The organism is Rhodococcus sp. YH1 (assembly GCF_009939605.1).
Classification (GTDB): Bacteria; Actinomycetota; Actinomycetes; order Mycobacteriales; family Mycobacteriaceae; genus Rhodococcus; species Rhodococcus aetherivorans.
Window position 1 is genome coordinate 1 of the sequence record NZ_WVTE01000233.1, and the last position, 56400, is coordinate 56400.

The window sequence follows — 56400 nt, forward strand, 5'->3', positions numbered from 1 at the left end:
CGCCGCGCCGCGACTGGCACAGTTCCATGATCGAACCGATGAACTCGCTCGGGGAGATGATCGTGCACTTGACGATCGGCTCGTAGATTTCGCGGGCCTTGCCCTCGGGCCAGTCCGACGGGTTGGTGACGATGTGCTCCTGCCCGCCCTCGAGCACCACGCGGTAGACCACGTTGGGGGCGGTGGAGATCAGGTCGAGGCCGAACTCGCGCTCGAGCCGCTCCCGGGTGATCTCCATGTGCAGCAGGCCGAGGAAGCCGCACCGGAATCCGAAGCCCAGAGCCACCGACGTCTCGGGTTCGTAGGTGAGCGCGGCGTCGTTGAGCTGCAACTTGTCGAGAGCGTCGCGCAGGACGGGGTAGTCCGACCCGTCCACCGGGTACAGGCCGGAGTAGACCATCGGGCGGGGCTCGCGGTAGCCGGTGAGCGGCTCGGCGGCGCCGCCGCGGGCAGAGGTGACGGTGTCGCCGACCTTCGACTGGCGCACGTCCTTCACGCCGGTGATGAGATAGCCGACCTCGCCGACGCCGAGACCGGCGGTGGCCTTCGGCTCGGGCGAGACGATGCCCACCTCGAGCAGCTCGTGGGTGGCGCCGGTGGACATCATCTTGATCTTCTCGCGGGGCACGATCTTGCCGTCGACCACACGCACGTACGTGACGACGCCGCGGTAGGTGTCGTACACCGAGTCGAAGATCATCGCGCGGGCCGGCGCGTCGGGGTCGCCGACCGGCGGCGGCACCTGCCGGATCACCTCGTCGAGCAGTTCCGGCACGCCCACGCCGGTCTTGCCCGACACGCGCAGCACGTCCTCGGGCTCGCAGCCGACGATGTGGGCGAGCTCGGCGGCGTAGCGGTCCGGGTCGGCCGCGGGCAGATCGATCTTGTTCAGGACCGGGATGACCGTCAGATCCTTGTCGAGAGCGAGGTAGAGGTTCGCGAGGGTCTGCGCCTCGATGCCCTGGGCGGCGTCGACGAGGAGCACCGCGCCCTCGCATGCCTCGAGCGCACGGGAGACCTCGTACGTGAAGTCCACGTGCCCGGGCGTGTCGATGAGGTGCATCACGTAGTCCTCGCCGTCGACCTGCCACGGCAGCCGCACGTTCTGGGCCTTGATGGTGATCCCGCGCTCGCGCTCGATGTCCATCCGGTCGAGGTACTGGGCCCGCATCTGGCGCTCCTCGACCACACCGGTGAGCTGCAGCATGCGGTCCGCGAGCGTCGACTTGCCGTGGTCGATGTGCGCGATGATGCAGAAGTTCCGGATCTTCGCGGGGTCCGTGAACGTGGTGTCGGCGAAGGTGCTGATGTCGGGCTCCTGACTCGGACGGGCAGCGGCCCTGGCGGGACGCGGTCACCCCTGCAGAATATCCAAGTCGCGGCGGGTCCGGTCCCGCGGCCGCACCTGCGCGGCCCCGCACGCCGCTAAGCTCGCCGACGTGGCTGGCACATGGAAGAAACTGGGCAGGCAACTGGGACGGCTCGCGGTCGAGCAGGGACCGCGATTGCTCGAGCAGGTGCAGCGCTCCGGCGCCCTCGACCGGGCCCGGACCGCGCTCGGCTCCGGTGCCGCCGACACCGCCCGGCCGGTCCCGAAGCCCGGCCGCCCGGTGACCTCCCACACCGCTCCCACCGCGCAGCGCGCCCGGCGGATCGCCTACGCCCCCGACCTCGACGGCCGCGCGGACCCCGGCGAGATCGTGTGGACGTGGGTGGCCTACGAGGAGGACGCGACCCAGGGCAAGGACCGGCCCGTGCTCGTCGTCGGACGCAACGGTGGCACCCTGCTCGGCCTGATGCTGTCGTCGAACAACGACCGGGACGGTCACCGCGACTGGCTGGCCCTGGGCAACGGCAACTGGGACGCGGGCAGCCGGCCCAGCTGGGTCCGCCTGGACCGCGTGCTGGACGTGCCCGAGGAAGGCATCCGGCGCGAAGGCGCGGTGCTCGACCGGGCCCGGTTCGAGCAGGTCGCCGCGCGCCTTCGCGCCGAGTACGGCTGGCAGTAGCCGGCCCTCGCCTTACCGCCGGCGGGCGCCCGCCACCCGCGCCGTGGACGGCCGCAATCCGGCGAACCGCCCGAACAGCGACCGGTAGACCAGCGCCCCGAGGGCGCCGCCGATCAGCGGGAACAGGATGAACAGCCAGAGCTGTCCGAGCGCGCCGTCCTGGTACGGCGCGACCGCGATGCTCCGCGCCGGATTGACCGAGGTGTTGTCGATCGGGATCGAGACCAGGTGGATCACCGCCAGGGTGAATCCGATCGACACCCCGGCCAGCAGGACGTCCGAGGCCTGGTCCGTCGCGGCGAGCACCACGAACACCAGCAGCGCGGTAAGCAGCACCTCGACGACCATGGTCGCCCCGATCCCGTAACCCTCGACGAGCACACCGCCGAGCGGGCCCTCCACCGCCGACGGGCTGTGCGGGCCCCAGCCGTTGGCGCCGAGCCCCTGCGCGGCCCGGTCGTAGGTGGGCAGCGACTGCGCCACCGAGTAGATCGTCACGCCCGCGACGAGGCCGCCGAGGACCTGGGCCACGACGTAGAACACCGCCCGCTTGAGGGTGACCTGGCCGATCGCGAGCTGGCCGACCGTCACCGCCGGGTTCACATGGCATCCGGAGATCGGCCCGATGGCGTAGACGAGGAACAGCAGGGTCAGCCCGAACGCCAGCGCGACGCCGAGATTGCCGACCTTGTCCCCGGCGAACACCGCCGTGCCGACCGCGGAGAAGACCAGCACGAACGTGCCGATCGCCTCCGCGGCGTACTTCTTGGCGTCCGAGAATTCGTCCTTCTCCACGGCCTCGAGCGCGGTCTCGTGCTCGGTCTCGTGCTCGGCGGCCCCGGGTGCCCGGTCCGCCGCCCGGCCCTCGTGGCCCGTCTCGCGTTCGTTCGTCATGCGCCCACCTCGCGTCGTGCGGTCCCGCGGGACCGGATCCGATGTGTCGAACTTCGGCACTGGCGAGCACCGCGGGTCGAAGACGGGCTCACAGGCCGCACAGCACTACCGCAACAAGACACAGCGGACACTACGCAAGCCGGGTGACCTCCACAACAACGTCGAGTGCCGTCGAACCGCCGCCGGAGTAGATGCCCTTCAGCGGCGGCACGTCCGCGTAGTCCCGGCCGGTACCGACGGACACGTGCTGTTCACCGACGACCGTGGCGTTGGTCGGGTCGTAACCCCACCACGAACCGGTCCAGGCCTCGACCCACGCGTGCGACTCCCCCGCGACGGTCGCCCCGACGGGGGCAGCGGCCGTCGGATGCAGGTATCCCGACACGTACCGGCTGGGAATTCCCATGCCGCGCAGCAGGAGCAGCGTCAGGTGCGCATAGTCCTGGCAGACCCCCTCGCGTTCCTCGAAGGCCTGCACGGCCGAGGTGTGCACCCCCGTCGTGCCGGGGACGTAGGACATCTCGTCGTGCACCCACTGCGCCGCGGCCAGCACCGCGGCCACCGGATCGGCACCCTTGGCGATCTGCCGGGCGACCCTGGCGAGACCGCGATCGGCCGGCACGTACCGCGACGGCAGCAGCACCTCGTCGTAGCGGTCCCGGTTCTCCTCGCTGCGCAGTTCGTCCCATCCGATCGCCTCGTCGGGCACCGCGGTCTCCTCGGTCTCCACCACCGACAGTCCGGTCACCTCCAGCGAGGTGTGCGGCGCGTGCAGGTCGAACGCGGTCACCGCCGTGCCCCAGTAGTCGACGTACCGGTACGACCGTGTCGCCGGGGTGGTCTCGACCCGGTTCAGCACGACGGTCTGCCGGCTGTCCGCGCGGGGCGTGAGCCGTACCTCGTTGTACGACGAGGTGACCGGCGCGTCGTACGCGTACCCCGTCTTGTGGACCACTCGCATCCGCCAGGTCACAACTCACCCTCCACGATCGTCTCCCCCTGTGCCGCGCCGGCATCGGTCCAGGCCACCCACGGCGCTGCGTGGAAGTACTGCAGCGCGATCGCCTCGCCGACCTGCCGGCACATCTCCTGCAGCGACTGCAGGCGCGTCTGCAGATCCTCGAGCAGCCGTCCGGGGGCGAGGAACTCGAGTTCGCTGCGGGCACGGCCGAGCAGACGTTGCGCCTCGTCCCGGGCACCGATCCGGCTGTGCGGATGCCGGTCGAGCGCACCGAGGCACCGCTCGGCCTCGCTGATGGCGAAGAACACCGACCGCGGGAACAGCCGGTCCAGCAGCATGAATTCGAGCACCAGGCTCGCGTCGAGGGCACCGCGGTAGGTGCGCAGGTAGGTGTCGTGACCACCGACCGACCGCAGGACCGTCGCCCACGTCGGCGAGCCCGGGCGGTCGCCCGCCCGGGAGAGCAGCAGCCGTACCACCATGTCGACGCGTTCGATGGACCGGCCCAGCAGCAGGAAGCGATAGCCGTCGTCGCGGCTGAGCGTCGAGTCCGCCAGGCCCGCGAACATCGCCGCACGCTCCTCGACGTACCGGAAGAACTCGTGCGGTCCGAGCCGCTGGGCGGCCCGCTTGCGCTCGGCGAGACCGTTGTAGGTGGCGTTCAGGCACTCCCACATCTCGCTGGAGGTGACCTCGCGGGCGCCGCGGGCGTTCTCGCGCGCGTGCGCGACGGAATCGACGATCGACCCCTGCCCCTGCCGGTCGAACGCGATCAGGTCGACCACGGTGGACACGTCCAGCACGCCCGGCGGCTCGGCGAATCCGAGTACCCGCAGCAGCTGCCGGCAGGTGCGGTCGGGGTCGACCGTGGAGTCCTCGAGCAGCTGGTGCACCGCGACGTCCATGATGCGGGCGGTGTCGTCGGCGCGTTCGACGTAGCGGCCGATCCAGAACAGGGACTCGGCATTGCGGGCCAGCATCAGCGCCCACCCCCGAGCCCGCTCTGCTGCTGCTGTTGTTGCTGTTGCTGTTGTGGGCCGCCGATGTCGGGTCCGTGCTCGACCTGCGCGCCGTGCGCCGGCCGGTCGACCACCTGGGCGCCGCCGAGTTCTCGTTCCTCCCCGGAACTGCGCGCGGCGAGCACCCACGTGTCCTTGCTGCCGCCGCCCTGGCTCGAGTTCACCACGAGCGACCCTTCGGGCAGCGCGACGCGCGTGAGACCGCCGGGCAGCACCCACACCTCCTCCCCGTCGTTGACGGCGAAGGGCCGCAGGTCCACGTGACGCGGCGCGAGCCGGTCCCCCACCCGGGTGGGAACGGTGGACAACTGCACGACGGGCTGGGCGATCCAGCTGCGCGGGTCGTTGCGGATCTTGCGGGTCATGGTCTTCAGCTCGGCGGGCGAGGCGTCGGGACCGAACACGATGCCGTACCCGCCGGAGCCTTCCACCGGCTTGATCACGAGTTCGTCGAGACGGTCGAGCACCTCCTCGCATTCCTCGTCCAGCCAGCAGCGCAGCGTGTCGACGTTGGGCAACAGCGGCTTCTCGCCGAGGTAGTAGTCGATGATCTCGGGGACGTAGGTGTAGACGAGCTTGTCGTCGCCGACACCGTTGCCGACGGCGCTCGAGATCACGACGTTGCCGGCGCGGGCGGCGTTGAGGATGCCGGCGACGCCGAGCACGGAGTCGGGACGGAACTGCATCGGATCGAGGAAGGCGTCGTCGATCCGGCGGTAGATCACGTCGACCTGCCGTTCGCCTTCGGTGGTGCGCATGTAGACCGCGTTGTCACGACAGAACAGGTCCCGGCCCTCGACGAGTTCGACACCCATCTGCCGGGCCAGCAGGGAGTGCTCGAAATACGCGGAGTTGGCCACGCCGGGGGTCAGCACCACCACGGTCGGGTCGGCGGCGTTGAGCGCGGCGGCCGCCCGCAGCGCCCGCAGCAGGTGCGAGGCGTAGTCGCCGACGGGACGCACCCGGTGCTCGCGGAACAGGTCCGGGGCGATCCGGGCCATCACCCGCCGGTTCTCCATGACGTACGACACCCCGGACGGCGAGCGCAGATTGTCCTCGAGGACCCGGAACGTGCCGTTCTCGTCGCGGATCAGGTCGATGCCCGCGACGTGGATCCGGACGCCGTTGGGCGGGACGATGCCGACGGCCTCGCGGTGGAAGTGCTCGCACGAGGTCACCAGCCGCTTGGGGATGACGCGGTCGCGGAGGATGTGCTGCTCGCGGTAGACGTCGTCGAGGAACATCTCGAGCGCCTTCACCCGCTGGGTGATGCCCCGTTCGAGGCGGGCCCACTCCGCCGCCGCGATGACCCGGGGCATCAGGTCGAGCGGGAAGGGCCGCTCCTGTCCGGACAGGGAGAAGGTGACGCCCTGGTCGGTGAAGGCGCGGCCGAGGGCCTCGGTGCGCGCCGCGAGCTCGTCGGCGCCGGTGGAGACGAACCGTTGGTGCAGCCGCCGGTAGGGGGCTCGCACCCCACCGGCCTCGTCGAACATCTCGTCGAACGCGAGCGTGTAGCCGGGCACGTCGCGATAGCCGTCGAACACCCCGTCGGAACGCCTGCGCGAGCGGGAGCGGTCGGGGGGTCGGGCGACGGTCGTTCGGCTGCTCATGCCCGAAATCCTGCTACAGGATGCCGGGCTGTGCAGTGCCGGAAACCCGCTTGTCACCTGCCCGTCACCACCGGCGGTTCCGGCGCCCGGTTTGGGGTTTGCGACAGGCCGCTGGTATCGTGGTCCGTCGGTGCCGTAGTGCGCCCAGAGCTTTCCGACCAACTACCAGCAAGACGACAGGATTTTACGCGTGGCCAACATCAAGTCCCAGGTGAAGCGGATCCGCACCAACGAGCGCAACCGACTCCGCAACCAGTCGGTCAAGTCCTCGCTGCGCACGGCGATCCGTTCCTTCCGCGAGGCCGCGGCCGCCGGTGACAAGGACAAGGCCACCGAGCTCCTCGTCTCCACCAGCCGCAAGCTCGACAAGGCTGCCAGCAAGGGCGTGATCCACGCCAACCAGGCCGCCAACAAGAAGTCCGCCCTGGCCAAGGTCGCCAACGGACTCTGAGGTAGAACGCAAGCTCTGCTCCGGAAGCCGCCCCGTCCTTCGGACCGGGCGGCTTCCGTCGTCTAGTGGGTCCGGCCGGCCAGCCCCGCGACGCGGCGCACGGCGCGCTCCACCGCGTAGTCGGCGTCCGCGGCCGCGCCCTTGACGTCGGCATTGAGGTCGGCCACGACCTGCAGCGCCGCCCCGATCGATCCCGGGTCCCACGCGCGTGCCTGGGCCTGAGCCTTCTTCACCTTCCACGGGGGCATCCCGAGCTCGGATGCCATCTTGAACGGGTCCCCGCGCCCGGCCGAGCCGACCCGCGCGATCGTGTGGACAGCATCCGCGAGGGCGTCGGCGAGCAGGACGTGCGCGACGCCCCGATGCGTCGCCCACCGCAACGATTCCAGCGCCCCCGGCTCGTCGCCCGCCACGGCCTTCTCGGCCACCTCGAACCCGGTGACCTCGGCCTTGCCGGAGTAGTAGCGCTGCACGGCTGCGGCGTCGATCTTGCCGCCCGTGTCGGCGACCAGCTGGCTGCACGCCGCTGCCAGCTCCCGCAGGTCGGAGCCCACGGCGTCGATGACCGCCTGTACGACCTCCGGCGCGACCCGCACACCCGCCGCGCGAAACTCCGCACGCACGAAGTCCACCCGCTCGGCCGCCTTGGTGATCCTGGCGCACTCGTGGGTCTCGGCGCCGCACTTCTGCAGGGCGCCCACCATGGCCTTCGCGCGGCCGCCGCCACTGTGCAGGACGACCAGGGAGACCCCCTCGGGCGGTTCGGTCGCCGCATCGAGGATCAGCGCGACGGCGTCCTTGCCGGCCTCCGCGGCGGATTCGAGGACGACCACCCGGTCCTCGGCGAACAGCGACGGGCTCAGCAGCTCGGCGAGTTCGGCCGCGCCGGCGTCCCCGGCGCGCAGCCGCGAGACGGGTAGCTCGGACCCCGCACCCGTCCGCGCCCGGACGTCACCGACGATCCGCGCGACGGCGCGTTCGACGAGGAGGTCTTCGTCACCGAGCACGAGATGCAGCTGCGGGTTGCTCACGGATCGATCGTGCCACGACGGCCGGACATCACCGCCGGTGCCCCGGGCCGGCGTCCACGCCACAGTCGCGGCAGGCACCGGGCGGCGACGAGCCCGCCCCCGACGGCGACTGCTCCGCCCACGCCTCCGGGCACGGGCACCTCGGCCAGGGGCAGGTCGGCCGCGCGGTCCGCCACCTCGAGGATCCACCACAGCATGGGTGCGGTGCCGCGGGCGAGCAGCTCCGCCGCCGTCGGCGACGCCGTGGAGACCACCGCGACGGTGGTACCGAGCACGGTCAACGGCGGAAGTACCGGCGCGACGAGGATGTTGGCCGCGACCGCCACGACGCTGACGGTGCCGGACAGTGCGGCGACGATCGGGGCGGTCACGACGAACGCGGCCGCCGAGACGGCGCACACCTCCGCCGCCGAGCGGGGCCAGCCGCGGGCCCGCAGCCGGGTCACCCAGGCGGGCGCCACCAGCACCAGCCCGGCGGTGGCCGCGACCGACAGGGCGAACCCGACGTCCGTCGCGAGTTCCGGTGCGGCGACGAGCAGGGCGCCGACCGCGCCCGCGAGGGCCGGCAGGCCGTGCCGGCGCCGGCCCGTCACCAGAGCGAGCAACCCGATCGCTCCCATCGCGGCGGCGCGCAGCACACTCGGCGACGGGCGCACGACGACGACGAACGCCACCAGCGCGACCGCCGCGAGCGCCGTGCCGGTGCGGGGGCCGAGGCCGAGGCCCCGCACGGCGAGGAGCACCGCGCCGAGGACGATGCTGACGTTGGCCCCGGACACCGCGGTCAGGTGGGTCAGTCCCGCCACCCGGAAGCTCTCCCGGACGTCGTCGGACAGCCGTGAGGTGTCGCCGACGACGAGGCCCGGCAGGAGCCCGGCCGCAGCGGGCGGGAGCACCGCTCCGGACGCCGAGGCGAGCCGCTCGCGGATCCGTCCCGCCCACTGCTGCACCCGCGAGGGGGCCTGCACCGATCGGGGCGGGCCGTCGACACGGACCACGGCCACCGTCAGATCCGCGCCGTCCGGTTCGGCGAGCCGTCCGCGCAGGGTGATCCGCTGGCCCGGCAGCAGCTCCGCCCACTCGTCGACAGGGGCGAACACCACGACGGCGCCGCCGCCCGAGTACCGGTCGGGTCCCAGCTCGGCGCGGTGCAACGTTGCCGGCACCAGCACCTGGTCCCCGCCGAACGCACTGTCTCCCAGTCTTTTCGGGTCCTCCGTCGGTTCGACCACCAGGGTGGCCCAGCCGGCGCGTGCGGCCGCGGCGGCGAGTGGATGCGTCTCGGCCGCCCACACCCGCAGTGCGACCGCCGCCGAGAATCCGGCAGCGACGACGAGAGCGGCGAGCAGCGGCCGGGCCGCGGCACGAAGCCGTCGTCGCCGTGCCACGACGACCGTGGCCACCGCGCACACGGCGGCCGTCGCCGCGATCCCGAACGAGACCCGCCAGCCGGCGTGCAACCCGAGCGCGGTTGCGGCCCACGCCGCGACCGCGCCCGGCACCAGTCGCGCGTCGTCGCGGTCGGGCGCGGTCACACCACGACCAGCGTCCGCAGGCGTGCCAGCCGAGCGGGACCGATCCCGTCGACCTCGGCGAGCTGTTCGATGTCGGTGAACGGCCCGTTGTCCCGGCGCCACGCGACGATCGCGGCCGCGGTGACGGGACCGACGCCGGGCAGCGCATCGAGCGTCGCCTCGTCGGCGGTGTTGAGGTTCACCGGCCCCGCCCCGGGGGCGGCGCCGGGCTCCCCGACCCCACCCTCGCCGCCGGAGCCGGACACCCCGCTCGCCGGCGGAACCGGCGGCGACGCACCCACCACGACCTGGTCTCCGTCCGCGAGCCGCTGCGCCAGATTCAGGGTGGCCAGGTCCGCACCGTCGAGGGTGCCGCCCGCGGCGGCGAGGGCGTCGGCGACCCGCGCGCCGGGCGCGACCCGCACCAGGCCGGGCTTGCCCACCAGGCCCACCACGCTGACCACCACCTCGTCCGGCGCCGTGTCCTGCCGGGACGCAACGGGGTCGGCCGCCGGTGCCGCAACCTCCACCGCCGGCAGCGGCGGTACCGGCTCCGCGACGGGACGATCGCCCCAGACCACGACGAGCGTGGCCAGCACCGCCACGACACCGACCGCGGCGAGGGCCCCAGCCCCACCCCGGCCGGTCTGCCAGCGCGCCGCGCGCAACCGCTCGAGCGGACCCGGCGGCTCGACGGTGCCGGCCGGGTCGTACCACGGGTGCGGGTCGTCGTCCGCCTGGTGCGGGATCGTCGGCGCCGCCGATGCCCGATCGCCGGCGGACCGGGCGATCGCGTCGAGCCGGCTGCGCACGAGATCGTGCTCGTCGCTGCTGCCCATGGCGCGACGCTAACCGGATCCGGCCGCCGTCCACGTGGCCGCCGAAGCGATCCGGCGAATCTGTGGATGAATCGTGTGCCTGTGGACAACCCCTACGCGCGGGAGACGACCACCCCGACGGCGCCGGGACCGACGTGTGCGCCGAGAACCGCGTCGAGTTCGGACACCGACAGCGCGGTGCCGGCGGGCAGCCGCTCGGCGAGCTGTGCGACGAGCTGTTCGGCGCGTTCGGGGGCCTCGCGGTGGTGGACGGCCACCGCGGTCACCGGGTCCGCGGTGTCGACGACGCCGTCGACCAGCTTCGCCATCGCCTTGGTCATGGTGCGGGTCTTCTCCCGCAGCACCAGCCGGCCGTCGACGAGGTGGAGCACCGGCTTCATCGCCAGAGCGGTGCCCAGCAGGGCCGTGGCGGTGCCGATGCGGCCGCCACGGCGCAGATGGTCGAGCCGGTCGACCACCAGCAGGGTCCGGCTGCGGGCGGCGACCTCCACAGCCCGTTCGTAGACGGCCCGCACGCTCGCACCGGACCGGGCCAGCTCCGCCCCCGCCAGGGCAGCGAATCCCAAACCCATTGCGGTGGTTCGACTGTCGACCAGCTGTACCCGGTCACCGAGGGCGTCGGCGGCGTAGCGGGCGGCCGACCAGGTACCCGACAGCTCACGGGACAGGTGCACGGCGACCACGCCGTCGCCACCGCTGTCCGACAGCGCCTCGGCGTACGCCTCCGTCAGTTCGGCCGGGGAGGGACCGGAGGTGGTGACGCCGGACAGGTCGGCGGGCAGATCGTCCACGCCCTCGCGCAATTCGACACCGTCGACGATCACGTGCAGCGGCACGACACGGATGTCGTACCGCTCCACCATTTCCGGGTCGAGACAGCACGACGAGTCGGTCACCACTACTACAGACACGCCGCCTACCGTATGTCCTCCGCGGCGGCGCGCGCATCCCGGCGCACCATCCGTACCGCCTCGAGAACCGCGGCGGCCACCTCGCTGTGCCCGCCCCAGCCCCAGTGGATGCCGTCCGGGTTCGCCGCGCCGGAGTGGATGTCCGCGTGCACGGCCTCACCGAGATCGACCAGGGGAACCGACTTTTCGGACGCCCAGCGGTTGATCGCCCGGGCCGCGGCGGGACGGCCGCGGTGCACGGCGCGGTACTGCTCGCTGCGATGCACCGACGGCAGCGTGCCGATCACGGGCAGGTCCGGCCGCATGTACCCCAGCGACGCGCGGATGGTTTCGAGGTAGTCCACGCTGACCCGGGGCGGCAGGGCCACCGGCCAGCCGAGGGGCGAGAGCCGGGGCTGCAGCCATCCGTAGGTCTCCCGCACGACGCGGCGCAGGCGCGGCGGCCGCACGTAGCGCAGGGTCTCCCGCAGCGCCGTCGGCAGAGGGGACGGCAGGGTGTCCATGCCGCCCACGGCCAGCACGACGGCACCGGCCCGCGGGATCGTCGCCCACACGCGTGGGTCCTGCGTCATCGCCCACCACGCGTCGCGTGTCGTCCACCCGATCCGCGCGACGAGTTCGACGTCCCAGTCGAGTTCCCGCGCCACGATGTTCGGCCAGATCCGCGGATGGTCCGCCGGCAGTCCGCCCTTCGGACCGTAGTAGCTGAGCGAGTCACCGATCACGAGCAGCGTCGGCCGCTGCGGCCCGGCCACCGGCCGTGGGTCAGAGGACGTCATCGGCCGCCACCGTAGCCGTCGCGTTCCACACGTCGAGCCGCCACGCGGGCTGGTCCCCGTATCCGCTGAGCTGGACCCAGCCGGTGTTGCCGAGTCCGCCGAGGACCGGCCACCGGTCGACCGGGAGATCGAGCAGTGCGGCGGTCAGTGCCGCGATCAGTCCGCCGTGCGCGACGACGATGATCGGCCGCTGCACCCACTGCTCGTGTTTGTCGAGCAGTTCCTGGATCACCGGGGCGCTGCGCCGGGCCACGTCGACCCGGCTCTCCCCCTCGGGAGGCGCCCAGGTGGCGTCGGCCCGCCACGCTGCCCGCGCCCCCGGGGACACCGAGTCCACGTCGTGGTGGGTCAGGCCCTGCCACCGGCCGAGGTGGGTCTCGCGCAGCCGCGGATCGATCGCCACCGGCAGGCCGGCCTGGTCACCGAGTTCGACGGCGGTGTCGTAGGCGCGCCGCAGATCGGAGGAGACGATCGCCACGGGCCGGTGCTCGACGAGGATCCGGGCGGCGGCCACGGCCTGACGCCGCCCCAGCTCGGACAGCTCGGTATCGAGCTGCCCCTGCATCCGGCTGGTGGCGTTGTACTCGGTCTGCCCGTGACGCACCAAGATCAGGCGCCGGACCGGTACCCGATGGGTCACCGGTCGCCCGGCGTGTCGTCCGCGGTGGGCGTGGCGTCGTCGGCCGCGGGCGACCCCGCGCCGGTGTCGTCGGCCGCGGGCGACCCCGCGCCGGTGTCGTCGGCCGGCGCGGGAGCGCCGATGCCGTCGACGGTGATCACCGGGCAGTCCTTCCACAGCCGGTCGAGTGCGTAGAAGTTGCGTTCGTCGTCGTGCTGAATGTGTACCACCACGTCGACGTAGTCCAGCAGCGTCCAGCGACCCTCGCGGGTGCCCTCGCGCCGCACGGGCTTGTGGCCTGCCAGCCGCAGCTTCTCCTCGACGTTGTCGACGATGGCGTTGACCTGACGCTCGTTGGCCGCGGAGGCGATCACGAAGCAGTCGGTGATGACCAGTTGCTCGGACACGTCCAGCACCACGACATCGGTGGCCAGTTTCTCGTCGGCCGCGCGGGCCGCGATGCGTGCCATCTCGATGGCTTCTGCAGTTGCCGTCACTGCGTGGTCTTCCTCTCGGGGTGGGGGTGGGACTCGGGGTGGGGGTGGGACTCGGCGTGGGGATATGACACGGTCGCCGCCCCGTCGAGGCGCCGCGAGTTCGCGGGCCGGTACAGGTTGCGCTTGGTGATGTACTGCACCACCCCGTCCGGCACCAGGTACCAGATGGGCCTGTGGTCACGCACCCGCGTCCGGCAGTCGGTCGAGGAGATCGCCAGCGCGGGGATCTCGACGAGACCGACGGTGTCGGCGGGCAGCTTCTCGAGGTGTTCGGCGAGATGCTCGACGTGCAGGTCGTAGCCCGGACGCGACACTCCCACGAACCGGGCCAGCTCGAACAATTCGGTCCAGTTCTGCCACGACAGGATCGAGGCGATCGCGTCGGCGCCGGTGATGAAGTACAGCTGGGCGTCGGGCATCAGCGAACGCAGGTCGCGCAGCGTGTCGACAGTGTAGGTGGCCTTGTCCCGCTCGATGTCGACCCGGCTGACGGAGAACCGCGGATTCGAGGCGGTCGCGATGACCGTCATCAGATAGCGGTCCTCGGCCGTGCTGACCTCGCTCCCCGACTTCTGCCACGGCTGTCCGGTGGGCACGAACACGACCTCGTCGAGGTCGTACCGGTCGGCCACCTCGCTGGCTGCGACGAGGTGCCCGTGGTGGATGGGGTCGAAGGTGCCGCCCATGACACCGACGCGACGTCGTGTGTCACCGACGCCGTGTCGTGTGTCACCGTCGCGACGTCGCGGCGCCGGATTCGGGGCGGATGGCTCATGCACGATTGTCCAGCTTACGGGTTCACACCGGCAGCAGGCCCGCCACCACCTGCGCGAGCTGCTGCGCGGACCGGCACTCGTGCATCGTGATCACCTCGCCGTACGCCTTCGCCGCCGAATCTCCGGTTCCCCATTGGCCGCGGGGTTCCGGGTTGAGCCAGTGGGCGTGCCGGGCGACGGCCACCAGGTGCTCGAGGGCGCCGAGGTTGGGATCGCGGTAGTTGGTCCGCGCGTCGCCGAGCACGAGCAGGGAGCTGCGGCTGGTGAGGCTGTGCGCGTACCGCTCGGTGAACACGCCCAGCGCGTGACCGTAGTCGGAGTGGCCGTCGTAGGCGATCAGCTCGGCCTCGCGCAGCATCCGCGACATGGCGGCCCCGAGGTCGGCGCCGGCGGAGAAGTGGTGGGTGACCTCGTCGGTGCTGTCGATGAACGCGAACACCCGGACGCGGGAGAACTGCTCGCGCAGGGCATGCACGAGCAGCAGGGTGAAGTGGGAGAAGCCGGCGACCGACCCGGAGACGTCGCAGAGCACCACCAGCTCCGGACGGGCCGGGCGCGGCTTGCGGTTGACCAGGTCGATGGGCACCCCGCCGGTGGACATCGACTTGCGCAGCGTCCGGCGCAGATCGATCGCTCCCGCACGGGCCCGCCGCCGGCGCGCGGCGAGCCGGCTCGCCAGCAGCCGCGCCAGCGGGGTGACGCTGCGGCGCAGCGCGGTGAGCTCGGCGTCGGTGGCACGCAGGAAGTCGACCTCCTCGGCGAGCTTGGGCACCCCGTAGGTGGCGACGCGGTCGCGTCCGACCTGTTCGGCGGTGCGGCGACGCGTCTCGCGCTCGACCATGGCCCGGAAATCCGCCACTCGGCGCGCCGCCGTGCGGCGCGCCACCTCGGTGGCGTACTCGGTGTCCTGAGCCCGCTCCTCCGGGCCGGCGTTGCCGAGCAGGCCCTCGAGGATCTTCGAGACCAGCGTTTCGGGCGACACCTGGCGCAGCGCCTGGTACGCCGAGAACGACGGTCCGTTGCCCGAGGTGTACTGCCCCAGCTCCTCGACGATCTGCGCGGTCAGCAGCTCGACGAGCTCGACCGCGTCGGCGGAGTCGTCGGCGAGTATCTCGGCGATCAGATCCCGCAGCGCCTCGAAGTCGATCTCGCCGTCCGGGGTGCGCGGCAGCGCCGGATCGATCCCGCCGGCCTCGCGGCGGCCGACCGCTGCCGGGAACCACAGGTCGAACAGGGCATCGAAGGTCGGGCGGTGGGTGGGCCGGCGCAGCAGCGCGCACGCCAGCCCCTCGCGGAGGGCGTCCCGGTCGAGCAGGTCGAGCACCGACATGACCCGGCCGGCATCGACGGTCTCGGACGGTCCTACGGGAATGCCGCGGCGGCGCAGTGCCTCGACGAACCCGACCAGGTGGCCGGGCAGGCCGTGCGGCGCCGCAGGCCCCTGGTCCCGCACCGGCGGGCGTGCCCCGGCCATGTCAGTTCAACCGCAGCTCGGCCGCGGCCCGCAGCTGATCGGACTGGTGTTTGAGGATCACCCCGAGCGTGGCCCGCACGGCGGCGTCGTCGAGGGTGTCGAGGCCCAGGGCGAGCAGCGTGCGGCCCCAGTCGATCGTCTCCGCCACCGACGGCAGCTTCTTGAGCTGCATGCCGCGCAGCACCCGGACCGTGCGCACGAGCTGCTCGGCGACCGTCTCGGGCAGCTCCGGTACCCGGCTCGCCAGGATGCGGCGCTCGAGGTCGGCGTCGGGGAAGTCGAGGTGCAGGAACAGGCAGCGTCGCTTGAGTGCCTCGGACAGCTCCCGCGTCGCGTTCGAGGTGAGCACCGTGAAGGGCTTGCGGGTGGCGCTGATGGTGCCGAGCTCGGGCACGGTCACCGCGAAATCGCTGAGCACCTCGAGCAGCAGACCCTCGATCTCCACGTCCGCCTTGTCGACCTCGTCGACCAGGAGCACCGTCGGATCCTCCCGGCGGATGGCGGTCAGCAGCGGGCGCGGCAGGAGGAACTCCTCGGAGAACACGTCCTGCTTCGTCGCGTCCCAGGAATGGTCGGTGCCGGCCTGGATCCGCAGGATCTGCTTGGCGTGGTTCCACTCGTACAGCGCCCGCGACTCGTCGACACCCTCGTAGCACTGCAGCCGCACCAGCTCGGCGCCGGAGGTCTGCGCCACCGCCCGGGCGAGCTCGGTCTTGCCCACCCCGGCGGGGCCCTCGATGAGCAGCGGCTTGCCGAGGCGGTCGGCGAGGAACACCGCGGTGGCCGTGGCCTTGTCGGCGAGGTATCCGGTCTCGGCGAGGCGGTCGATCACCTCGTCGACGTCGGCGAAGATCGGCGGGGTGGTCGGCAGCGCACGGTCCACGCTGTGTCCTTTCGTCGGGGCCGGCCCTGTCGGGTCCGGGTCTCGTCCGGTCCGGTCTCGTCGAGCGCTGTCGCGAACCCTCAGGCCGGCCGGGTGTGGCCGTCGCCCCACACCACCCACTTGGTGGAGGTGAGTTCCGGCAGTCCCATCGGGCCGCGGGCATGCAGCTTCTGGGTGGAGATGCCGATCTCGGCACCGAACCCGAACTGCTCGCCGTCGGTGAACGCCGTCGAGGCGTTGACCATAACGGCTGCGGCGTCGACCCGCGCGGAGAACTCCCGGGCGGCCGCGAGGTCGGCGGTGACGATGGCCTCGGTGTGGCCGGTGCCGTACCGGTCGATGTGCGCGACGGCCGCGTCGAGGTCGTCGACGACGGCGAGCGCGATGTCGAGGCTCAGGTACTCCTCCGCCCAGTCGGCCTCGGTGGCCGGCTCGAGGCCGGGCAGGTCACCGTGCACGGTGACGCTGTGGTTCTGCAGCACCTGCAGCAGCCGGGGTACGGCGGTGTCGGCGACGGCCTTGTCCACCAGAATCGTCTCGGCGGTGTTGCACACGCTGGGCCGGCGGGTCTTGGCGTTGACGACGATCTTCTCGGCCATGTCCAGATCGGCCGACGCGTGCACGTACACGTGGCAGTTGCCCACGCCCGTCTCGATGGTGGGCACGGTGGCGTCGCGGACGACGGCGGAGATCAGGCCGGCACCGCCGCGCGGGATGACGACGTCGACGAGTCCGCGTGCCTGGATGAGGTGCGTGACCGAGGACCGGTCCGCGCTGGGCAGCAGTTGTACGGCGTCCTCCGGCAGCTCCTGCATCGCGAGGGCGCCGCGCAGGGCCTCGACGAGGGCGGCGTTGGAGTGGGCTGCCGACGACGACCCGCGCAGCAGGGCCGCGTTGCCGGACTTGAGGGCCAGGCCGAAGGCGTCGACGGTGACGTTGGGCCGGGCCTCGTACACCATCCCGACGACGCCGAGCGGCACCCGCATCTGCCGGATCTCGAGGCCGTTGGGCAGGGTCGAGCCACGGACCACCTCGCCGATCGGGTCGGGCAGCCCCGCGACCTGCCGCAGCCCCGCCGCGATGCCCTCGACGCGGGCCTGCGTCAGCCGGAGCCGGTCGAGCAGGGACTCCTCGGTGCCCGCCGCGCGGGCGGTCTCGATGTCCTCGGCGTTCGCGGCGAGCACCGCGTCGGACGCGGCGAGCACCGCGTCCGCGGCGGCGTCCAGGGCGGCGTCCTTCTGCGCGGTGGTGAGCAGGGCGAGCCGGCGGGAGGCGACGCGGGCGCGACGGGCCGCGGCGTGCACGGCCTCGCGGGTGTCCCCGGCGCCGGTCGCCCGGACGTCCCCGGAAACGGTTGCAGATGAGTCAGGGGTCACGGCAGTCATGGCCCCCAGACTAGTCCGCGCCAGGGCGGATCAGCGCAGCCCGGTCCCCCGCGCCAGGGCGGTGTCCACCAGCGTGGACAGCAGCGTGCGGTACTCGAGACCGCTGGCCTCCCACATACGCGGGTACATCGAGATCGACGTGAACCCGGGCATGGTGTTGATCTCGTTGATCACGGGCCCGTCCTCCGTGACGAAGAAGTCGACGCGGGACAGGCCCTGGCAGTCGAGGGCGCGGAAGGCGCGGACCGCGAGCTCCCGGATCCGGTCGGAGACGTCGTCGTCGAGCTTGGCGGGCACGTCGAACTCGCACACGTCGTCGAGGTACTTGGTGTCGAAGTCGTAGAACGCCTCGTGATCGCCGGACGGGTCGGGCATCCGGATCTCGGCGACGACACTGGCGCGCACGTCGCCGTCGGGGAACTCGAGCACGCCGCACTCGACCTCGCGACCGACGATCGCGGATTCGACGATCACCTTCGGGTCGTGCCGGCGGGCCTTCTCGATCGCCGCGTCGAGCGCCGCCCAGTCGGCGACACGGCTGATCCCGATGGAGGAGCCGCCGCGGGCGGGCTTGACGAAGACCGGGAGGCCGAGACGCTGTTTCTGCTCCTCGGTGAGGGTCGCGGCGCCGGGGCGCAGCACGATCTGGAATCCGACGGGCAGACCCTCGGCCGCGAGCAGCTTCTTGGTGAACTCCTTGTCCATCCCGGCGGCGCTGGCGAGCACGCCGGGTCCCACATACGGAACGCCGGCGAGCTCGAGCAGCCCCTGGATCGTGCCGTCCTCGCCGTAGGCGCCGTGCAGCACCGGGAACACGACGTCGACGGAGGCGAGCACCTTGCCGAACTCGCCCTCGTCGAGGGCGACGATGTCACCGGCCCGAGTGGGGTCGGCGGTGAGCACCAGGGCCGTTCCCTCCGCGTCGACGGTCGGCAACTCGCGGCCCGCCTTGGCGAGCCGTTCGGGATCCGTGTCGGCGAGCACCCAGGCGCCGTCGGTGGTGATGCCGATCGGGACGGCCTCGTAACGCTGCGGGTCGAGGTGGCGCAGGATGCTGCCCGCCGAAACGCAGGAGACGGAATGTTCGTTGCTGCGGCCGCCGAAGACGACGGCCACCCGGATACGGGGTGTGCTCACGGCACAAACCGTACCGGTGCCGCCGCCCCGGTAGATACCCGAGTCCTGCTCAGCACCGGGAGAGCGCGCGGTCGAGATCGTCGAGCAGGTCGGCGGTGTCCTCGATCCCGCAGGACAATCGCACGAAGCCGGCCGGTACGGGATCGCCCCAGCGGGCGCGCCGGTCGGCGGTGGTGTGGATGCCCCCGAAACTGGTCGCGGCGGTGACGAGCTCGCTCGCCGCGACGAACCGGTGGAACTGCTGTTCGCCGTCGAGCCGGAACGTCACCAGCGGCCCGAACCGGCGCATCTGTGCCGCGGCGACGGGGTGGGCGGGATCGTCGCCCAGACCGGGGTAGCGGACGCCGCGCACGGCGGGATGCTCGCGCAGCATCGACGCCGCGGCGAGCGCGTTGGCGCACTGCCGGTCGAAGCGCAGCCCGGCGGTGCCCAGGCTGCGGTGCGCCAGCCACGTCTCGAACGGGCCGAGGACGGTCCCGGAGAGCAGGCGCTCCCGGTCGAGGGCCGGCACGAGTGCATCGTCGGCGACAGCGAGGTACCCCATCAGCAGATCGCTGTGCCCGCTGAGCGATTTCGTGCCGCTGGCGACGACGATGTCCGCGCCCAGCGCGAGCGGCTGCTGCCCCAGCGGGGTGGCGGTGGTGTTGTCCACCAGCAGCAGGGCGCCGGCCGTCCGGCACAGCGCCGCGGTGGCGCGCAGATCGACGACGTCCAGTCCCGGGTTCGACGGGGTCTCGGCCAGCACGAGCGCGCCCTCGCCGGCGCCGGCGAGGACAGCGCGGAGACTGCCGTCGCCGAACTGGGCGGCGGTGAGTTCGTGGACCGTGATCCCGAGGGGCTCGAGGCGTTCCCGCGCGTATTCGCGCACCTGGTAGTACCCGTCGGCGGGGACGACGACGGTGCCGCCGCCACGGGTCAGCGCCCGCAGCGCGACGGTGACCGCGGACATCCCGGACCCGACGACCCGGGCCGCGGCCGCGCCCTCGAGCGCGGCCAGCGCGGATTCGAGGGCACGCCAACCGGGATTCGAGGCGCGGGCGTAGGTGTCGGTCTCCGTGCCCTCCGCGCCGAGCTGGTAGGGGGCGGCGAGGACCGGACCGGGCTGCAGCGGAGCCCCTGGAATATGTTCGGCAGCAACCGCTTTCACGCAGCGTGTGGAGTCACCCGGCACGGTCTCACTCCGGCTTGATCCGGCGGCCGAGCAGCAGCCCGATCGCCTCGGGCACCGACATGCCCTCGTAGCAGACGCGGTGCACGGCGTCGGTGAGCGGCATCTCCACGTCGTAACTGGCCGCCAGCGCCCGGACGGAGGTGCACGACTTGACCCCCTCGGCCACCTGGCCGTGCGTGGCCTCCTGGGCGCTTTCGAGCGTCCCTCCCCTGCCCAGTCGCTCCCCGAACGAACGGTTACGCGACAGCGGCGAGGTGCACGTGGCCACGAGGTCGCCGACACCCGCCAGCCCGGCCAGGGTGGTCGGCTTGGCACCGAGGGCAGTTCCCAGCCGGGTGATCTCGGCCAGCCCACGGGTGATGATGGAGGCGATCGTGTTGTCGCCGAGGCCGACACCGGCGGCCATGCCGCACGCGAGCGCGATGACGTTCTTGCACGCGCCGCCGATCTCGCAGCCGATCACGTCGGTGTTCGTGTAGGGCCTGAAATACCCTGTTGCACATGCTCTTTGAATCTCGAGCGCCCGAGTGGAGTCGGAACACGCGATCACCGTGGCGGCGGGCTGCCGATCGGCGATCTCGCGGGCGAGATTCGGCCCGGACAACACCGCGATGCGGTCGTGTTCGGCACCGGTCACCTGGGCGATCACCTGACTCATCCGCATGAGGGTGCCGCCCTCGATGCCTTTCGCCAGGCTCAGCAGGGTCGCGTCGGAACCGATGTCGTCGCGCCACGCCCCGAGATTCGCGCGCAGCGTCTGCGACGGCACCGCGAGGACGAGGAAGTCCACTCCGTCGAGTGCGACGCGGTGATCCGCGGTGGCGCGCAACGTCGAGGGCAACTCGACGCCCGGCAGATAGTCCGGGTTCTCGTGCCGGGCGGCGATCGCCTCGGCCACCTCCGCGCGCCGCGCCCAGATCGTCACGTCCGTTCCGGCCTCCGCCAGTACCTTCGCGAAGGCCGTCCCCCACGACCCCGCACCCAACACCGCAGCCTTGCTCACGCAGTCCCCTTACTCGTGTCCGATCCCGTCCGCAGACCACCGCCGCGACCGCTCCAGTATCGCCCACCGCCGCGCCCGCGACCGTCCTCGTCGCCGACTGGCAGAATCGACGACCATGACCGCCGCGCACGCGCTGATTCCCGTCAAGGCCCTCGGCCTGGCGAAGTCGCGGCTGGCGCACGTCCTCGACCCCGGCACCCGAGCGGCCCTGGTGCTCGCGATGCTCGACGACACCCTCCACGCGGCGCTGGCGGTCGAGGGGCTCGCCGTCACCGTGATCACCACCGACGCCGATGTCGCCGCGCTGGCTCTCCGCGCGGGGGCGCACACGCTCGCCGATCCCCCCGCCGTCGACACGGCCGGCACCGCCGTCGATCCGCTGAATGCGGCGCTCGCCGCTGCGGCCCGGCGGGTGCGGTCCCGCGAGCCCGGCGTGGATCTGGTCGCGCTGCACGCGGACCTGCCGGCCCTGCGGCCCGCCGAACTGTCCGCGGCCCTGACCGCGGCGCGCGAGGTCGGCCGGGCGGTCGTCGTGGACCACACCGGCACCGGCACCTCGGCGCTGCTGCACTGCAGGACCGAACCGCTGCACCCGCTGTTCGGTCCGGACTCGGCGCACCGTCACGTGCGGGCGGGAGCCCACCCCCTGGCCGGGGACTGGCCGGGACTGCGGCTCGACGTGGACACCGTCGCCGATCTCGAGGCCGCCACGGCGCAGGGCGTGGGGCCCGCGACGGCCTCGGCTCTGGAGCGGATCGGATGGCCGATGCCCGTTCGTCATCCCGACTTCGGGTGACGTACGTCGACGGATTGTCCGCCGTTCCGAAACTGAGGGATGATCGACGTGTGAAACACGGCGATTCCACGGACCAGCGCATCGACACCGAACCTCCCGGGTTCGCCGGGGCATCCGGCGACGGCGGAGCCGGACTCGACGGCACCACCGCCACCCGTTCGGCCTCGGCGCCGAGTGCCCCGCCCGCAGCCACGATGCTGCAGGCGGTCGCCGACGGCTTGCCGCTGGACCGCTACCTCAACCGGGAACTGAGCTGGCTCGACTTCAACGCGCGAGTGCTCGCGCTGGCCGAGGACACGTCTCTGCCGCTCCTCGAACGCGCCAAGTTCCTTGCGATCTTCGCCTCGAACCTCGACGAGTTCTACATGGTGCGTGTCGCCGGCCTCAAGCGCCGTGCCGAAACCGGCCTGTCGGTCCGCTCCGCCGACGGGCTGTCGCCACGAGCGCAACTCGCGCTCATCGCGCGCAGCACCCAGGAGATCGCGCGCCGGCACGCTCTCGTCTTCCTCGATTCGGTCCTGCCCGCCCTGACCGCCGAAGGCATTTCCATCATCGACTGGGAGGATCTGACCGACGACGAAAAACAGCGCCTGACCGCGTACTTCGTCGAGCAGGTGTTCCCGGTACTGACGCCCCTCGCGGTCGATCCGGCACACCCGTTCCCGTACATCAGCGGGCTGAGCCTCAACCTCGCTGTCACCGTGAAGGATCTGGAGTCCGCCGGGGAGCACTTCGCGCGGGTGAAGGTGCCGGACAACGTCGATCGCTTCGTCCGGGTCCGCCGGGAAGGCTCCCCGGACGAGATCGACGCGTTCCTGCCTCTCGAGGAACTCATCGCGGCACATCTCGACGTGCTGTTCCCCGGCATGGAAATCGTCGAGCACCACGCCTTCCGGGTCACGCGCAACGCCGACTTCGAGGTCGAGGAGGACCGCGACGAGGATCTCCTCCAGGCGCTCGAGCGGGAACTCGCCCGTCGCCGCTTCGGTTCTCCCGTGCGTCTCGAGGTCGCCGACGACATGACCGAGCACATGCTCGAACTGCTGCTGCGCGAGCTCGACGTCGATCCCGCCGACGTGGTGCAGCTGCCGGGACTGCTGGACCTGTCGAGCCTGTGGCAGGTGCACGGCGTGGACCGCCCCGACCTGAAGGACCGGCCGTTCGTGCCGGCCACGCACCCCGCGTTCGGCGAACGCGAGACCCCCAAGAGCGTGTTCTCGACGCTGCGCGAGGGCGACGTGCTGGTGCACCACCCCTACGACTCCTTCTCCACCAGCGTGCAACGGTTCATCGAGCAGGCCGCAGCCGACAGCCAGGTGCTCGCGATCAAGCAGACCCTCTACCGCACCTCCGGCGACTCCCCCATCGTCAACGCACTGATCGCCGCGGCGGAGGCCGGCAAGCAGGTGGTGGCGCTGGTGGAGATCAAGGCCCGCTTCGACGAGCAGGCGAACATCAAGTGGGCCCGCAAGCTCGAACAGGCCGGCGTGCACGTGGTGTACGGCCTGGTGGGACTGAAGACCCACTGCAAGACGTGCCTCGTGGTCCGCCGGGAGGGCTCGCTCATCCGCCGCTACTGCCACATCGGTACCGGCAACTACAACCCGAAGACCGCCCGGCTCTACGAGGACGTCGGCCTGCTCACCGCCGCCCCGGAGATCGGCGCGGACCTGACCGATCTGTTCAACACGCTCACCGGTTACTCGCGGATGGCGAAGTACCGCAACCTGCTCGTGGCCCCGCACGGCGTGCGGGCGGGCATCATCGAACGGATCGACGCCGAGATCGAGCACCACGCGGCCGGTCGCGACGCCCGGATCCGCCTGAAGGCCAATGCGCTGGTCGACGAGCAGGTCATCGACGCGCTGTACCGCGCCTCCTGCGCGGGGGTGCCGGTGGAGATCGTCGTGCGCGGCATCTGCGCGCTCAAGCCCGGAGTACCCGGACTGAGCGAGAACATCACGGTGCGGTCCATCCTCGGGCGGTTCCTGGAGCACTCGCGCGTCCTGCATTTCCGGGCAGCCGACGAGATCTGGATCGGCAGCGCCGACATGATGCATCGCAACCTCGATCGCCGGGTGGAGGTGATGGCACAGGTGAAGGATCCCCGACTGGCGGCGCAACTCGACTCGATCTTCGAGTCGGCGCTCGACCCGGCCACCCGGTGCTGGACGTTGCGGGCCGACGGAACCTGGCTCGCGTCGCCGGCTCCCGGAACCGCGGCCCGTGACCATCAAGAAGAGCTCATGCGTAGCCGTAGCTCCTGATCGGAAGGATGTCGGTGTCCCCCGTTTCCGACAACGCAATGCGAGCCAACATCTTCGCCGCCGGGGCTGTCCTCTGGCGACGGAATCCGACCGACCGGAACCGTTTCGACGTGGCGGTCGTGCACCGGCCGCGTTACGACGACTGGTCCTTCCCCAAGGGCAAGCTCGATCCCGGCGAGACCCCGATCGTCGCCGCCCTGCGCGAGATCGAGGAGGAGACCGGGATTTCGGCGCGTCTCGGCCGGTATCTCGGCAAGGTCACCTACCCGGTGCCGGGTCACCGCAAGCTCAAGCGGGTGGACTACTGGGCCGCCGAGAAGTGCAGCGGGGAGTTCACCCCCAACGACGAGGTCGACGAGCTGCGCTGGCTCGCACCCGACGACGCCTTCGCGGCCCTGTCGTACCCGATGGACCACACGGTGCTGCGCCGCTTCCAGGCCCTGCCGCCGGACACGGCGACGGTGCTGATCGTGCGGCATGCCAAGGCCGGCAGCCGCAGGAATCACCGGGGCGACGATCGGGACCGGCCGCTCGACGCGGCGGGCCGTGCCCAGGCCCAGGCCCTCGTTCCGCAACTGCTCGCGTTCGGCGCCGACAGCGTGGTCGCCGCGGACCGGGCACGCTGCGTGCAGACGGTGCAACCGCTCGCGGACCGGCTCGGGATCGACGTTGCCGTCGAACCCTCCCTCACGGAGGAGGAGTACAGCGCCGACCCGCAACTCGGGCGCAAGCGGGTGCTCGACCTCGCCCAGCGCGGCGGGGTGCCGGTGATCTGCAGCCAGGGCAAGGTGATCCCGGACCTTGTGCAATGGTGGGCCGAGCACGACGGGATCACCGCGCCGAACACGCGTAACCGCAAGGGCAGCACGTGGGTGCTGTCGCTCGCCGGCGACCGGCTCGTCGCGGTGGACCACATCGACAGCCCGCTGCCCGCCGGGCCCGCCTGAACGCGCTTCGGCGGCCATCGAGGTTCCCCCCGATGGCCGCCGAACGGACGGTATCCGGTTGGCAGCCCTAGTTCTCGGCAGCCCTACTCCCAGCAGCCCTACTTCTTGGCTGCAGCCTTCCGGGCCGGCGCCTTCTTGGCCGCGGTGGTCTTCTTGGCCGGAGCCTTGGCCGCGGTGGTCTTCTTCGCCGCGGTGGTCTTCTTGGCCGCGGTGGTCTTGGCCGGAGCCTTGGCCGCGGTGGTCTTCTTCGCCGCGGTGGTCTTCTTGGCCGCGGTGGTCTTGGCCGGAGCCTTGGCCGCCGTGGTCTTCTTCGCCGCCGTGGTCTTCTTGGCCGCGGTGGTCTTGGCCGGAGCCTTGGCCGCCGTGGTCTTCTTCGCCGCGGTGGTCTTGGCCGGAGCCTTGGCCGCCGTGGTCGCCTTCTTCGCCGGAGCTGCCTTGGCGGCAGTCTTCTTCGCCGCCGCGGTCTTCTTGGCCGCGGTCTTCTTCGCGGCCGCGGTCTTCTTCGCCGCGGCAGCCGCGCCCCGCTTGACGGCCGGACCGGTCGCGGGGAGCTTCTGGCTGCCGGCGATGACCGCCTTGAACTGCGCGCCGGGGCGGAACGCCGGCACCGACGTCGGCTTGACCTTCACGGTCTCACCCGTGCGCGGGTTGCGCGCGACCCGCGCCGCGCGGCGGCGCTGCTCGAAGACGCCGAAGCCGGTGATCGTGACGCTCTTACCCGAGTGCACTGCGCGCACGATCGCGTCGACCATGTGCTCCACGGCCGCCGTTGCAGTGCGCCTGTCCGAACCGAGTTTTTCGGTCAGAACATCGATCAGCTCTGCCTTGTTCATTGCATTCCTCCGCACATAACGGTCCACCGTCAGACCGACTCGAGTCCACGGTAGACCCGCAAACGGGCAAGAGTCTATGTGCCACGCCAATTCTCATGCAAATTACAGGCGGGCCGGATCCGAACGTGTCGTCGGATCCGGCCCGCCCAGGCCCGATTCGGGGCCGGATCAGGGCGCCGGGAGGGTCCGCGGTTTCCAAGACGGCCTTGCGTTTTCGAACTCGGAAATCGCCTCTACCTGCCGTAACGTGAGCCCGATGTCGTCGAGACCCTCCAGCAGACGCCACCGGGTGTAGTCGTCAATGCTGAACGGCACCACGGTGGTTCCGGCGGTCACGGTGCGATGCTCGAGGTCGACCTCCAGCTCCAGTCCCGGCTGTTGTTCGATGAGTTTCCAGAGCAATTCGACGTCCGGCTGCTCGACCTGAGCGGCCAGCAGTCCGGCCTTTCCGGAGTTGCCCCGGAAGATGTCGGCGAAGCGGGACGAGATCACGACGCGGAAGCCGTAATCGGACAGCGCCCACACGGCGTGCTCGCGGGAGGACCCGGTGCCGAAATCCGGCCCGGCCACGAGGACACTGCCCCGGTCGAACGGCGGAGTGTTCAGTACGAAGGCCGGATCCGTGCGCCAGGCGGCAAACAGCCCGTCCTCGAATCCGCTTCGAGTGACCCGCTTCAGATACACCGCGGGGATGATCTGGTCGGTGTCGACGTTCGACCGGCGCAGCGGAACGCCGATGCCCTTGTGAGTGGTGAAGGCTTCCATCGAAATTCTCCTTCGGTTCCGTGACCTAGTCCAGATCCGCCGGAGCGGAGAGAGTGCCGCGCACCGCGGTCGCCGCGGCGACCTCAGGCGAGACGAGGTGGGTGCGCCCGCCCTTGCCCTGGCGGCCTTCGAAGTTCCGGTTCGAGGTCGATGCACAGCGCTCGCCCGGCGCCAGCTGATCCGGATTCATGCCCAGGCACATCGAGCAGCCGGCCTGGCGCCATTCCGCGCCCGCGGCCGTGAAGACCTCACCGAGACCTTCGGCTTCGGCTTGGGCACGAACGCGCATCGATCCGGGTACGACGAGCATACGAACGCCGTCGGCGACCTTGCGGCCCTGGAGAACTTCCGCAACGGCGCGCAGATCCTCGATCCGGCCGTTGGTGCACGAGCCGACGAAGACGGTGTCGACCGGCACCTCACGCAGCGGGGTTCCGGGCTCGAGTCCCATGTACCGCAGCGCCTTCTCGGCCGCGAGGCGCTCACCCTCGTCCGCCATCGCCTCCGGGTCGGGCACCGACGCGCCGAGGGGCGCGCCCTGGCCGGGGTTGGTGCCCCACGTGACGAAGGGCGTCAGGGACGAGCCGTCGATGTGGACCTCGGCGTCGAAAACCGCGTCCTCGTCGGTCTTCAACTGCTCCCACGCGGCCACCGCGGCGTCCCAGTCCGCGCCCTGGGGGGCGTGCGGGCGGCCCTTCAGGAACTCGTAGGTGATCTCGTCGGGCGCGATCATCCCGGCCCGGGCGCCCGCCTCGATGGACATGTTGCAGATGGTCATCCGTGCTTCCATCGACAGCTTCCGGATCGCCTCGCCGCGGTACTCGAGCACGTAGCCCTGGCCGCCGCCGGTGCCGATCCGGGCGATGACGGCGAGGATCAGATCCTTGCTCGTGACGCCGGGCGGCAGTGCGCCGTCGACGGTGATCGCCATGGTCTTGAACGGGCGCAGCGACAGTGTCTGGGTTGCCAGCACGTGCTCGACCTCGCTCGTGCCGATGCCCATCGCCAGGGCACCGAAGGCGCCGTGGGTGGAGGTGTGGCTGTCGCCGCACACCACCGTCATGCCCGGCTGCGTCAGGCCGAGCTGCGGTCCGACGACGTGGACGATGCCCTGTTCGACGTCACCCATCGGATGCAGCCGGATGCCGAACTCCTCGCAGTTGCGGCGCAGCGTCTCGACCTGGGTGCGCGAGACGGGGTCGGCGATGGGCTTGTCGATGTCGACCGTGGGCACGTTGTGGTCCTCGGTCGCGATGGTGAGGTCCGGCCGCCGCACGGGCCGATCCGCCAACCGCAGACCGTCGAACGCCTGCGGGCTCGTGACCTCGTGCACGAGATGCAGATCGATGTAGATCAGGTCCGGCTGTCGCGCCGCGCCCTCTCCCGTACCGCGCACGACCACGTGCTGGTCCCACACCTTCTCCGCCAGAGTCTTTCCAGCCATCTTCTCCACCTGTCGTACGTGACGAACGCGGATCCCGTTCTCGGGGCTGTCCCGGGCCGCGAATGCTGTCGTCCCCGCCCGGTTCCGCGTGGGTTATGCTTCCCATTATGCGAGACGGAGGTATCGACCTATGAGACAGCATAGCGGGATCGGAGTGCTGGACAAAGCGATGGCCGTCCTCCATGCAGTGGCGGAGCAGCCCTGCACTCTCACCGAACTGTGCGCCCGCACCGGACTTCCCCGCGCCACCGCCCACCGGCTCGCGGTCGGGCTCGAGGTGCACCGGCTGCTCGCCCGCGACGGTGACGGCCAGTGGCGGCCGGGTCCCGGTCTGGCCGAACTGTCGGCAGGCGCGGGCGACGCACTCGTCGACGCCGCCTCGCTCGTGCTGCCGCGCCTGCGCGAGATCACCGGCGAGAGCGTGCAGTTGTATCGACGGGAGGGCACCCACCGGGTGTGCGTCGCGGCCCTCGAACCCCCGACGGGCCTGCGCGACACCGTCCTCGTGGGGGCCCGGCTGCCGATGACCGCCGGGTCCGGAGCCAGGGTCCTGCTCGCCTGGGCCGACGCCGCGACGCAGCGGGCGATCCTGCCGGAGGCCGCATTCGGCGAGCGGGTCCTCGCCGAAGTCCGGCGCCGGGGCTGGGCGCAGAGCGTCGCCGAACGCGAACCCGGGGTCGCCTCGGTGGCCGCCCCCGTGCGCGATGCATCCGGGGCCGTCGTGGCCGCGATCTCCGTCTCGGGACCCGTCGACCGCATGGGCCGCCGGCCCGGGGCGCGCTGGGCCGCGGACCTGCTGGCGGCCGCCGACGCGCTGCAGAAGCGACTGCAGTAGCCCGTCCACCCGCCGGCTCCTGTGCGACAGTGCACGGATGGGAACCAACCAGCGCACACAGATCACGATGACCGACGCCGAGATCGGCGACTTTCTCGAACGCAGCCGCGTCGCGACGATGGCGACGATCGGCCCCGGCGGCCTCCCGCACCTCGTCGCGATGTGGTACGCGGTGCTGGACGGCGAGATCTGGTTCGAGACGAAGCTGAAATCGCAGAAGGCGGTCAATCTGCGGCGCGACAACCGGATCAGCGCCCTGGTCGAGGACGGCCACACCTACGACACCCTGCGCGGCGTCTCGCTCGAGGGGCATGCCGAGGTGGTCGAGGATCGAGAGGTGCTGTTCGAGGTGTGCCGCAGCGTGTGGGAACGCTACACCGGCCCCTACACCGCGGAGTTGCGGCCCGCGGTCGAGCAGATGATGCACAAGCGCGTCGCGGTGCGGGTCGTCGCGGACCGGACCCGGTCCTGGGACCACCGCAAGCTCGGGATGCCGGCGATGCCGATCGGCGGCAGCACGGCACCGTACCTGTTCGAGGCCCTGGAAAACCGGGCGACAGACGCCGGGTTGCCGAGTTAGATTCCGGGATGTCCCGGACCGAGCTCCGGGCGAGGGAAGGGAGACAGCGATGAACGACCCGAGCGGGGACCGGATCGCGGAGCAGTTCCGCGCAGCCCTCGAGCGCAAGAATCAGCACGCCCGTCGCGGCTCGGACCATCTCGACGGGAGGGCCAAGGCGCAGGCGCCGCACGGCAGCGCCGACCACCGCCGCAATTTCCGGCGCAAGAGCGGATGACGAGCACAAACAGCGAAGGTCCCTCCGATCCGTGGATCGGAGGGACCTTCGCGTGGTAGCCCCGACGGGATTTGAACCCGCGCTACCGCCTTGAGAGGGCGGCGTCCTAGGCCGCTAGACGACGGGGCCAGGAACTTTCACTGCTCAGAGAAGAACGCCCTTCGAACTCGCGATCGAAGGGCCGTCCGTGGTAGCCCCGACGGGATTTGAACCCGCGCTACCGCCTTGAGAGGGCGGCGTCCTAGGCCGCTAGACGACGGGGCCAGGAACTTTCTTCTCTGTTGCTCCTCCCACCCTGCGGCGGGAAGCTCAGCCAGCTTAACCGGCCGAGGCTCGGTGACAAAATCACCGGGCAGACGCTGGGGTACCAGGACTCGAACCTAGAATGGCTGAACCAGAATCAGCTGTGTTGCCAATTACACCATACCCCAATGGCTTGTTCCGAAGACCTGCCTCGCGGCGCTGCGGCCTCCGTTCCGAACCGAGAAGAAGGTTAGCACCATGGGTGCCCCCAATAACAAATCGCCAGGTCAGAGCGGGTAAATCCACAACCTGCGCGACGCCGGGCCGACCGCGGGGGCGCCGCGGCCGGCCCGGCACCGCTCAGGCGATGCGGGCCCGGGCGGCACGCAGGCGCGTGAGCGAGACGTCCCGGCCGAGCAGTTCCATCGACTCGTACAGGGGCGGGCTGATGTGCGAGCCCGTGAGCGCCACGCGCACCGGCGCGAAGGCCTTGCGGGGCTTGAGGCCGAGCTCGTCGATCAGCGCGGCCTTGAGGGCCTCTTCGAGGGCCGCCGCGCTCCACTCGGCCACACCGTCGGCCGCGGCGATCGTCGCGTCCAGCACGGGCGCGGCGTCGGGGCCGAGGTTCTTGGCCGCGGCCGCCTCGTCGAGCGTGAAGTCGGCCTCGGCCAGGTAGAGGAACTTCAGCAGGTCCCACGCGTCCGAGAGCACCACGATGCGGGTCTGGACCAGCTCGGCCGCCACCGCGAACCGGGCGTCGTCGACGTCACCGGTGATGTGCCCGTGCTCCACGAGGAACGCCTTCAGCCGGGCCGCGAAGTCGGCCGGTTCGAGCATGCGGATGTGCTCGGCGTTGATGGCGTCGGCCTTCTTCTGGTCGAACCGGGCCGGATTCGAGTTGACCTTGGCGATGTCGAAGGCGGCGACCATCTCGTCGAGCGAGAAGACGTCACGGTCGTCGGCCAGGCCCCAGCCGAGGAGCGCGAGGTAGTTGAGCAGTCCCTCGGCGATGAAGCCACGGTCGCGGTGGATGAACAGGTTGGACTCGGGGTCGCGCTTGGAGAGCTTCTTGTTGCCCTGCCCCATCACGAACGGCAGGTGGCCGAACTCGGGCGTGAAATCGGTCACGCCGATGCGCTGCAGCGCCTCGTAGAGCGCGAGCTGGCGCGGGGTCGACGAGAGCAGATCCTCGCCGCGCAGCACGTGGGTGATCCGCATCAGGGCATCGTCGACGGGATTGACGAGCGTGTACAGCGGGATGCCGTTGCCGCGGGTGAGGGCGAAGTCGGGCACGGTGCCGGCCTTGAACGTGGTCTCGCCGCGCACCAGGTCGTTCCACGTCAGGTCGTGATCGGGCATGCGCAGCCGCACCACGGGCTTGCGCCCCTCGTCGCGGTACGCCTGCCGCTGCTCCGCGGTCAGATCGCGGTCGTGGTTGTCGTAGCCGAGCTTCGGGTCGCGGCCGGCCGCGCGGTGGCGCGCCTCGACCTCCTCGGGCGTGGAGAACGACTCGTACGCCTCGCCCGCCTCGAGCAGCCTGGCGACGACGTCGAGATGCAGGTCGCGGCGCTGCGACTGCCGGTACGGCTCGTACGGGCCGCCCACCTCGGGACCCTCGTCCCAGTCGAGGCCGAGCCACCGGAGCGCGTCGAGGATCGCCTGGTACGACTCCTCGGTGTCGCGGGCGGCGTCGGTGTCCTCGATGCGGAACACGAAGGTGCCGCCGTGGTGACGGGCGAAAGCCCAGTTGAACAGGGCGGTGCGCACGAGGCCCACGTGCGGGGTTCCGGTCGGGGACGGACAGAAACGAACGCGTACTTCGCTGTTGGTCATGGCTCACTCGGGTCGAGGGATCGAAAAGTCCCCTCCAGGCTAGTCCCGGGCGTGCCGGCCGCGAAGCCGCGGTCCGCCTGCTACCTGCGCTTGGCGGTCACCGGATTCATCAGCGTGCCGATGCCCTCGACGGTGATCGAGACGGTGTTGCCGTCGACGATCGGCCCGACCCCCTCCGGGGTCCCGGTGAGGATCACGTCGCCCGGCAGCAGCGTCATCACCGCCGAGATCCACTCGATCAGCTTCGGAATGTCGTGCACCATCAACGACGTTCGGCTGCGCTGGCGCGTCTGCCCGTCGACCTCCGCGGAGATCTCGAGATCCGAGGGATCGATGTTCGTCTCGATCCACGGGCCGAGGGGACAGAACGTGTCGTGCCCCTTGGCCCGCGTCCACTGCCCGTCCTGCTGCTGATGGTCGCGCGCGGAGACGTCGTTGGCGACGGTGTAGCCGAGGACGACGTCGAGGGCCTTCGCGGCCGGAACGTCCTTGCAGGGACGGCCGATGACGACGGCGAGCTCCGCCTCGTGGTGGACGAGGCCGCTGCTCGGCGGGAGCACGATCGGCGCCCCCGGGCCGACGATGGAGGTGTTCGGCTTGAGGAAGATCACCGGCTCGTCGGGAACCTCGTTCCCGGATTCGGCCGCATGGGCGGCGTAGTTGCGGCCGACGCAGACCACCTTGCTCGCCAGGATCGGCGCGAGCAGCCGGACGTCGGCGAGCGGCCAGCTGCGGCCGGTGAAGGTCGGGGTGCCGAAGGGGTGTTCGGCGATCTCCTTCGCCGTCGCGGCGTCCCCCTCTCCCTCGATGCTGACGAAGGCGACACCGTCCGGGCTGGCAATTCGACCAAGGCGCATGCCGGGGAGTCTATCCGTGTCGCCGCTGGCGGCCCTGCGGACCACGGGACGCAGGTATAGGCTGCCACCGGGAAGTTCACAATACGGGAATTTTGTTTCAGATAGTGAGATGACATGACGGTTCGGGACATCGGCGCGCGGCGCTGGGTCATCCTGGCGCTCGGCGTGTTCGCGCAGGCGGCCCAGGCGGTCCTCGTCAACGGCGCCGCCTTCCTCATCCCCGCACTCCACGAGGATCGCGGACTCACGCTCGCCCAGGCCGGAACACTTTCGGCCGCGCCGATATTCGGGGTCGTGTTCAGCCTCGTCGCGTGGGGTGCCCTGGCCGACCGGTTCGGCGAGCGGCGGGTCCTGGCCGCAGGGCTCGCACTGGCTGCGGCGGCCACGGCCGCAGCCGCCGCCAGCGGGACCCTGCCGATGCTCGCGCTCATGCTCGCTCTCGGTGGTGCCGCCGCGGCGAGCGCCAACGCCGCGAGCGGTCGCGTCGTCGTCGGCTGGTTCCCGCCGCACCAGCGTGGTCTCGCCATGGGGATCCGGCAGATGTCGCTGCCGCTCGGCGTCGCCGTCGCCGCGTTGACCATTCCGCCGCTCGCGCGCGACCACGGAATCGGCTCGGCCCTGGCCTTCTCCGCCTCGGTGTGTGCCGTCGCCGCGGTGGCGTGCGCGGTCGGCATCGTCGACCCACCGCGGCCGGAACGCGGCCGGGCCGCAGAGCTCGGCCTGCTCGACAACCCCTACCGTGCCGGGCGGTCGCTGCAACGGATCCACGCCGCGTCGGTGCTGCTGGTGGTGCCCCAGTACGTGGTGTGGACCTACGCGCTGGTGTGGCTGATCTCCGAGCGCGGCTGGACCGAGTCCGCCGCGGGCCTGGTCATCACCGCCGCGCAGTTCCTCGGTGCGCTCGGTCGCGTCGCCGCCGGCGGGTGGTCCGACCGGGTCGGCAGCCGCCTGCGGCCGCTGCGGCTCGTGGCGCTCTCCGTCGTGCTGTCCATGGCAGCGCTCGCGGCCGCCGCGCTCACCGACTCGGCCGTCGCCGTCGCGCTGCTGATCGTGGCATCGGTGACGACGGTGGCCCCGAACGGGCTGGCCTTCACCGCCGTCGCCGAGATCGCGGGACCGTTCTGGGGTGGCCGCGCGCTCGGCATCCAGAACACCGGCCAGTTCGTCGCGGCGGCGTGCGTGGGTCCCGCGTTCGGCGGGCTCATCGCACTGGCCGGCTTTCCCGCGGCGTTCGCGCTCGCCGCGCTGATCCCGGCCGCCGCGGTGCCCCTGGTCCCCCGCAAATGAGCCGGTGCGGCCTCCCGGACACCGGGAGGCCGCACCGAGACCGGATCAGAGGGCGGCCGCGATGCGGTCGCCGACCTCCGTGGTCACGATCGGGCCCGTGCCGCGGGCGGCGAGGTCCGCCTCGACCGCACGCTCGACCCGGGCCGCCTCGTCCGCCCGGCCGCGGTGGCGCAGCAGCAGGGCGACCGACAGGATCGCCGCGGTCGGGTCGGCGATGCCCTTGCCCGCGATGTCCGGGGCGCTGCCGTGGACCGGCTCGAACATCGACGGGTTGGTGCCGGAGGCATCGATGTTGCCGCTGGCCGCCAGGCCGATGCCCCCGGTGACCGCACCGGCGAGATCGGTGATGATGTCGCCGAACAGGTTGTCGGTCACGATCACGTCGAACCGGCCCGGGTCGTCGACCATGTAGATGGTGGCGGCGTCGATGTGGCAGTAGGCCATCTCGACCTCCGGGTACTCCGCGCCCACCGTCTCGACCGCACGCGTCCAGATGGCACCGGCGTTGGAGAGCACGTTGGTCTTGTGGATCAGGGTGAGGTGCTTGCGCCGGCTCTGCGCGAGCTCGAAGGCGTAACGCACGACGCGCTCGGCACCGAACCAGGTGTTGACCGAGACCTCGGTGGCGATCTCGTGGGGGGTGCCGACGCGGATGGCGCCGCCGTTGCCGGTGTAGGGGCCCTCGGTGCCCTCCCGCACCACGACGAAGTCGATCTCCGGCTGCGCCGCGAGCGGGGACTTCGCCCCCGGGTACAGCCGCGACGGCCGCAGGTTGACGTGGTGATCGAGCGCGAACCGCATGTTCAGCAGCAGGCCCCGCTCGAGCACGCCCGGGGTGACGGACGGGTCGCCGATGGCGCCGAGCAGGATCGCGTCGTGCGCGCGGATCGCCGCCAGGTCGGCGTCCGGGAGCAGTTCCCCGGTGGCGTTGTACCGCCGGGCACCGAGGTCGTACTCGGTGGTCTCGAGATCGGGGACCAGCGTCCTGAGCACCTTGAGGGCCTCGGCCGTGACCTCGACACCGATGCCGTCACCGGGGATGACCGCAAGCTTCATGGGCACACACTCTCTTCCTCTTCGCGACGACGGCCGCGACCGTGCTCGACGATCGCGGCCATCGGATACAGCGGGGGGTGGTTCAGGACAGGTCGACCTGCGCGACGCGGGCGTCGAGCCGCTCCACGATCTGCGCGACCTCGGTGTCGCCGACGACCCGGTCGACCCGCAGGATCACCGTGGCGCCGGGGCCCTCGACGTCCTGGCTCAGTGCCGCCGCCTGGATGTCGATCCCGGCGTTGCCGAGGACCGTGCCGAGGACACCGAGCACGCCCGGGCGATCCTCGTAGTGGACGACGAGGTTGTGGCCCTCGGCGCGCAGGTCGAAGCTGCGGCCGTTGATGTTGACGATCTTCTCGATCTGCTGCAGGCCGGTCAGCGCACCGGTGACGGTGGTGACGAGACCGTCGGCGGCCACGGCGCGGACCTCCACCGCGCTGCGGTGGGTGGAGGCCTCGCTGTGCTTGTCGACCTCGACACTCACGCCGCGCTGCTCGGCGAGGGCCGGGGCGTTGACGAAGGTGACCGGCTCGTCGCTGCTGGCGGAGAACAGGCCGCGCAGCGCGGCGAGGCCGAGGATCTCGACGTTCTCCGCGGAGAGTTCGCCGCTGGCGACGACCTGCACGTTCTGCACCGCCTCCGGCGAGAGGGTGCCGGCGATCAGGCCGAGCTTGCGCACGAGCTCGAGCCACGGTGCGACCTCCTCGCCGACCGGGCCGCCGGAGACGTTCACGGCGTCCGGGACGAACTCACCGGCCAGGGCCAGCAGCACGCTCTTGGCGACGTCGGTTCCGGCGCGGTCCTGGGCCTCGGTCGTGGAGGCGCCGAGGTGCGGGGTGACGACGGTGTTGTCGAGGTCGAACAGCTTCGAGTCCGTGCAGGGTTCGGAGTGGAAGACGTCGAGGCCGGCGGCGCGAACCTTGCCGGAGACGAGGGCGTCGTGGAGGGCGTCCTCGTCGATGAGACCACCGCGGGCGGCGTTGACGATGATGACGCCGTCCTTGGCCCGCGCGAGCCGCTCGGCGTTGATCAGGCCTGCCGTCTCCTTGGTCTTGGGCAGGTGCACGGAGATGAAGTCGGCACGCTCGATCAGCTCGTCGATGTCGACCAGTTCGATCCCGAGCTGGGCGGCACGGGCCGGCGGCAGGTAGGGGTCGTAGGCGATGACGTGGGTCTCGAAGGCGGCGAGGCGCTGCGCGAAGAGCTGCCCGATCCGGCCCAGACCGACGACGCCGACGGTCTTGCCCAGGATCTCGGTGCCGTTGAAGCTCGAACGCTTCCAGGTGCGCTCACGCAGGGTGCGGTCGGCGGCGGGGATCTGCCGGGCCGTGGCCATCAGCAGCGCCACGGCGTGCTCGGCGGCCGAATGGATGTTGGACGTCGGAGCGTTGACGACCATCACACCGCGCTCGGTGGCGGCCGGGATGTCGACGTTGTCGAGGCCGACGCCGGCGCGACCGACGATCTTCAGCCTCGTGGCGGCGGCGAGGACCTCGGCGTCGACCGTGGTCGCCGAACGGACCAGCAGGGCGTCCGCCTCGGGCACCGCCGCGAGCAGCGCGGGACGGTCCGGACCGTCGACCCAGCGCACCTCGACACCGTCACCGAGCGCATCGACGGTCGACTGCGCCAGCTTGTCGGCGATCAGGACAACGGGACGGCCATTCTGGCTCACGTGCGAACTCCCCTGTGGTTGGTTTGTCTGACGGGTCGTCGACGGCGCCGCACCCCGAGGTGCGCGAATGCAGCCGTGACCGGGCTCAGTTTAGTGCCCGGGCCGTGGCCCCGGGGCCACGGCCCCGGAATGGGTTGCCTACTGGTACGAAACGACCCACGCCCGCGGCGCCACGGCCGCGGTCCGTTCGGACCCGAACGCCGGCGAATCCGAGCCGGGAAGGCCCTCCGGCCGATCCGGTACCTGGTGCCGCCGTCCCGGCGCGAGCCGCATTCCGGTTCCGGAGCGGGACCGTCCGGGTGGCACCTGTGGTCCGGCGAACCTGCGCCCGGGGGAACGTCGCTCGCAGACCACCGACGAGTTCCGTTCGCACGGGCACCGTTTCGCCGGGACCCTGCACCAGGCCGCGGCCCGGCGCGAGTGGACCGCGAGGGCGGAACGCCGTGCCCCGGCTATGCGGGGCCGGGACCCGCGGTGGATCGCCGGTGCCGGAACGCGACGACGGCGGTGCGGACCGTCGGATAGAAGCGGTCCCGGGTGAACCGATCTCCCAGCCCGAACCGCACCAGCCGGTCCTTGATCGGACCCTTCATCGCGGCGAAGGCCAAGTGGATGCCCTTGCCCGCCAGGTACCGGTCCAGGTCGACGAGTTCGTCGACGGCGGTGGTGTCGAGGCCGGTGATCGGTTCCGCGGCGATCACGACCCACTCGACCGGCTCGGGCGATTTCGCGACCAGCGAGCGGACGTAGTCGTCGAAGATCGAGCCGTTGGCGAAGAACAGCGGGGCGTCGAACCGCACGAGCAGCAGGCCCGGGATCCGATGCCCCTCGGGATGGCGGTTGATGTCGTGGAAACCCGCGACGCGGGTGAGCTCGACGAGTTCGGTGCGGTACGGCGACCATGCGTGTCCCACGACGGCGACGAAGGAGAGCCCGATGGCGACGAGAATCCCCTCGAGCACCCCGACGAGCGCCACTCCGAGGAAGGCCGCCGCCGCGAGACCGGCCTCGATCCGGCTCATCCGCCACATGCGGATCACGCCGCGCACGTCGATGAGTGCCGAGGCGGCGACGAGGACGACCGCGGCGAGGGTCGCCTCGGGCAGATAGGCGGTCGCGCCGGGCGCGAGCAGCACGAACAGCAGCACGGCGGCGGCGCCGACCACCCCGACGAGCTGGGTGCGGGCACCGTTCTGCTCGGCGACGGGCGTGCGCGACGAGCTCGCCGAGATGGGGAAACCGCTGAACAGCCCGGTCGCGACGTTGGCGGCGCCGATGGCCTTCATCTCGGTGCTGCCGTCCACGTCGTCGCCGCGGCGGGCGGCGAACGTGCGCGAGAGCACGCCGGTGTCGGCGAACGCGATGAGCGCGACGCCGGCCGCCGGGCCGAGCAGTGCGAGCACGTCGCCCCAGCTCACCGCTGCCACATCGGGCGTCGGCAGTCCCGACGGCAGCGCCCCGACCATGACGATCTCGTCGGTGAGGCCGAGCAGCGCGGACACCACGGACGCCCCGACCACGGCGACCAGGACACCCGGGATGCGCGCCCGCAGGAGGCGGAACGCCACGATGACCGCCAGGGACGCCACACCGACGGTCGCCGCGACGAGGTCGACGTCGCCGGCGGCCACCGCCCGGACGATCGCGGTGGTGTCCTGGAGCAGGCCCGGCTCGTCGATCGAGAAGCCGAGCAGTTTCGGGAGCTGACCGACCACGACGACCAGCGCGATGCCGTTGAGATAGCCGAGCCTGATGGGCTTGGACAGCAGTTCGGTGACGAAACCGAGGCGCAGGAAGCCGGCGACGACGAGGATCACGCCCACGAGCAGGGCCAGAACCCCCGCGAGCGCGAGCGCCTCCTGCGGGTCGCCCGTCGCGGCGAGCGGGAGCACCGCCGCGGCGATGAGCGGGGCGAGGGACGAATCAGGCCCGAGCACAAGCACTTTCGACGGACCCACCAGCGCGTACACCAGCAGCGGGACGATCGTGGCGTACAGGCCGGCGTAGGCGGGCAACCCGGCGGCCGTCGCGTAGCCCATGCCCGCGGGGATGAGCAGCGCGGTGAGTGCCAGGCCGGCGGTGATGTCGGGGCGCAGCCACTCCCGGCGGTAGGTGCGGGCCGTGACGACCCCCGGCAGCTTTCCCAGGCCCCAGGACATCAGCGCATTATCCACCCTGGAACGCCGACGGCCCGGCACCACAGCGGTGCCGGGCCGTCGAAGCGGCGGGATCCGATCAGGCGGTCTCGGTGATCGGGCGGTCCACCCAGCTCATCAGGTCGCGCAGCTGCTTGCCGACGACCTCGATGCCGTGCTCGGCGTTCTCCTTGCGCAGCGACTCGAGCTCCTTGTTGCCGCCCTCGACGTTGGCGACGAGACGCTTGACGAAGGTGCCGTCCTGGATGTCCTTCAGGATCTCCTTCATGCGCTCCTTCGTGCCGGCGTCGATGACGCGCGGCCCGGAGAGGTAGCCACCGAACTCGGCGGTGTCGGACACCGAGTAGTTCATGCGGGCGATGCCGCCCTCGTACATGAGGTCGACGATGAGCTTGAGCTCGTGCAGCACCTCGAAGTACGCCATCTCCGGGGCGTAGCCGGCCTCGACCATCACGTCGAAACCGGTCTTGACCAGTTCCTCGGTGCCACCGCAGAGGACGGCCTGCTCACCGAACAGGTCGGTCTCGGTCTCTTCCTTGAAGGTGGTCTTGATGACGCCGGCCCGGGTGCCGCCGATGCCCTTGGCGTAGGACAGCGCCAGCGCCTGGCCCTCGCCCTTGGGATCCTGGTGGACGGCGATGAGCGCGGGGACGCCCTTGCCGTCGACGAACTGGCGGCGCACGAGATGGCCGGGGCCCTTCGGGGCGACCATCGCGACGGTGACGAACTCCGGCGCCTCGATGAGACCGAAGTGGATGTTCAGGCCGTGGCCGAAGAACAGCGCGTCGCCGTCCTTCAGGTTCGGCGCGATGTCCTCCTTGAAGATCGACGCCTGCGCGGTGTCGGGCGCCAGCAGCATGATGACGTCCGCCCACTCGGAGACCTCGGCCGGGGTGCCGACCGCCAGGCCCGCCTCCTCCGCCTTGGCCCGCGACTTCGAGCCTTCCTTCAGACCGATGCGCACCTCGACACCGGAGTCGCGCAGGCTCAGCGAGTGCGCGTGTCCCTGGCTCCCGTAGCCGATCACCGCGACCTTGCGGCCCTGGATGATCGACAGATCGGCGTCGTCGTCGTAGAACATCTCGACTGCCACAGTTGTTACCTCTCTCAGCAAATAAGGGTGTGTTCAGGCTAACGGGTGGCCGTGATCGACTTCGGACCGCGTCCGACCGCGACGACCCCGGACTGCACGATCTCGCGGATGCCGTAGGGCTCGAGCATCCGCAGCAGGGCGTCGAGCTTGGACCGGGTACCGGTGGCCTCGATCGTGAGCGACTCGGGCGAGACGTCGATCACCTTGGCGCGGAACAGATTCACCGTCTCGATGACCTGCGTCCGCACGCTCGCGTCCGCCCGCACCTTGATCAGCAGCAGCTCGCGGGCGACCGAGGCCTCCTCTTCCTGCTCGACGATCTTGATGACGTTGACGAGCTTGTTGAGCTGCTTGGTCACCTGCTCGAGGGGGAACTCGTCGACGGTGACGACGATCGTCATCCGGGAGATCTCGGGGATCTCGGTGCCGCCCACCGCGAGGGATTCGATGTTGAACCCGCGGCGGGAGAACAGGCTCGCCACGCGGGCCAGCACGCCCGGCTTGTCCTCGACGAGAACGCTGAGGGTGTGACTGGTGCTCACTGACGATCCTCTCCTGCTGCTGCGGCGCCGCGCTGGTCCGGGTGCTTCTCGTGCTCGAGTGCCTCGTGGATGACGGCCGGCTCGGCGGCCGCCTCGTCCTCGTCGAACAGCGGGCGGATGCCCCGCGCCGCCATGATCTCGTCGTTGCCGGTGCCCGCGGCGACCATCGGCCACACCTGGGCGTCCTTGCCGACGATGAAGTCGATGACCACCGGACGGTCGTTGATCGACTGCGCCTGGCGGATCGCGTCCTCGACCTCCTCCTCGCGCTCGACGCGGATGCCGACGCAGCCCAGAGCCTCGGCCAGCTTGACGAAGTCGGGGATGCGCAGGGTGTGGGTGGCCAGGTCCGTGTTCGAGTACCGCTCCTCGTAGAACAGCGTCTGCCACTGCCGCACCATGCCGAGGTTGCCGTTGTTGATGAGCGCGACCTTGATCGGCACACCCTCCACCGCGCAGGTCGCCAGTTCCTGGTTGGTCATCTGGAAGCAGCCGTCGCCGTCGATGGCCCACACCTCGGCGTCGGGCACGCCCATCTTGGCGCCCATGGCCGCCGGAACGGCGTAGCCCATGGTGCCCAGGCCGCCGGAGTTGAGCCAGGTCCGTGGCTTCTCGTAGTCGATGAACTGCGCGGCCCACATCTGGTGCTGGCCGACGCCGGCGCAGTAGATCGCCTCCGGTCCGGCGAGCTTGCCGACCTTCTGGATCACGAACTCCGGCGAGAGCATGCCGTCGGCGGGCCGGTCGTAGCTGAGCGGGTAGGTGCGGCGGATCCCGTCCAGGTACTCCCACCACTGGGCGTACTCGAGCGTGGTGCCCGTCGCGAGATCCGCACGGATCGCCTCGATCAGCTCGACGATCACCTCCTTGCAGTCACCCACGATCGGCACGTCGGCGTGCCGGTTCTTGCCGATCTCGGCCGGGTCGATGTCCGCGTGGATGACCTTCGCGCCGGGCGCGAACGAGTCGAGCTGACCGGTGACGCGGTCGTCGAACCGCGCGCCGAGCGTGATCAGCAGATCGGACTTCTGCAGGGCGGCGACCGCCGCGACGGTGCCGTGCATGCCGGGCATGCCGCAGTTGAGCCGGTGAGTGTCGGGGAACGCACCGCGCGCCATGAGCGTCGTGACGACCGGGATGCCGGTGAGCTCGGCCAGCTCGAGCAGCTCCGGAGAGGCCTCGGCCTTGATGACACCGCCGCCGATGTACAGCACGGGCGACTTCGCCTCGGCGATCAGGCGGGCGGCTTCACGGACCTGCTTGCCGTGCGGCTTGGTCACGGGACGGTAGCCGGGCAGGTGCATCTCCGGGGGCCAGCTGAAGGTGGTCTGGGCCTGCAGGATGTCCTTCGGGATGTCCACGAGCACCGCGCCGGGACGGCCGGACGCGGCCAGGTAGAACGCCTCGGCGAGGACGCGGGGGATCTCGGCGCCGTCGGTCACGAGGAAGTTGTGCTTGGTGATCGGCATGGTGATGCCCGAGATGTCCGCCTCCTGGAAGGCGTCGGTGCCGATCAGACCGCGGCCGACCTGACCCGTGATCGCCACGACGGGGACGGAGTCCATCTGCGCGTCGGCGAGCGGGGTGACGAGGTTGGTGGCGCCGGGGCCGGAGGTGGCCATGCACACGCCGACCTTGCCGGAGGCCTGGGCGTATCCGGTCGCGGCGTGGCCGGCGCCCTGCTCGTGGCGGACCAGCACGTGCCGGACCTTCTGCGAGTCGAACAGCGGGTCGTAGACGGGGAGGATCGCACCGCCCGGAATGCCGAATACCGTGTCGACTTCGAGCTCCTCGAGGGCCCGGACCACCGACTGTGCGCCGGTGACCCGCTCGGGGGCGACCTGGCGACGGTTACCGGACTGGGTGGCCGCGGCCGCGGGCGACGGGGCTGCGGCCCCGGGCTTGCGCGGCGAAGGTTGAGGCCTTGCGGTTGGTGCGCTCACTGCGATTCCTCTGGTTCTGGCTCCGGGCAACAAAAAACCCCCGTCAGCAGCATCTGCTGTACGAGGGTGGCGCGTCGTGGGCGAGTTGCGAGAAGCGGCTCAGGCGACGACGCGCCGGCCGATTACGAGCAACCCATTCTGATTCACGCGCTCGACGGTAGGCGCGCGAAGGTCCGACAGTCAACTTGGTTCGGTCACCTGTCCCAGAATGTGAGATGCCTCGGCTGCAATGGGAAGATGGTGAGGTGTCATCTCCACAGCAGCCCGTGCCACCACGCCCATCATCCCATACGGCCGAACAGCAGCCGCAGGTCATCCAGATTTCCCGGCTCGCGCTGCTCGCATGTGGGTTCGTGCTGCTCGGAGTGGCCTCCCCGGCCCTGGCCTGGCCCGCCGCGTTCGGCTGGATGGTGGTGATTCCGTTCCTCGTCGGCGCGTGGGTGCTGCGGGTGCGCACCGTCGTCGGGCCCGAGGGCATCACCGCCCGGTCCGCGTTCTCGACCCGGACCCTGGCCTGGGACGAACTCGACGGCCTGCGATTCCCCAAGCGGGGCTGGGCACGCGCCCGCCGCACCGACGGCACCGAGGTACCCCTGCCGGTCGTCACGTTCGGCCGTCTCCCCCAGCTCGCCGCCGGTAGCGGCGGTCGCATCACCGACCCGTATGCGGCCGCGCGCGAGGCGGAGGCACGGGAGCAGGCCGCGGACACCGAGCCGGACGCGGACGTCGAGTCGAAATAGCACACGAGTAAATTCGAAGCCGCCCAGGCCCGCTCCGGCCCCGTCCGGCGGAGCCCGGTCCCCGGCGTCGCCGCGCCCGCGCAGCACACAGCCCCGAAGCAGCCCCAGCCCCGAAGCAGCCCTAGCCCCCGAGGAACCCGATGCCCCCGTTGAGGTCACGCACCACCACCGCCGGACGCAACGCCGCCGGGGCCCGCGCCCTGTGGCGCGCCACCGGCATGACCGACTCCGACTTCGGCAAGCCGATCGTCGCGATCGCGAACTCCTACACGCAGTTCGTGCCCGGCCACGTCCACCTCAAGGACGTCGGCGAGATCGTCGCCGAGGCGGTGCGGGCCGCCGGCGGTGTGCCGCGCGAGTTCCACACCATCGCCGTCGACGACGGGATCGCCATGGGCCACGGCGGCATGCTGTACTCGCTGCCCAGCCGCGAGATCATCGCCGACTCGGTGGAGTACATGGTCAATGCGCACACCGCCGACGCGCTGGTGTGCATCTCCAACTGCGACAAGATCACCCCCGGCATGCTCAATGCCGCGATGCGCCTGAACATCCCGACGGTGTTCGTCTCGGGCGGCCCGATGGAGGCCGGCAAGGCGGTGGTCGTCGGCGGTGTCGCGCAGGCCCCCACCGACCTGATCACCGCGATCTCGGCGTCGGCCAACGACGCCGTCAGCGACGACGGCCTCGACGAGGTCGAGCGCAGCGCCTGCCCCACGTGCGGGTCGTGCTCGGGCATGTTCACCGCGAACTCCATGAACTGCCTGACCGAGGCGCTCGGACTGGCACTGCCCGGCAACGGGTCGACGCTGGCCACCCACGCGGCACGCCGGGCGCTGTTCGAGCGGGCCGGCACCACGGTCGTCGAGGCGGCGCTGCGCTGGTACCGGGACGAGGACGAGTCGGTCCTGCCGCGCAACATCGCCTCCCCCGCCGCGTTCCGCAACGCCATGGCGCTCGACGTCGCGATGGGCGGCTCGACCAACACCGTGCTGCACACGCTCGCCGCGGCGCAGGAGGGCGAGGTCGACTTCGACCTCGGCACGATCGACGCCATCAGCCGCAAGGTGCCGTGCCTGGCGAAGGTCTCCCCCAACTCGGACTACCACATGGAAGACGTCCACCGGGCCGGCGGCATCCCCGCGATCCTCGGCGAGCTGCGCCGCGCCGGGCTGCTCGAGACGGACGTGACCACGGTCCACACGACGAGCTTCGACGAGTGGCTCGATACGTGGGACGTGCGCTCCGGCAAGGCCTCCGACGAGGCGATCGAGCTGTTCCATGCGGCCCCCGGCGGTGTCCGCACCACCGAGCCGTTCTCCACCGCCAACCGCTGGTCGTCGCTGGACACGGACGCCGCGGCCGGCTGCATCCGGGACGTCGAGCACGCCTACACCGTCGAGGGCGGACTGGTCGTCCTGCGCGGCAACCTCGCTCCGGACGGCGCGATCCTCAAGACCGCCGGCATCGACGAGGACCTGTTCACCTTCGAGGGCCCGGCGTTGGTCGTCGAGTCGCAGGAGGAGGCCGTGTCGGTGATCCTCGGCAAGAAGGTGCAGCCCGGGGACGTCGTCGTGGTCCGCTACGAGGGACCGTCGGGCGGGCCGGGCATGCAGGAGATGCTGCATCCCACCGCGTTCCTGAAGGGCGCGGGACTGGGCAAGCAGTGCGCCCTGATCACCGACGGCCGGTTCTCCGGCGGCACGTCGGGACTGTCGATCGGCCACATCTCGCCCGAGGCGGCGTCCGGCGGCGTCATCGGTCTGCTCGAGAACGGTGACCGGATCCGCATCGACGTCCCCACGCGCACCCTCGAGGTCCTCGTCGACGACGCCGTCCTCGCCGAGCGGCGCGCCAAGATGGAGGCTTCGGAGCGCCCGTGGCTGCCGGTCGACCGGCAGCGCACGGTCACCACCGCCCTGCGCGCCTACGCCGCGTTGGCCACCTCGGCCGACAAGGGTGCAGTCCGCCGGGTGCCGTAGGCACCGGTGCGTCCTTCGGGCTGTTCCTGCCGCCCGAAGGACGCACCGTCCGCGTCAGCGGCCGAATATCCAGAGGCAGACCCCACCCGCGACGCCGAGCAGCAGCGCGACGAACGAGCCGGCGAACGGCCGGGTCGCCCAGCCGCGGGTGCCGTCGACCGCGACCCGACCGGGACCGGTCAGCACGATCACTGCGGCGGCGGCCGCGAGCAGGGTCTCGTACTCCACCCCGTCCGGCGCGAAGTACTGCAGTCCCGGCTCGGCGGACTGCCGGAACAACCACGCGTTGATCATGATCGCCAGCACGGCGGCGGCGGCGAGCGGGGTGAGCAACCCGAGGATCAGCAGCGCTCCGGCCGCCACCTCCCCCACCGCACCGAGCACCGCGAGCAGGGCCGGACGCTGGTAGCCCGCGTCGGCGAGCATCGCCTCGAACCCGTCCATGCCGGGGCCGCCCCACAGCCCTGTCAGCTTCTGCACCCCGTGCACCACCATCGTGCCGCCGACGACGAGCCGCAGCACGAGCAACCCCAGGTCCAGTGTGCCGCGGCGCGCCTTCGCCGGCCCGGGCGCGGCACCGGTCTCCGCTCCGATCGGCGCCGCGACGGCGCCCGCGGGCTCGTACCGGTGCATCCGCTCGGTGGGGGCGACGTCGGAGTCCGCGTACCCGTACTGCGCCGGGCCGCGCCGCTCGAAGGCGGAGTTGTCGAGATCGAGGTCGTCATCGGACTCGAGCATCGACGAGCGGGGGCGCTGCAGCTCCAGGGTGGGATTGTCGTAGGGACTCGACACCGGCTCCGCGGCATCCTGCGGCGTCGGCTCCGGGACGTGGTCTTTCGCCTTGTCGGTCACCGAACCAGGGTAGGTCGCCCGGGTCGGCCGACCCGGGAACCGAGTCGGGGCGCGCCGCCCCGGTAACGTCATGGTCATGACGAGGCGCGCGAGAGTCGGTGGGTCGCGACGGATGCGAGCGACGGTCGCGTCGATCGTGGGTCTGCTCGCCCTCACCACGTCGTGTGCCCGTTTCGACGACGCGACCACCACCCCGTTCACGCCGGAGCCGAGCTTCGACGCGGGCGCCGAACTCGAACCGCTCGAGCCCCCGACGACGACCACGACGCCGGGCGCACCGCCGACACCGCCGGGCCCGTGTCAGGACCCCGACCCCGCGGTGGTCGCCACGTGCCTCGACACCACGGGAGGGCTGGTCACCATGCCGGACGGCGGCTCCGCTCTCGTCGCGGAGCGGCGCACGGGCCGGATCCTGCGGGTGGCACCGCGGACGGAACCGGTGGAGGTGGCCACCGTGCCGGTCGACGGTTCCGGCGACGGCGGGCTGCTCGATCTCGCGCTGTCGCCGACCTTCGACGAGGATCGGCTGCTCTACGCCTACATCACCACCCCGACCGACAACCGCGTCGTGCGGCTCGCCGCGGGCGACGTCCCGAAGCCCGTGTTCACCGGCATCCCGCGGGGGGCGAGCGGGAACGCGGGCGCGCTCGAGTTCACCTCACCCACCGACCTGGTGGTGCTCACCGGCGACGCCGGGAATCCGGCCGCGGCCGCCGATCCGGCGTCGCTCGCCGGGAAGCTGCTGCGGATGCCTCTGCCGGCGCCGGGCGCGGCCGCGGCGCCGTCGGTCGTGCTCTCGGGGATCGGAACGGCCGGCGACGTGTGCCGGGATCCCGCCGGAAACCTGTGGGTCACCGACCGCACCGCGCTCGAGGACCGGCTGCAGCGTGTCGGCGTGGACGGCGCGGTGGGCGCGTCCCCCGCCTGGACGTGGCCCGAGCGTCCGGGCGTGGCCGGATGCGCGGCCGGTGCGGACGCGGTCGCGGTGTCGCTGACGGACGGCAAGGCGGTTGCGGTGGTCGCCATCGATCCGGGAACAGGGGCGGTGACGGCGGCGCCCGTGCCGGCGGTGCAGGACCGCTACGGCCGTCTCGGCGGCGCGTCGGCGGGCGGCGACGGGCAGCTGTGGGTGTCCACCGTCAACAAGGCCGGCGGCGAACCGGGCCCGAACGACGATCGGGTCGTGCTGATCCAGTTCCCCGCCGGCGGGGGCGGCTTCGACTAGCCGGAACCGTTCGTCTCGGGGTACGTCACGACAGCGTGAAGGGCGGCTCGGCCGCGTCGGTGAACGCGCCGCTCACGTTGCCCAGCAGGCCCGGTTTCGCAAGGTCGAGCTTGCGGCAGGTCGAGAAGTCCAGGTCGGCCGACCGGGTCCACACGATGTTCGGGCTGAACGACGATTCGAACATGTACAGCCCCTCGGTCAGGTCCGTCAGCGTGCGCCAGATCGTCATCGAGATGTTCGGCCGTTGCGGATCGGGTTCGCCGAACGGTTGCGCGACATTGCGCATGACGCTGAGCAGCGCCGCATACGCACGGGCCGGGGTCTCCACGGCGGGCAGTCGGTCGAGATAGTAACTTGCCCGGACGAAGCGGTCGGACGCCTCCGTGGTGCCGGGCAGCGGCTCGGATCCCCCGAAACCGGTAAAGCTCTTCCGGAGTTCGATCTGCTCGTCGTACGGCGGTGAATTCGTCATGACGGTGTTCGCGCGGCCGTGATGTATCCGCAGCGTTCCACCGATATGCTCGAGGATCAGGGAGTCACCGCTCGCGTCCTCGAGGGCCAGATGCACGGTCGCGGGACGCTGGGAGCGCGGCTCGATCAACGGTCGGACCTGGAAGGGCCGCTCGGCCATCAGGGCGAGGCACTCGTCGACGGTGCCGCACAGGTCCAGAAAGATCTGCGGCCACAGGGACACCGCGAGCGCGGGCAGTTCCGGGTCCCGTTCCCCGAAGTCCGCCTCCGCGAGCCACAGCACGTGAGCGGCCAGGCCGCGCTCGTTGATCCCGTCGCTCGTGGCGTTGTCCCAGACGGCGGCCACGAGACTGCCGTACCGGGCCGTCCAGGTCACCGGGTCGGGATCGCGGTCGTGCCCGATCCTGTCGACCCCCCGCGGAAGTGACCACAGGTTCGTGTCCATCTCCTCGCGCCAGTCCATGTTCCGGCCGACGAGAACGCCGTGCCCGCTTCCGGTCCACATTGCCCGAGTGCACATTGATCCTCCGCGATGTCCGACGAGAAATCCGGCCGCCCGTGCGCCGTGAGCGTCGACCCGCCCCACGACGACAGTGACAATACGGACGTTTCGGTCGAATCTCAGCGTTTTCGCGGCGGATCCGCCCGCACCCGCTCCCGCGACGGTTCGGATTACTCGAATTCGACTGTGTCGCAATTGCTTCCGGCACACTTCCCCGTTCGACCCGGGACGGTGCAACAATGTCGCCGATCGGTCCGAAGCAGTGGCACGCCCGAGGGAGGGGCCCGCATGACCACACGCCTGAATCCGTACATCAGCTTTCGCGACAATGCCCGCCAGGCCATGGAGTTCTACCGATCCGTGTTCGGCGGAGAATTGGATGTGAGCACGTTCGCGGAGATGCACGCGAGCGACGACCCGTCCGAGCAGGACAAGATCATGCATTCGATGCTGGCGAGCCCGAACGGTCTCGTCCTGATGGCGGCGGACACCCCCAACCAGATGAGCTACAACCCGGGGGACAACATCTCGATCTCGCTCAGCGGCGACGACGAGGCCGAGCTGCGGGGCTACTGGGACCAGCTGAGCGACGGCGGAACCATCGCCATGCCGCTCGAGCGAGCACCGTGGGGCGACCACTTCGGCATGTGCACCGACAAGTTCGGCATCCAGTGGATGGTGAACATCGCCGGCGACACGCAGTAGACACACGGGCGGCCTGCCATCCCGGCAGGCCGCCCGCTCGCGGAAGAACCTCTCGTGGAAGAACTCAGCTGCAGGCGGCGAGCACGAGCTCCTTGACCAGGGCCGGGTCGGCCTGGCCGCGGGTGGCCTTCATCACGTCGCCGACGATCTTGCCGGCCGCCTGGACCTTGCCGCTGCGGATCTTGTCGGCGATGTCGGGGTTGGCGGCCAGCGCCTTCTCCACCTCCGACTTGATGAGCGAGTCGTCGCGCACGACCACGAGTTCGGGGTGCGCAGCGAGGATCTGCTTCGGGTCGCCCTCACCGGCGAGCACGTAGTCGACGACCTTGCGGGCGAGCTTGTTGGTGAGCGTGCCGTCGGCGACGAGGGCGATCACCTGCGCGACCTGCTCCGGGGTGATCGGCAGCTCGACGAGCTCGACGCCGCGGGTGTTGGCCTGCTGGGCCAGGTAGGCGACCCACCAGGACCGGGACTCGGAGGCGGGGGCGCCGGCCTCGGTGGTGGCGATGATCAGGTCCAGGGCGCCGGCGTTGACGAGGTCGCGCATCTCCTCGTCGGAGATGCCCCACTCGGCCTGGATCCGGGCGCGCCGCAGCCACGGCAGCTCGGGGAGGGTGGCGCGCAGGTCCTCGATCCACTCCGCGCTCGGGGCGATCGGTTCGAGGTCCGGTTCCGGGAAGTAGCGGTAGTCCTCCGCGGTCTCCTTGCGCCGGCCCGGCGAGGTGGTGCCGTCGGCCTCCTGGAAGTGCCGGGTCTCCTGGATCACCGTGCCGCCCGCGGTCAGGACCGCGGCCTGGCGGCGCATCTCGTACCGCACGGCGACCTCGACCGACTTGAGCGAGTTGACGTTCTTCGTCTCGGTGCGGGTGCCGAACTCCGCCGCTCCGATCGGGTTGAGGGAGAGGTTGGCGTCGCAGCGCATCGAGCCCTGGTCCATGCGCACGTCGGACACGTCGAGGGCCTTCAGCAGGTCCCGCAGCGCGGTGACGTAGGCGCGGGCGACCTCGGGGGCGCGCTCGCCGGCGCCGACGATGGGCTTGGTGACGATCTCGATGAGCGGCACCCCGGCGCGGTTGTAGTCGAGCAGCGAGTGGCTCGCCCCGTGGATGCGGCCCGTGGCGCCACCGACGTGCAGCGACTTGCCGGTGTCCTCCTCCATGTGCGCGCGCTCGATCTCCACGCGCCACGTGCTGCCGTCGTCGAGGACCACGTCGAGGTAGCCGTCGGTGGCGATCGGCTCGTCGTACTGCGAGATCTGGTAGTTCTTCGGCTGGTCCGGGTAGAAGTAGTTCTTCCGCGCGAACCGGCCCCACGGCGTGATCGAGCAGTTCAGCGCAAGGCCGATGCGGATCGCCGACTCCACCGCCGCCTGGTTGACGACGGGCAGCGAGCCGGGCAGGCCGAGGCACACCGGGCACACCTGCGTGTTGGGTTCGGCGCCGAACGTGGTCGGGCACGGGCAGAACATCTTGGTCGCGGTGTGCAGCTCGACGTGCACCTCCATGCCCATCACGGGCTCGAACTTCGCGAGCACCTCGTCGTAGGCGAGCAGATCATCGGACATGGCGGCAGTCATGCGCTCGATTTTAGACGGTGCCGCCATGCGGCGAACCGGCCCTCACGCGCGGCGCGACCTCACCCGAAGATGATCCGCATCTCCTCGTAGCGGTCCTTCGGCACCCGCTTGTGGTTGGCGAGCGCCTCGTCGAAACCGACCCGGGCGATGTCGGTTCCGTGCAGCGCCACCATGTGCCCCCACTCCTCGTCGGCGACGAGATCGGTGACCGCCATGCCCAGGCGGGTGGCGAGCACCCGGTCGAAGGCCGTGGGCACGCCGCCGCGCTGGATGTAGCCCAGGATCGTGGCGCGGGTCTGGATGCCGGTGCGCTCCTCGATCATCGGGGCGAGGACGTCGGCGATGCCGCCGAGCCGCGGCCGGTCGAACTCGTCGCGCCCCTTGTCGGAGTACGCCTCGGTCATCTCCGGCAGGGTGAATCCCTCCGCGACCACCACCATGGGGGCCCGGCCGCGGTCGCGGACGCTGGTGACCCATTCGCAGATCTGCTCGATGCTCTCGGGCTGTTCGGGGATGAGGATGGCGTGGGCACCCCCGGCGGTGCCGGAGTGCAGCGCGATCCACCCCGCCTCCCGGCCCATCACCTCGAGGACCATGCAGCGCTTGTGCGAGTTGCCGGTGGTGCGCAGCCGGTCGATCGCCTCGGTCGCGATCTCGACGGCGGTGTCGAAGCCGAAGGTGTAGTCCGTCTGGCCGAGGTCGTTGTCGATGGTCTTCGGCACTCCGACGATCCGGATGCCCTCCTCGAACAGCCGCTTGGACGCGGCGGCCGTGCCCTCGCCGCCGATGGCGATCACGGCGTCGACGCCCATGCGCTCGAGCGTGCGGGCGATGTTCTCCGCGCCGCCGTTCGGTCCTTGATAGGGGCCGAACCGGCTGGTGCCGAGAATAGTGCCGCCCTGATGCGACAATCCCCGAACCTTGCTGCGATCCAAGGGGATTGCGTCGCCTTCCACCAAACCACGCCAGCCGTCGAGGAATCCGACGAACTCCTGACCGTAGACGGTCCTGCCCTTGAGGACCGCTCCGCGGATCACCGCGTTCAGGCCGGGGCAGTCCCCGCCGCTGGTGAGAATGCCGATGCGCGTCATCCGTACCTCCGTGCCGGTCGTGCAGGTTGTCGGTGGTCCTCCCGGCAATACTGCCCCGGCGCGGCGCCCGCGGCATCCCGATCGCGGGTGCCGCTCACCCCGGCACGACCAGTCCGGACTCGTACGCCAGTACCACCGCCTGCGCCCGGTCCCGCAGGTTCAGCTTCCCGAGCACCTTCCCCACGTGCGTCTTGACCGTCTGCTCCGCGACGAACAGGTGCGCGGCGATCTCCTGGTTCGACAGCCCGCGGGCGATCAGCTCGAGCACCTCGCGTTCGCGCGGGGTGAGGACGTCGAGCGCCCGATCGCGGCCGCGGCGCGGCGACCGCCGGCGGGTGACGTCCGCGATGAGGCGGCGCGTGACGGTCGGCGCGAGCAGCGCCTGGCCGTCGGCGACGACGCGGACCGCCCGGATCAGTTCGTCGGCGGGCGCGTCCTTGAGCAGGAATCCGCTGGCGCCCAGGCCCAGTGCCTCGTAGACGTAGTCGTCGATGTCGAAGGTGGTGAGCATCAGCACACGTGTCGGCGGATCGGTGCGCCCGGCGAGGATGTGCCGGGCCGCGTCGAGTCCGTTCATCTCGGGCATCCGCACGTCCATCAGGACCACGTCGGGACGCAGGCGGGCCGCCTCCGCGACGGCCCGCCGACCGTCCGGGGCGTCGCCGATCACGCTGATGTCGGGTTGGGCGGCGAGCAGGGCGCCGAAGCCCTGCCGCACCATGGCCTGGTCGTCGGCGATCAACACGGTGATGGGGGTCGCGGCTGCGCTCGGGTCCGTCACGGCCTCAGCCTAGGCCGCCGGGACGCGCGGCAGCTGCGCTCGCACCTCGAATCCACCGCCCGGGACGGGATGGGCCACGAGCCGCCCTCCGACCGCCAGCGCCCGGTCGACCATGCCGCGGATGCCGTTCCCGCCGCCGCGGTCCCCGGGTCCGGGCTCCGCGCGCCCGGGGCCGTTGCGCACGGTCACGCTCACCTCGTCCGGTCCGTACGCCACGCCGACCTGGACCGGTGCCCCGGAGGCGTGCCGGGCGGCGTTGGCGAGCGACTCCTGCAGGATGCGGTACACCGTGAGCGCGGTGGCGTCGGAGACACCCGCCGGGTCACCGTCCGTCGCGGTGGACAGGACCATCCCGGCGCGCCGCGCGCCCTCGAACAGGTCGCCGAGCCGGTCGAGGCCGGGCTGGGGAGCCTGCGCCCGTTCGCCGTCGCCGTCGCTGACGTCGGCGAGGTTGTCGCTCCGGAGCACGCCGAGCATGCCGCGCACCTCGTTGAGCGCCTCGCGGGCGGTCGCCCCGATGGATTCGAACTCCGCGCGCACCGGTTCGGGGACCTCGGGCAGGCGGTACGGGGCGCTCTGCGCCTGCACCACGACGAGGGACATGTGGTGCGCGACGATGTCGTGCAGGTCGCGGGCGATGCGGGCCTTCTCCTCGAGGATCGCGCGGCGGGCCCGCTCGAGTTCGCTGACCTCCTCCTGCCGAGCCAGCTGCCGCCGGGAGAGCACGAGCCACCGCACGAGCAGGCCGAACACCGCCATCGCGGTCAGGCCGAGCGCCCAGCCCCAGCCGTTCTGCCCCGGCACGTGGGTGAAGAACAGCACCACGGTGGCCGCCCACACGAGCCCGGCGATCTGCAGGGACGCGCGCATGCTCACCGCGACGAGCAGCGCGCACAGCACGAGGATGTGCACCACCTGCCAGGGGTAGTCGTAGCCGGGGACGAGGTCGAAGGCGCGCGGGATCGCCAGCGCGGCCCCGGCCGAGACCGCCCACCCGAGGGCGGGATCGGTCCGGATCGCCACGAACGGCCCGGCCGCGAGCGCCGCGACGACGGGCATCAGCGGTGCGGGCACCTCGTGGGTGAGGTGCAACGTGGGCCACGCGACCGCGTACAGGATCAGCGTCGCCGCCACGATCGCGATCGTCCACCAGCGGCCTCGGCCGCGTTCTCTCGTCCAGCGCACGGCACCACGGTAGGCACGGGACGCCCGCACTGTCGTCATACCAGGGGGTGAGATGCGCCTGGCTCCGTGGGGGCAGACGGCCGCGGCCGGACCGCTCCGGCGTGGGATCCGCGGCGGTCCCCGTCGTTCCTAACGTCCGTGCCATGCGCAGACGAGCGACGACAGTGATGGTGGGTACGGCCGCGGCGCTGTTCCTGGGAACCGTTGGGGCGCAGGCTGGTCCGGAGGGGGAGCCGAGGCCGCACGGGGGCGCCACGGCGGCGGCGGTGGCGGCGCTGTCCGACGGCGACACCGCGGCGGCGCTCGAGGTCTTCCCGGCCGGCTTCGAGCCGGCGATGCACTACCGCCCGGTCACCGAGGACGGGATCCTGGTGGATCCCCTCGGGGGCTGCTCGTCCCCCGTCCCCCTGCCGAAGTTCTTCGAAACACCCTGCCGTGAACACGATCTCGGCTACGACCTGCTGCGATACGCCCGGTCGGTGGGACACGAACCGGGTCCGCAGGCGCGGCGCGGCCTGGACGCCCGGCTGAGCCGGCACCTGCACGAGGCGTGCCGCACGGCGGCTCCCGGCGACGGCTGGTGCGTCCTCACCGCGGATGTGGCGTCGATTGCCGTGCGGTTCAATTCGTGGCGGCAACGCGACGCGGCACCGGTTCCCGAGTCACCGCTGCCGTACGCGGCCGTGGTGTGGACGTTGGCCGCGGCGGCGCGGTGGGCGGTGCGATGAGGGCGCTCGCGGCGTCCGCGGCCGCGGACGCGGGGGTCGATTCGCTCGCGCGGCGCTGCCCGCGGGTGGCGACGACCGTGGCGGTGACGATCGCGGTGTGGGTCTCGCTCGCGCCGTCGCTGCTGCCCCGTGCGGCCCTGGCACAGGCCGCTGCCTCCGGATGCGCCGCCGCAGCCGCGGCCGTGGCCGGCGGGGTGCGCCGCCGGCGGCACGGGGGATCCGCGCGGCCCGGGGCCGCGCGGCCGGCGGCGCTGGTCGTCGCGGCCGGCGCGCTCGGGTGGGCGGTGCTCGCCGCGGCGCAGTGGCAGGACGCGTTGCGGGCGTCGATGGGGCGACCACCCGCCGGTCCGGCGCACTGGATCGTTGTATGTAGTTGTGCCCCCTTGATATTCGCGGCAGTACGGGCGATCGGCCGGGTTCCGGGGGCGTGGCGCCGGCGGGCCGGCACCCGCGCGGTCGCGGCCACGGCTGTCACGGTGGCCATGGGCGTCGGCGTCGCGATTGTGCCCGTGGGGCTCGGGCAGGCAGACCCGGTCGCGAGGCCCGTCGCCGCCGCGGTGGCCGGCAGTCCGTCGTCCCTGGTGTCCTGGGAGTCCCTGGGCGACGAGGGCCGCCGTTTCGTGACCCTCGACGCGCATCCCGGCGCGATCCGCACGTACGTGGGGCTCGGATCCGCTGCGGACGCCCGCTCGCGCGCCGCGCTGGCCGTGCGCGAACTCGACCGCGCCGGTGGGTTCGCCCGCGCCCACGTCGTGGTGGCGGTGCCCACCGGCTCGGGCTGGATCGACCCCGGCGCGGTGCGGGGGTTCGACACGGTGTTCGGCGGCGACGTCGCGCTCGTGGCGCAGCAGTACTCGGCCGCGCCGAGCTGGGTGACGTTCCTGTTCGACCGGAACGCGGCCGCGGCGTCGGCCCGCGCCCTCCTGACGGCCGTGCGCGCCCACCTCGACACCCTGGACCCGGTCCGGCGCCCGCAGCTGCACGTGTACGGGCAGAGCCTCGGGTCGATCGGGGGCAGCGCCGCGCTCGCCGACCACGCATCGGCCGCGGCGGGTCCCTGCGCGGCGATCTGGGCGGGTCCGCCGGCCGGCGCGGTGCGCACGGCCGGAGCGATCGTCACCGCGAACACGTCGGATCCGGTGGTGTGGTGGCAGCCGTCGCTGCTGTGGTCCCCGCCCGACCTGTCCCGAGCGCGACGCGACGCGCCCGTGCCGCGGTGGCTGCCGGTGGTCAGTTTCGTGCAGGCGACGCTGGACCTGCCGGTGGCGCTGGACGCGGCCCCCGGTCACGGGCACCGCTACGGCCCGGACCAGGCCCGGTGCGACCACCCCTGACCGGGACGGAGCACCGGGCCTCGGCCGGACTCAGGCGACGATCGGGCCGCGTGCGGCCTCGAACGCGGCGCCGACGCGGTAGAGGCGCTCGTCGGCGAGCGCCGGGGCCATGATCTGCAGGCCGACGGGCAGCCCGTCGTCGGCGGACAGCCCGGACGGCACGGACATCGCGCAGTGCCCGGCGAGGTTGGTCGGCAGCGTGCACAGGTCCGACAGGTACATCGCCAGCGGATCGTCGACCTTCTCGCCGATCTTCCACGGGGTGAAGGGGCTGGTCGGCGAGACGAGGACGTCGACCTGCTCGTACGCCTTCTCGAAGTCCCGCGCGATGAGGGTGCGGACCTTGAGCGCCTGCCCGTAGTAGGCCTCGTAGTAGCCGGAGGACAGCGCGTAGGTGCCGATCATGATGCGGCGCTTGACCTCCTTACCGAACCCGGCGGCCCGGGTGGCGGCCATGACCTGCTCGGCGCTCATCGTGCCGTCGTCGACGCGCAGGCCGTAGCGCATGGCGTCGAAGCGGGCGAGGTTGGAGGAGACCTCGGACGGCAGGATCAGGTAGTACGAGGCGAGCGCGTACTCGAAGTGCGGGCAGGAGACCTCGACGACCTCGGCGCCGAGTTCGGTGAGCGTGGCCACGGCCGCGTCGAAGGACGCCAGCACGCCCGGCTGGTAGCTGTCCGAGTGCAACTCCTTGACGACGCCGACGCGCAGGCCCTTCAGGTCGCCCTGCGCGCCCTCCCGGGCCGCCTGGACGACCGGCCGGACGGGCGCGTCCACCGACGTGGAGTCGCGCGGGTCGTGGCCGGCGATCACCTCGTGCAGCAGCGCCGTGTCGAGCACGGTGCGGCCGCACGGGCCGCCCTGGTCGAGCGACGACGCGCACGCGACGAGGCCGA

52 protein-coding genes and 3 tRNA genes (1 of these 55 only partly in view) are annotated in these 56400 nt (G+C 71.3%); 15 read left to right on the plus strand and 40 right to left on the minus strand.

From position 1 onward, the window contains the following. On the minus strand, positions 1 to 1252 hold a 1252-nt coding region (gene lepA / locus AIIKEEIJ_RS20700), incomplete at its 3' end, for a translation elongation factor 4 (RefSeq protein WP_338020997.1). 187 nt (positions 1253 to 1439) lie between these two features. On the opposite strand from lepA, the gene AIIKEEIJ_RS20705 reads away from it, so the two are divergent. After that, a complete protein-coding gene (locus AIIKEEIJ_RS20705; RefSeq protein WP_072635503.1) occupies positions 1440 to 2009 on the plus strand; it encodes a type II toxin-antitoxin system PemK/MazF family toxin in 570 nt (189 codons plus the stop codon). A 12-nt stretch (positions 2010 to 2021) separates the two neighbouring features. Here AIIKEEIJ_RS20705 and AIIKEEIJ_RS20710 read toward each other — a convergent pair whose 3' ends face one another. The 4 genes from AIIKEEIJ_RS20710 to AIIKEEIJ_RS20725 all read right to left on the minus strand — a co-directional run bounded on the left by AIIKEEIJ_RS20710 (position 2022) and on the right by AIIKEEIJ_RS20725 (position 6493). Continuing rightward, positions 2022 to 2903: an aquaporin gene (locus AIIKEEIJ_RS20710; RefSeq protein WP_029544368.1), complete on the minus strand. Its 882-nt coding sequence runs from the start codon at positions 2901 to 2903 to the stop codon at positions 2022 to 2024. Positions 2904 to 3033: 130 nt separating this feature from the next. Continuing rightward, positions 3034 to 3864 carry a transglutaminase family protein gene (locus AIIKEEIJ_RS20715; RefSeq protein ID WP_029544370.1) on the minus strand — a complete coding sequence of 277 codons (831 nt, stop codon included), beginning with the start codon at positions 3862 to 3864 and terminating at the stop codon, positions 3034 to 3036. Positions 3865 to 3872: 8 nt separating this feature from the next. Next, positions 3873 to 4844, minus strand: coding sequence for an alpha-E domain-containing protein (locus AIIKEEIJ_RS20720; protein ID WP_006933787.1), 972 nt, complete (start codon positions 4842 to 4844; stop codon positions 3873 to 3875). Beyond that, complete coding sequence (locus AIIKEEIJ_RS20725; protein ID WP_006933779.1) at positions 4844 to 6493, minus strand: circularly permuted type 2 ATP-grasp protein; 1650 nt, start codon at positions 6491 to 6493, stop codon at positions 4844 to 4846. Before AIIKEEIJ_RS20725 ends, AIIKEEIJ_RS20720 begins: the two co-directional genes overlap by 1 nt. 190 nt (positions 6494 to 6683) lie before the next feature. On the opposite strand from AIIKEEIJ_RS20725, the gene rpsT reads away from it, so the two are divergent. Next, entirely contained in the window at positions 6684 to 6944 is a 261-nt protein-coding gene (gene rpsT / locus AIIKEEIJ_RS20730) for a 30S ribosomal protein S20 (protein ID WP_003937021.1), read from the plus strand. 62 nt (positions 6945 to 7006) lie between these two features. Here the strand turns inward: rpsT and holA are convergent, their stop codons facing one another. The 14 genes from holA to AIIKEEIJ_RS20800 form a co-directional block, all read right to left on the minus strand. Further along, complete coding sequence (gene holA, locus AIIKEEIJ_RS20735; protein WP_006933777.1) at positions 7007 to 7975, minus strand: DNA polymerase III subunit delta; 969 nt, start codon at positions 7973 to 7975, stop codon at positions 7007 to 7009. Further along, complete coding sequence (locus AIIKEEIJ_RS20740) at positions 7972 to 9510, minus strand: ComEC/Rec2 family competence protein (protein ID WP_065922448.1); 1539 nt, start codon at positions 9508 to 9510, stop codon at positions 7972 to 7974. Before AIIKEEIJ_RS20740 ends, holA begins: the two co-directional genes overlap by 4 nt. Continuing rightward, on the minus strand, positions 9507 to 10328 hold the full coding sequence (locus AIIKEEIJ_RS20745) for a ComEA family DNA-binding protein (protein WP_029544380.1): 822 nt from the start codon (positions 10326 to 10328) through the stop codon (positions 9507 to 9509). Before AIIKEEIJ_RS20745 ends, AIIKEEIJ_RS20740 begins: the two co-directional genes overlap by 4 nt. A 92-nt stretch (positions 10329 to 10420) precedes the next feature. Continuing rightward, complete coding sequence (locus AIIKEEIJ_RS20750; RefSeq protein ID WP_029544382.1) at positions 10421 to 11239, minus strand: DegV family protein; 819 nt, start codon at positions 11237 to 11239, stop codon at positions 10421 to 10423. Between the two features lie 5 nt (positions 11240 to 11244). Further along, entirely contained in the window at positions 11245 to 12018 is a 774-nt protein-coding gene (octT, locus tag AIIKEEIJ_RS20755; RefSeq protein ID WP_065922447.1) for a diglucosylglycerate octanoyltransferase, read from the minus strand. Continuing rightward, positions 12005 to 12583, minus strand: coding sequence for a histidine phosphatase family protein (locus tag AIIKEEIJ_RS20760; protein WP_238406505.1), 579 nt, complete (start codon positions 12581 to 12583; stop codon positions 12005 to 12007). The genes octT and AIIKEEIJ_RS20760 overlap by 14 nt, the downstream gene beginning before the upstream one ends. A 71-nt stretch (positions 12584 to 12654) precedes the next feature. Next, the gene (gene rsfS, locus AIIKEEIJ_RS20765; protein ID WP_152103950.1) at positions 12655 to 13134 is read right to left on the minus strand and encodes a ribosome silencing factor; all 480 of its coding nucleotides are present in this window, start codon (positions 13132 to 13134) and stop codon (positions 12655 to 12657) included. After that, positions 13131 to 13913 (minus strand): nicotinate-nucleotide adenylyltransferase, encoded by a 783-nt coding sequence (gene nadD, locus AIIKEEIJ_RS20770; protein WP_080688406.1) that lies wholly within the window; start codon positions 13911 to 13913, stop codon positions 13131 to 13133. The genes rsfS and nadD overlap by 4 nt, the downstream gene beginning before the upstream one ends. Positions 13914 to 13932: 19 nt before the next feature. Next, positions 13933 to 15384, minus strand: coding sequence for a vWA domain-containing protein (locus AIIKEEIJ_RS20775; RefSeq protein ID WP_043796479.1), 1452 nt, complete (start codon positions 15382 to 15384; stop codon positions 13933 to 13935). A gap of 1 nt (position 15385) precedes the next feature. After that, positions 15386 to 16267 carry an AAA family ATPase gene (locus AIIKEEIJ_RS20780; protein WP_006933754.1) on the minus strand — a complete coding sequence of 294 codons (882 nt, stop codon included), beginning with the start codon at positions 16265 to 16267 and terminating at the stop codon, positions 15386 to 15388. An 80-nt stretch (positions 16268 to 16347) separates the two neighbouring features. Next, positions 16348 to 17652, minus strand: coding sequence for a glutamate-5-semialdehyde dehydrogenase (locus AIIKEEIJ_RS20785; protein WP_161996474.1), 1305 nt, complete (start codon positions 17650 to 17652; stop codon positions 16348 to 16350). A gap of 30 nt (positions 17653 to 17682) precedes the next feature. Then, the gene (locus AIIKEEIJ_RS20790; protein ID WP_006933750.1) at positions 17683 to 18789 is read right to left on the minus strand and encodes a D-alanine--D-alanine ligase family protein; all 1107 of its coding nucleotides are present in this window, start codon (positions 18787 to 18789) and stop codon (positions 17683 to 17685) included. A 49-nt stretch (positions 18790 to 18838) separates the two neighbouring features. Further along, positions 18839 to 19960 carry a cystathionine gamma-lyase gene (locus tag AIIKEEIJ_RS20795; RefSeq protein WP_006933748.1) on the minus strand — a complete coding sequence of 374 codons (1122 nt, stop codon included), beginning with the start codon at positions 19958 to 19960 and terminating at the stop codon, positions 18839 to 18841. 4 nt (positions 19961 to 19964) lie between these two features. Next, positions 19965 to 20963 carry an NAD(P)H-dependent glycerol-3-phosphate dehydrogenase gene (locus AIIKEEIJ_RS20800; RefSeq protein ID WP_006933747.1) on the minus strand — a complete coding sequence of 333 codons (999 nt, stop codon included), beginning with the start codon at positions 20961 to 20963 and terminating at the stop codon, positions 19965 to 19967. A gap of 115 nt (positions 20964 to 21078) precedes the next feature. Here AIIKEEIJ_RS20800 and cofC point away from each other — a divergent pair, with 115 nt between their 5' ends. Genes cofC through AIIKEEIJ_RS20815 form a run of 3 tightly spaced genes read left to right on the plus strand, consistent with a single transcriptional unit; the run spans position 21079 to position 24973 of the window. Further along, on the plus strand, positions 21079 to 21759 hold the full coding sequence (cofC, locus tag AIIKEEIJ_RS20805; protein ID WP_043796499.1) for a 2-phospho-L-lactate guanylyltransferase: 681 nt from the start codon (positions 21079 to 21081) through the stop codon (positions 21757 to 21759). Between the two features lie 50 nt (positions 21760 to 21809). Next, a complete protein-coding gene (locus AIIKEEIJ_RS20810; RefSeq protein ID WP_029544397.1) occupies positions 21810 to 24026 on the plus strand; it encodes an RNA degradosome polyphosphate kinase in 2217 nt (738 codons plus the stop codon). Between the two features lie 8 nt (positions 24027 to 24034). Then, on the plus strand, positions 24035 to 24973 hold the full coding sequence (locus AIIKEEIJ_RS20815) for an NUDIX hydrolase (RefSeq protein WP_029544399.1): 939 nt from the start codon (positions 24035 to 24037) through the stop codon (positions 24971 to 24973). Between the two features lie 98 nt (positions 24974 to 25071). On the opposite strand, the gene AIIKEEIJ_RS20820 is transcribed toward AIIKEEIJ_RS20815, so the two are convergent. The 3 genes from AIIKEEIJ_RS20820 to leuC form a co-directional block, all read right to left on the minus strand. Then, complete coding sequence (locus tag AIIKEEIJ_RS20820; protein WP_043796505.1) at positions 25072 to 25806, minus strand: HU family DNA-binding protein; 735 nt, start codon at positions 25804 to 25806, stop codon at positions 25072 to 25074. A 168-nt stretch (positions 25807 to 25974) separates the two neighbouring features. Then, positions 25975 to 26571, minus strand: a complete 597-nt coding sequence (leuD, locus tag AIIKEEIJ_RS20825; protein WP_006934268.1) for a 3-isopropylmalate dehydratase small subunit — start codon at positions 26569 to 26571, stop codon at positions 25975 to 25977. Between the two features lie 25 nt (positions 26572 to 26596). Further along, positions 26597 to 28015: a 3-isopropylmalate dehydratase large subunit gene (gene leuC / locus AIIKEEIJ_RS20830; protein ID WP_029544403.1), complete on the minus strand. Its 1419-nt coding sequence runs from the start codon at positions 28013 to 28015 to the stop codon at positions 26597 to 26599. 130 nt (positions 28016 to 28145) lie between these two features. Here leuC and AIIKEEIJ_RS20835 point away from each other — a divergent pair, with 130 nt between their 5' ends. The 3 genes from AIIKEEIJ_RS20835 to AIIKEEIJ_RS20845 are packed head-to-tail and all read left to right on the plus strand — an operon-like array spanning position 28146 to position 29647. Further along, positions 28146 to 28850, plus strand: a complete 705-nt coding sequence (locus AIIKEEIJ_RS20835; RefSeq protein ID WP_029544405.1) for an IclR family transcriptional regulator — start codon at positions 28146 to 28148, stop codon at positions 28848 to 28850. A gap of 37 nt (positions 28851 to 28887) precedes the next feature. Then, a complete protein-coding gene (locus AIIKEEIJ_RS20840) occupies positions 28888 to 29430 on the plus strand; it encodes a pyridoxamine 5'-phosphate oxidase family protein (protein ID WP_006934263.1) in 543 nt (180 codons plus the stop codon). A 49-nt stretch (positions 29431 to 29479) separates the two neighbouring features. Beyond that, positions 29480 to 29647, plus strand: coding sequence for a DUF5302 domain-containing protein (locus tag AIIKEEIJ_RS20845; RefSeq protein ID WP_006934262.1), 168 nt, complete (start codon positions 29480 to 29482; stop codon positions 29645 to 29647). Positions 29648 to 29700: 53 nt separating this feature from the next. On the opposite strand, the gene AIIKEEIJ_RS20850 is transcribed toward AIIKEEIJ_RS20845, so the two are convergent. The 5 genes from AIIKEEIJ_RS20850 to AIIKEEIJ_RS20870 form a co-directional block, all read right to left on the minus strand. After that, positions 29701 to 29776: transfer RNA gene (locus AIIKEEIJ_RS20850), tRNA-Glu, on the minus strand. 59 nt (positions 29777 to 29835) lie between these two features. Then, positions 29836 to 29911, minus strand: a tRNA-Glu gene (locus AIIKEEIJ_RS20855). 95 nt (positions 29912 to 30006) lie between these two features. Next, positions 30007 to 30078: transfer RNA gene (locus AIIKEEIJ_RS20860), tRNA-Gln, on the minus strand. A 172-nt stretch (positions 30079 to 30250) separates the two neighbouring features. Next, positions 30251 to 31723, minus strand: a complete 1473-nt coding sequence (gltX, locus tag AIIKEEIJ_RS20865) for a glutamate--tRNA ligase (RefSeq protein WP_161996475.1) — start codon at positions 31721 to 31723, stop codon at positions 30251 to 30253. Between the two features lie 80 nt (positions 31724 to 31803). Further along, positions 31804 to 32580 (minus strand): fumarylacetoacetate hydrolase family protein, encoded by a 777-nt coding sequence (locus AIIKEEIJ_RS20870; RefSeq protein WP_161996476.1) that lies wholly within the window; start codon positions 32578 to 32580, stop codon positions 31804 to 31806. Between the two features lie 114 nt (positions 32581 to 32694). Between AIIKEEIJ_RS20870 and AIIKEEIJ_RS20875 the strand changes: the two genes are divergently transcribed. Continuing rightward, complete coding sequence (locus AIIKEEIJ_RS20875) at positions 32695 to 33867, plus strand: MFS transporter (protein WP_006934259.1); 1173 nt, start codon at positions 32695 to 32697, stop codon at positions 33865 to 33867. 45 nt (positions 33868 to 33912) lie between these two features. Here AIIKEEIJ_RS20875 and AIIKEEIJ_RS20880 read toward each other — a convergent pair whose 3' ends face one another. From AIIKEEIJ_RS20880 to AIIKEEIJ_RS20905, 6 genes are all read right to left on the minus strand, one after another. Then, positions 33913 to 34923 carry a 3-isopropylmalate dehydrogenase gene (locus AIIKEEIJ_RS20880; protein ID WP_161996477.1) on the minus strand — a complete coding sequence of 337 codons (1011 nt, stop codon included), beginning with the start codon at positions 34921 to 34923 and terminating at the stop codon, positions 33913 to 33915. 82 nt (positions 34924 to 35005) lie between these two features. Continuing rightward, positions 35006 to 36598, minus strand: coding sequence for a phosphoglycerate dehydrogenase (serA, locus tag AIIKEEIJ_RS20885; protein WP_006934257.1), 1593 nt, complete (start codon positions 36596 to 36598; stop codon positions 35006 to 35008). A 452-nt stretch (positions 36599 to 37050) separates the two neighbouring features. Further along, the gene (locus AIIKEEIJ_RS20890) at positions 37051 to 38757 is read right to left on the minus strand and encodes a SulP family inorganic anion transporter (RefSeq protein WP_161996478.1); all 1707 of its coding nucleotides are present in this window, start codon (positions 38755 to 38757) and stop codon (positions 37051 to 37053) included. Positions 38758 to 38833: 76 nt separating this feature from the next. Next, positions 38834 to 39835, minus strand: a complete 1002-nt coding sequence (gene ilvC / locus AIIKEEIJ_RS20895; RefSeq protein WP_202917364.1) for a ketol-acid reductoisomerase — start codon at positions 39833 to 39835, stop codon at positions 38834 to 38836. Between the two features lie 50 nt (positions 39836 to 39885). After that, complete coding sequence (ilvN, locus tag AIIKEEIJ_RS20900; RefSeq protein WP_006934252.1) at positions 39886 to 40389, minus strand: acetolactate synthase small subunit; 504 nt, start codon at positions 40387 to 40389, stop codon at positions 39886 to 39888. Beyond that, positions 40386 to 42332 carry an acetolactate synthase large subunit gene (locus tag AIIKEEIJ_RS20905; protein ID WP_161996480.1) on the minus strand — a complete coding sequence of 649 codons (1947 nt, stop codon included), beginning with the start codon at positions 42330 to 42332 and terminating at the stop codon, positions 40386 to 40388. The genes ilvN and AIIKEEIJ_RS20905 overlap by 4 nt, the downstream gene beginning before the upstream one ends. A 266-nt stretch (positions 42333 to 42598) precedes the next feature. Here AIIKEEIJ_RS20905 and AIIKEEIJ_RS20910 point away from each other — a divergent pair, with 266 nt between their 5' ends. Beyond that, on the plus strand, positions 42599 to 43072 hold the full coding sequence (locus tag AIIKEEIJ_RS20910; protein ID WP_029544420.1) for a PH domain-containing protein: 474 nt from the start codon (positions 42599 to 42601) through the stop codon (positions 43070 to 43072). Positions 43073 to 43212: 140 nt separating this feature from the next. Further along, positions 43213 to 45054, plus strand: coding sequence for a dihydroxy-acid dehydratase (ilvD, locus tag AIIKEEIJ_RS20915; protein ID WP_029544422.1), 1842 nt, complete (start codon positions 43213 to 43215; stop codon positions 45052 to 45054). A gap of 54 nt (positions 45055 to 45108) precedes the next feature. Here ilvD and AIIKEEIJ_RS34090 read toward each other — a convergent pair whose 3' ends face one another. Then, positions 45109 to 45906, minus strand: coding sequence for a DoxX family protein (locus AIIKEEIJ_RS34090; RefSeq protein WP_050035413.1), 798 nt, complete (start codon positions 45904 to 45906; stop codon positions 45109 to 45111). Positions 45907 to 46018: 112 nt separating this feature from the next. Here AIIKEEIJ_RS34090 and AIIKEEIJ_RS20925 point away from each other — a divergent pair, with 112 nt between their 5' ends. Next, positions 46019 to 47131: a PQQ-dependent sugar dehydrogenase gene (locus tag AIIKEEIJ_RS20925; RefSeq protein ID WP_006947419.1), complete on the plus strand. Its 1113-nt coding sequence runs from the start codon at positions 46019 to 46021 to the stop codon at positions 47129 to 47131. Between the two features lie 25 nt (positions 47132 to 47156). Here the strand turns inward: AIIKEEIJ_RS20925 and AIIKEEIJ_RS20930 are convergent, their stop codons facing one another. Beyond that, a complete protein-coding gene (locus tag AIIKEEIJ_RS20930) occupies positions 47157 to 48107 on the minus strand; it encodes a linear amide C-N hydrolase (protein WP_029544427.1) in 951 nt (316 codons plus the stop codon). Positions 48108 to 48392: 285 nt separating this feature from the next. On the opposite strand from AIIKEEIJ_RS20930, the gene AIIKEEIJ_RS20935 reads away from it, so the two are divergent. After that, entirely contained in the window at positions 48393 to 48809 is a 417-nt protein-coding gene (locus AIIKEEIJ_RS20935) for a VOC family protein (protein ID WP_006947411.1), read from the plus strand. Positions 48810 to 48873: 64 nt separating this feature from the next. Here the strand turns inward: AIIKEEIJ_RS20935 and gatB are convergent, their stop codons facing one another. The 4 genes from gatB to AIIKEEIJ_RS20955 all read right to left on the minus strand — a co-directional run bounded on the left by gatB (position 48874) and on the right by AIIKEEIJ_RS20955 (position 53481). Beyond that, positions 48874 to 50385: an Asp-tRNA(Asn)/Glu-tRNA(Gln) amidotransferase subunit GatB gene (gatB, locus tag AIIKEEIJ_RS20940; protein ID WP_006942345.1), complete on the minus strand. Its 1512-nt coding sequence runs from the start codon at positions 50383 to 50385 to the stop codon at positions 48874 to 48876. Between the two features lie 59 nt (positions 50386 to 50444). Beyond that, positions 50445 to 51476, minus strand: coding sequence for a 6-phosphofructokinase (locus tag AIIKEEIJ_RS20945; RefSeq protein WP_006942344.1), 1032 nt, complete (start codon positions 51474 to 51476; stop codon positions 50445 to 50447). 94 nt (positions 51477 to 51570) lie between these two features. Continuing rightward, complete coding sequence (locus AIIKEEIJ_RS20950) at positions 51571 to 52257, minus strand: response regulator (RefSeq protein WP_006942343.1); 687 nt, start codon at positions 52255 to 52257, stop codon at positions 51571 to 51573. 9 nt (positions 52258 to 52266) lie between these two features. Then, the gene (locus tag AIIKEEIJ_RS20955) at positions 52267 to 53481 is read right to left on the minus strand and encodes a sensor histidine kinase (protein ID WP_202917350.1); all 1215 of its coding nucleotides are present in this window, start codon (positions 53479 to 53481) and stop codon (positions 52267 to 52269) included. Between the two features lie 104 nt (positions 53482 to 53585). Here AIIKEEIJ_RS20955 and AIIKEEIJ_RS20960 point away from each other — a divergent pair, with 104 nt between their 5' ends. Further along, positions 53586 to 54170, plus strand: a complete 585-nt coding sequence (locus tag AIIKEEIJ_RS20960) for a hypothetical protein (protein WP_238406504.1) — start codon at positions 53586 to 53588, stop codon at positions 54168 to 54170. Continuing rightward, on the plus strand, positions 54131 to 55504 hold the full coding sequence (locus tag AIIKEEIJ_RS20965; protein WP_260325663.1) for an alpha/beta hydrolase: 1374 nt from the start codon (positions 54131 to 54133) through the stop codon (positions 55502 to 55504). The genes AIIKEEIJ_RS20960 and AIIKEEIJ_RS20965 overlap by 40 nt, the downstream gene beginning before the upstream one ends. A gap of 30 nt (positions 55505 to 55534) precedes the next feature. On the opposite strand, the gene gatA is transcribed toward AIIKEEIJ_RS20965, so the two are convergent. Continuing rightward, positions 55535 to 56400, minus strand: the 3' portion of a protein-coding gene (gene gatA, locus AIIKEEIJ_RS20970) for an Asp-tRNA(Asn)/Glu-tRNA(Gln) amidotransferase subunit GatA (RefSeq protein ID WP_161996481.1). The gene runs 610 nt beyond the window's last position; the window shows 866 of its 1476 coding nt (coding positions 611-1476); its start codon lies off the right edge, out of view — the gene reads right to left on this strand; its stop codon occupies positions 55535 to 55537.

Excerpts from the sequence above, each read along its gene's own strand:
- AIIKEEIJ_RS20710 (WP_029544368.1), bottom strand. The coding sequence starts at position 2,903 with ATGACGAACGAACGCGAGACGGGCCACGAGGGCCGGGCGGCGGACCGG.
- AIIKEEIJ_RS20715 (WP_029544370.1), bottom strand. The coding sequence starts at position 3,864 with ATGCGAGTGGTCCACAAGACGGGGTACGCGTACGACGCGCCGGTCACC.
- AIIKEEIJ_RS20720 (WP_006933787.1), bottom strand. The coding sequence starts at position 4,844 with ATGCTGGCCCGCAATGCCGAGTCCCTGTTCTGGATCGGCCGCTACGTC.
- AIIKEEIJ_RS20725 (WP_006933779.1), bottom strand. The coding sequence starts at position 6,493 with ATGAGCAGCCGAACGACCGTCGCCCGACCCCCCGACCGCTCCCGCTCG.
- AIIKEEIJ_RS20745 (WP_029544380.1), bottom strand. The coding sequence starts at position 10,328 with ATGGGCAGCAGCGACGAGCACGATCTCGTGCGCAGCCGGCTCGACGCG.
- octT (WP_065922447.1), bottom strand. The coding sequence starts at position 12,018 with ATGACGTCCTCTGACCCACGGCCGGTGGCCGGGCCGCAGCGGCCGACG.
- AIIKEEIJ_RS20760 (WP_238406505.1), bottom strand. The coding sequence starts at position 12,583 with ATGCAGGGGCAGCTCGATACCGAGCTGTCCGAGCTGGGGCGGCGTCAG.
- AIIKEEIJ_RS20775 (WP_043796479.1), bottom strand. The coding sequence starts at position 15,384 with ATGGCCGGGGCACGCCCGCCGGTGCGGGACCAGGGGCCTGCGGCGCCG.
- AIIKEEIJ_RS20785 (WP_161996474.1), bottom strand. The coding sequence starts at position 17,652 with ATGACTGCCGTGACCCCTGACTCATCTGCAACCGTTTCCGGGGACGTC.
- cofC (WP_043796499.1), top strand. The coding sequence starts at position 21,079 with ATGACCGCCGCGCACGCGCTGATTCCCGTCAAGGCCCTCGGCCTGGCG.
- AIIKEEIJ_RS20815 (WP_029544399.1), top strand. The coding sequence starts at position 24,035 with ATGTCGGTGTCCCCCGTTTCCGACAACGCAATGCGAGCCAACATCTTC.
- AIIKEEIJ_RS20820 (WP_043796505.1), bottom strand. The coding sequence starts at position 25,806 with ATGAACAAGGCAGAGCTGATCGATGTTCTGACCGAAAAACTCGGTTCG.
- leuD (WP_006934268.1), bottom strand. The coding sequence starts at position 26,571 with ATGGAAGCCTTCACCACTCACAAGGGCATCGGCGTTCCGCTGCGCCGG.
- leuC (WP_029544403.1), bottom strand. The coding sequence starts at position 28,015 with ATGGCTGGAAAGACTCTGGCGGAGAAGGTGTGGGACCAGCACGTGGTC.
- AIIKEEIJ_RS20835 (WP_029544405.1), top strand. The coding sequence starts at position 28,146 with ATGAGACAGCATAGCGGGATCGGAGTGCTGGACAAAGCGATGGCCGTC.
- AIIKEEIJ_RS20840 (WP_006934263.1), top strand. The coding sequence starts at position 28,888 with ATGGGAACCAACCAGCGCACACAGATCACGATGACCGACGCCGAGATC.
- AIIKEEIJ_RS20845 (WP_006934262.1), top strand. The coding sequence starts at position 29,480 with ATGAACGACCCGAGCGGGGACCGGATCGCGGAGCAGTTCCGCGCAGCC.
- gltX (WP_161996475.1), bottom strand. The coding sequence starts at position 31,723 with ATGACCAACAGCGAAGTACGCGTTCGTTTCTGTCCGTCCCCGACCGGA.
- AIIKEEIJ_RS20870 (WP_161996476.1), bottom strand. The coding sequence starts at position 32,580 with ATGCGCCTTGGTCGAATTGCCAGCCCGGACGGTGTCGCCTTCGTCAGC.
- AIIKEEIJ_RS20875 (WP_006934259.1), top strand. The coding sequence starts at position 32,695 with ATGACGGTTCGGGACATCGGCGCGCGGCGCTGGGTCATCCTGGCGCTC.
- AIIKEEIJ_RS20880 (WP_161996477.1), bottom strand. The coding sequence starts at position 34,923 with ATGAAGCTTGCGGTCATCCCCGGTGACGGCATCGGTGTCGAGGTCACG.
- AIIKEEIJ_RS20890 (WP_161996478.1), bottom strand. The coding sequence starts at position 38,757 with ATGTCCTGGGGCCTGGGAAAGCTGCCGGGGGTCGTCACGGCCCGCACC.
- ilvC (WP_202917364.1), bottom strand. The coding sequence starts at position 39,835 with ATGTTCTACGACGACGACGCCGATCTGTCGATCATCCAGGGCCGCAAG.
- ilvD (WP_029544422.1), top strand. The coding sequence starts at position 43,213 with ATGCCCCCGTTGAGGTCACGCACCACCACCGCCGGACGCAACGCCGCC.
- AIIKEEIJ_RS20925 (WP_006947419.1), top strand. The coding sequence starts at position 46,019 with ATGCGAGCGACGGTCGCGTCGATCGTGGGTCTGCTCGCCCTCACCACG.
- AIIKEEIJ_RS20930 (WP_029544427.1), bottom strand. The coding sequence starts at position 48,107 with ATGTGGACCGGAAGCGGGCACGGCGTTCTCGTCGGCCGGAACATGGAC.
- AIIKEEIJ_RS20935 (WP_006947411.1), top strand. The coding sequence starts at position 48,393 with ATGACCACACGCCTGAATCCGTACATCAGCTTTCGCGACAATGCCCGC.
- gatB (WP_006942345.1), bottom strand. The coding sequence starts at position 50,385 with ATGACTGCCGCCATGTCCGATGATCTGCTCGCCTACGACGAGGTGCTC.
- AIIKEEIJ_RS20945 (WP_006942344.1), bottom strand. The coding sequence starts at position 51,476 with ATGACGCGCATCGGCATTCTCACCAGCGGCGGGGACTGCCCCGGCCTG.
- AIIKEEIJ_RS20955 (WP_202917350.1), bottom strand. The coding sequence starts at position 53,481 with ATGACGACAGTGCGGGCGTCCCGTGCCTACCGTGGTGCCGTGCGCTGG.
- AIIKEEIJ_RS20960 (WP_238406504.1), top strand. The coding sequence starts at position 53,586 with ATGCGCAGACGAGCGACGACAGTGATGGTGGGTACGGCCGCGGCGCTG.